Source organism: Citrobacter sp. wls827 (assembly GCF_005280875.1).
GTDB classification, from domain to species: Bacteria; Pseudomonadota; Gammaproteobacteria; order Enterobacterales; family Enterobacteriaceae; genus Citrobacter; species Citrobacter youngae.
Map to the genome: position 1 here is coordinate 1 of NZ_SZWR01000015.1, position 57,671 is coordinate 57,671.

Consider the following 57,671-nt stretch of genomic DNA (forward strand, 5'->3'; position numbering starts at 1 on the left):
GCCGTCCGCTATGGTGCGGCACGCCACCGTTAAGACGCAGAGAATTTTTAAATTCCTGATAAAAATGAAAAGGCTGGAAGCAAATGTCAAAAGTTGAATTCACTTACCAGGCGGCTTTCCCACTGGGGGAAGACAAAACTGAGTACTACCTGCTGACATCCGATCACGTCAGCGTCGGCGAGTTTGAAGGCGAGTCAATCCTGAAAGTAGCGCCTGAAGCACTTACGCTACTGGCCCAGCAAGCCTTCCACGATGCCTCCTTCATGCTTCGCCCTGAACACCAACAGCAAGTCGCCTCCATACTCCATGATCCTGAAGCCAGCGAAAACGATAAGTATGTTGCGCTGCAATTCCTGAGAAACTCCGAGATTGCCGCCAAAGGCGTATTGCCAACCTGTCAGGATACCGGCACGGCCATTATCATGGGTAAAAAAGGTCAACGTGTCTGGACCGGCGGCGGTGACGAAGCGGCGCTCTCCAGAGGCGTATTTAATACCTATATTGAAGATAACCTGCGCTACTCGCAAAACGCGGCGCTGGATATGTACAAAGAAGTGAATACCGGCACTAACCTGCCTGCGCAAATCGACCTGTACAGCGTGGACGGCGACGAATATAAATTCCTGTGCGTGGCAAAAGGCGGCGGTTCTGCCAACAAAACCTATCTGTATCAGGAAACGAAAGCACTGCTGACTCCCGGCAAACTGAAAAACTTCCTGGTTGAGAAAATGCGTACGCTGGGGACTGCAGCTTGCCCGCCGTACCATATCGCATTTGTAATTGGTGGTACGTCAGCAGAAAGCACCCTCAAAACGGTGAAACTGGCCAGCACACACTACTATGATGCGCTGCCGACTGAAGGTAACGCTCACGGTCAGGCATTTCGCGATCTGCAACTGGAACAAGAACTGCTGGAAGAAGCCCAGAAACTCGGCCTCGGCGCCCAGTTTGGCGGGAAATATTTCGCTCACGACATCCGCGTGATTCGACTGCCTCGCCACGGCGCATCCTGCCCGGTAGGCATGGGCGTTTCCTGCTCCGCAGACCGTAATATTAAGGCCAAGATTAACCGCGAAGGTATCTGGATCGAAAAACTGGAACATAATCCAGGCCAGTACATCCCGGAATCTCTGCGCCAGGCCGGCGAAGGCGAAGTGGTTAAAGTCGACCTTAACCGTCCGATGAAAGAGATCCTTGCCCAGCTTTCTCAGTACCCGGTATCCACCCGTCTGTCGCTGAGCGGTACAATCATTGTGGGTCGCGACATCGCCCACGCGAAGCTGAAAGAACGTATCGAGTCCGGCGAAGGTCTGCCGCAGTACGTGAAAGATCACCCGATCTACTACGCGGGTCCGGCGAAAACGCCGGCAGGTTACCCGTCCGGTTCTTTGGGTCCAACCACTGCGGGTCGTATGGACTCCTATGTTGACCTGCTGCAGTCCCATGGCGGCAGCATGATCATGCTGGCGAAAGGTAACCGCAGCCAACAAGTGACCGACGCCTGCCATAAACACGGCGGCTTCTACTTAGGTAGCATCGGTGGTCCGGCAGCTGTACTGGCGCAACAGAGCATTAAGCATCTGGAATGCGTGGAATACCCAGAGCTGGGAATGGAAGCTATCTGGAAAATCGAAGTTGAAGATTTCCCTGCTTTCATCCTGGTCGATGACAAAGGCAACGATTTCTTCCAGCAAATCGTGAGCAAACAATGCGCTAACTGCGCGAAGTAACCTATTCGGCCCGGCACTGGACTGACACCAAATTTTTGGGGCCAGCCCAGTGATCCCCCCGGGCCAACTTTATCCCCCCATTAACTGGCGTTGAATTTTTGCCGTTCACAGTGAATAGTAATATTTTCCATTACTTGTGAATTCGCCATGCTCCGCACACTGAATCCTGTAATACTGAACACTGGCGCTATAGTGCTGGCGCTGATCCTTATCTACACTGGCTTCTGTGCCACCGAAAAATTGACCTGGCTGATGGAAGTGACGCCGGTCATTATTGTTGTGCCATTGCTGCTCGCCACCATGAAGCGCTACCCGCTGACTCCCATGCTCTACACGCTTATCTTCTTTCATGCCATCATTTTGATGGTTGGCGGCATGTATACCTATGCCAAAGTCCCCATTGGTTTTGAAGTGCAGGCGTGGTTGGATCTCAGTCGCAACCCCTATGACAAACTGGGTCATTTTTTCCAGGGACTGGTGCCAGCGCTGACGGCAAGAGAGATTTTAGTCCGCGGCAATATTGTCCGCGGCCGCAAGATGTTAGCGTTTTTAGTCTGCTGCGTAGCACTGGCAATCAGCGCCACCTATGAGCTCATTGAATGGTGGGCGGCACTGGCGATGGGGCAAGGCGCAGATGACTTCCTGGGTACGCAGGGCGATCCATGGGATACCCAGTCGGATATGTTCTGCGCCCTGCTCGGCGCGCTAACGACAGTGCTTGTACTGGCGCGAGTTCACTGTGCACAGCTGCGTCGCTACGGACTGGTAATCGCCAACTAAATATACATACTGCCGGATGTCGATAACGTTCATCCGGCAGACGCAAGATGGACCTTATTGATGCAACCAGGCCGGCAACCACTCACCGTGCGCGTCAATCAGATCATCCACCAACGCATAAATCTCTTCAATCCCTAATACCGCAGCGGTATGCGGATCCATCATCGCCGCGTGATAAATACGATCGCGATTCTCCGTCAGAATAGCTTCCGTCAGCAGGGTTTGAACATTGATATTCGTTTGCATCATCGCCGCCAAATGAGACGGGAGAGCCCCCACTTTTATCGGCTGAATACCATTGGCATCAACCAAACAAGCCACCTCGACACAACAACCCTGCGGCAGGTTATCGATCAGGTTGTCGTTACGAACATTGCCATACACCACGCTGGGTTCTCCGGTCCAGATAGCGTTCATGATTGTGCTGGCATATTCCCTTGACGGTTTGATATCAATGCGCGCCATCGTTTTGTACTCTTCCAGCTCTTTATGCCAGTTCGCCAGTTGCTCTACACAGCGCTTCGGATATTCATCCAGCGGAATCTTATAGCGCTCAATCAGATCTTCACGACCCGGTTTGATAAACCACGGCGTGTATTCAGCAAAGTGTTCCGACGACTCGGTGACGAAATACCCCAATTTTTTGAACATTTCATAACGCACAATGTTCTGGCAGCGAGTATTGCCGTGGATATTCGGTTTCGGGACCTGGCCTGTTGCATAAGCTGCCAGCAGTTCCGGATAGAGATCGACATAGGTCCCATCAGCCGTTTTACGCTCCAGTTGCAGATAAAACGCCATATGGTTGATCCCGGCGCTGCGATAACGCAAAGAAGCAGGATCAATATCCAGATCCCGCGCCAACTCTTCCGCCGTTCCCTGCACCGAATGACATAACCCAACCTGTTTAATATGCGGATAGCGTGCATACATTGCCCAGGAGTTCATCGCCATGGGATTAACATAATTAAGCAGGGTGGCATGCGGGCAGACGTCGGTCATATCCTCGCAAATCTGCCATAAATGCGGAATCGTACGCAGCGCGCGCATAATGCCACCAGGCCCCAACGTGTCGGCTATCGTTTGTTCCAGACCGTGGCGTTTGCACACGGAAAAATCGGTCACGGTACACGGCTCGTAACCGCCAATCTGGAAAGCGACTATTACAAAATCGGCATCCTGCAATGCCGTTTTTTGATCGGTATAGCAAGTGATCTGGCCGCAAGCGCCAGCCGAGTCCATCAGCTTACGCACCACAATATGCGACTCTTCCAGGCGGGCTGCATCGATATCCATTAAAGCAATATGTGCGGATTTCAGCGCATCGCGGTGAAAGACATCTCCGAGAATATTCTTCACGAAAATCGTCGATCCCGCGCCGATAAAAGTAATTTTGGGTGCAGACATCATGACTCTCCAGAACGTGGGGTGATGACGCCATGGTGGCATGAGGACGCAAGAAAAACGTCCGGCTTCTGTACCGAGTACTCCCAGAAACTCAGTTCGCCTTTTCGTTCGGGCGAAAACTGAGTTTCTGGGATAATTTTTGCCGAAAAGCAGAGTATACGGGTTCAAAAAAGCACACTACCCGGTAATGGTGACCTGATTTGCGCGCCGATTCGCAGTCTTATCCGCTGAAAAATGGCATGATTCTGAACAATCAGGAACTGGAGTTACCATGACCACGCCGCCAATCTCAGCGCTTCCCCCCGATCCGCACATGTGTAACAGCGATGAGAAACAAACCCGTAGCCCACTGTCGCTGTACTCGGAATATCAACGTCTCGATATCGAACTACGCGCACCGCACGCCATGACCACCAGCCACTGGCATGGACAGGTGGAGATTAACGTACCGTTCGACGGCGATGTGGAATACCTGATCAATAACGAAGTGGTGCAGATAAAACAGGGCCATATCACCCTGTTTTGGGCCTGTACGCCGCACCAGTTAATACGACCTGGCGCCTGCCAGAACATGGCTATCTTTAATTTACCCATGCACCTGTTTCTCTCCTGGCCACTGGACCGTGAGCTGATCAACCACGTCACTCATGGCATGGTCATCAAATCACAGGCCTCTCAGCAGTTGAGCACCTTTGAAGTTCAGCGCTGGCAACAGGAGCTAAGCAGCCCGAACGAACAGATTCGCCAGCTTGCCATCGATGAAATTAGCCTGATGCTCAAGCGGTTTAGCCTCTCCGGCTGGCAGCCCGTCCTGGTCAATAAAACCGCGGGCACGCACAAAAACAGCGTTTCACGTCACGCGCAGTTTTACGTGAGTCAAATGCTCAGTTTTATTGCCGACAACTACGATCAGGCGCTCACCATCAACGATGTTGCGGAGCACGTGAAGCTCAACCCCAACTATGCAATGGGGATTTTCCAGCGTGTGATGCAACTCACCATGAAGCAGTACATTACCGCGATGCGTATCAACCACGTTCGCGCATTGCTGAGCGACACTGATAAAACCATTCTGGACGTCGCCCTTACCGCCGGATTTCGCTCCAGCAGTCGTTTTTACGATACTTTCAGCAAATTTGTCGGCATGTCACCACAGCAGTACCGCAAACTGAGCCAGCAACATCGACAATCGATAGCCGGATAAGCGTCGGATGGCGCAAACACATGCCCACTGACAGCACACCCCATTCGGCAATATCAGTATCAGCCAAAAAAATAATTCCCCTGTCGATAAACAATGCTGAAAAACTGCCTTCGATGAATGTTAACTATTTGTTTATAAAGGAATAAAAATAAAATACGCTCATTTACCAGCCACTTTACAGCCCAATTTGTCAGGATAATACTTGCCTGCGTCACATTCATACGGTGTGTCTGCAATCCATAAATTGCAACCTCTCCACTACCGGGTAAAAGATGATGAAAGTATTAATTGTTGAAAGTGAGTTTCTGCATCAGGACACCTGGGTTGGTAGCGCTGTTGAGCGTCTGGCAGATGCCTTAAGTCGCCAAAATGTTACCGTCATTAAATCCACCTCATTCGACGATGGTTATGCCATCCTCGCGGCAAATGAAGCCATTGATTGCCTGATGTTCAGCTATCAAATGGAACAACAAGATGAACACCTGAATGTCAGGCAATTGATCGGCAAGCTCCACGAACGCCAGCAAAACGTCCCTGTTTTCCTGCTGGGCGATCGGGAAAAAGCCACCGCATCGCTGGATCGCGATCTGCTGGAGCTTGTCGATGAATTCGCCTGGATTCTTGAAGATACCGCTGACTTTATCGCCGGGCGCGCCGTTGCTGCGATGACCCGTTACCGCCAACAGCTGTTACCACCGCTGTTCAGCGCGCTGATGAAATACAGTGACATTCACGAATATTCCTGGGCAGCCCCTGGTCACCAGGGCGGCGTGGGATTTACTAAAACGCCGGCCGGTCGTTTCTATCATGACTACTACGGTGAAAACCTATTCCGTAGCGACATGGGTATTGAACGCGCATCACTAGGTTCACTGCTTGACCATACTGGCGCGTTTGGTGAAAGCGAAAAATATGCCGCACGTGTCTTCGGCGCTGACCACTCATGGTCCGTGGTGGTCGGTACTTCTGGCTCTAACCGCACCATCATGCAGGCATGCATGACTGATAACGATGTGGTAGTGCTGGACCGTAACTGCCATAAATCCATTGAACAAGGGCTCATTCTTACCGGGGCAAAACCGGTGTACATGGTACCAAGCCGCAACCGCTACGGCATTATCGGGCCTATCTACCCGCAGGAAATGCAGCCCGAAACATTGCAGAGAAAAATCAGCGAAAGCCCACTGACAAAAGACAAAACCGGACAGAAACCGTCATATAGCGTTGTAACCAACTGCACCTATGACGGCGTCTGCTACAACGCAAAAGAGGCGCAAGACCTGCTAGCCCAGACCAGCGATCGCATTCATTTCGATGAAGCCTGGTACGGCTATGCGCGTTTCAACCCGATTTATGCCGATCACTACGCTATGCGTGGTGCACCTGGCGACCATAACGGCCCCACCGTTTTTGCCACCCACTCGACCCATAAGTTGCTGAATGCGCTCTCTCAGGCATCTTACATTCACGTCCGTGAAGGCCGTGGCGCGGTTAATTTCTCCCGCTTTAACCAGGCGTACATGATGCACGCCACCACGTCTCCGCTGTATGCCATCTGTGCATCAAACGACGTGGCAGTTTCCATGATGGACGGTAACAGTGGCCTGTCGCTCACCCAGGAAGTGATCGATGAAGCCGTCGATTTCCGTCAGGCGATGGCACGGTTGTACAAAGAATTCACGGCTGAGGGCGACTGGTTCTTCAAACCGTGGAACAAAGAGGTGGTTACCGATCCGCAGACCGGCAAAACCTATGACTTTGCCGATGCGCCAACCCAACTCCTGACGACCGACCAGAACTGCTGGGTAATGCGCCCCGGTGAATCCTGGCATGGGTTTAAAGACCTGCCAGATAACTGGAGCATGCTGGACCCCATTAAAGTCAGTATTCTGGCGCCAGGTATGGGTGATGATGGTGAACTGGAACAGACCGGTGTTCCGGCGGCGCTGGTTACCGCCTGGCTTAGCCGCCACGGCATCGTACCGACCCGTACCACCGATTTCCAGATTATGTTCTTGTTCTCAATGGGGATCACCCGTGGTAAATGGGGCACGCTGATAAACACACTGTGCTCTTTCAAACACCACTATGATGCCAATACTCCGCTCTCACAGGTGATGCCGGAACTGGTAGAGGAACATCCTGACACTTACGCAAATATGGGTATTCACGATCTGGGCGACACCATGTTCGCCTGGCTGAAAGAAAATAACCCAGGTAGCCGACTCAATGCGGCCTACTCTGGCCTGCCTGTTGCTGAAATGACCCCGCGTGAAGCCTATAACGCGATAGTCAGCGATAACGTTGAGATGGTGGCGATTGAAAATCTGCCGGGTCGTATCGCAGCCAACTCCGTCATTCCTTACCCACCGGGAATTCCAATGCTGCTGTCCGGGGAAAACTTTGGCGATGCCAACAGCCCGCAGATTAGTTATCTACGTTCGTTGCAATCCTGGGATCATCATTTTCCTGGCTTTGAACATGAAACCGAAGGAACGGAAATTATTGACGGTGTGTATCACGTCATGTGCGTGAAAGCCTAATGTCGTTTTTTAGATAGTCTATTTTTTATAAGGTTGACGTGTGATAGTTGAGTAATTCCTGAGTATTGCTGCAAAACAATAACATTGTCATACCTTTTGCGCGGGACCACCCCGCGCTTTTTTTATACGCAAATAGTACGTTGCCACTTGCGTAAAAAATTATGTACATGCCAAGAATCCCTACAGATATTGTAATTACTAAAAATCACGCTATTTTATCGCTTGTCTTGATTCATCATACAATTTTTTTTTAGCCGCGATTACTCAGCAGGTGCTGAGTTACGGTATTTGATGTTCATATTCCGGGAGTTTGGGTATGAGGCTTTGCAGCAAAGAAGCTTGTGTTGTTGTATTAACGGAGAAAGATGTTTGGTTAAGGATTAACGGTAAAGAAGCCATCAGTTTAAAAGCTAACCACATGGCTCTGGTGGCGTGTGATAATAATATTATCGATTTTTCTTCACTTAATAACGCACTGGTCGTACATATCAGTCGCGATGTCATTAAAGACTATCTACGATTTTTAAATAAAGATCTTTCACAGTTCCCTCTCTGGCAACGTAGCGCCAATCCGGTGATGACCGCCGTATGCCTGACGCCGGATGTCTTTCGGGTTGCCGCTCAACACAGCGTGATGGAAACGCAAAACGAAGGCGAAAATGAGCGTACCCGTTCGCTACTGTTCACCGTATTATCGCGTTTTCTCGACAGCAAAAAGTTTATCTCCCTACTTATGCATATGTTACGCAATCGCATCAGCGACAGCGTTTACCACATCATTGAGAGCGATATTCATAAAGACTGGAATTTAAGCATGGTCGCCAGTTGCTTATGCCTGAGTCCCAGTTTGTTAAAGAAAAAGCTAAAAAATGAAAATACAAGTTACAGTCAAATAATAACCACATGTCGTATGCGTTATGCCGTCAATCAATTAATGATGGACGGGAAAAACATTTCACAGGTATCTCAGCTGTGCGGATATAACAGTACTTCATACTTTATCTCCGTCTTCAAAGAGTTCTATGGAATGACGCCACTGCATTATGTCAGTCAACATCGGGAACCCTCCGCTGCCTGATTTTTGATCATTTAGCGATGAGCCATAATAATATCAGCATTGGCGATACCCCTGTTCCGTCATCATAAAATAGTCTTCTGAAGAGGTATGATGTGACGTCATTTATCCTTATCAGGAGTTAAAAAATATGTCGACGGATGCTGATGCTCACAAAGTGGGCTTAATCCCCGTCACCCTTATGGTGTCGGGGAATATTATGGGTTCCGGTGTATTCCTGCTACCCGCAAACCTGGCGTCAACTGGCGGGATTGCAATCTACGGATGGTTGGTCACTATTATCGGTGCGCTGGCACTGTCGATGGTGTACGCCAAAATGTCGTCCTTAGACTCCAGTCCCGGTGGTTCTTACGCTTATGCGCGCCGCTGTTTCGGTCCTTTTTTAGGCTACCAGACCAACGTGCTGTACTGGCTGGCCTGCTGGATTGGTAACATCGCCATGGTCGTTATTGGCGTCGGTTACCTGAGCTACTTCTTCCCTATCTTAAAAGATCCGTTGGTTCTGACGCTCACCTGTGTCGTTGTACTGTGGGTTTTCGTCTTGCTGAATATTGTCGGTCCAAAAATGATCACTCGCGTGCAGGCCGTTGCGACAGTACTGGCGCTGGTGCCCATTGTCGGTATTGCCGTCTTCGGCTGGTTCTGGTTCCGCGGTGAAACCTATATGGCGGCCTGGAACGTCAGCGGCATGAATACCTTCGGCGCCATCCAAAGCACCTTAAACGTAACCTTATGGTCGTTCATTGGGGTTGAAAGCGCCTCCGTTGCCGCCGGTGTGGTTAAAAACCCGAAACGTAACGTCCCTATCGCCACCATTGGCGGGGTACTGATTGCCGCCGTCTGCTACGTTCTCTCAACTACGGCGATTATGGGTATGATCCCTAACGCTGCGCTGCGGGTGTCAGCCTCACCGTTTGGTGATGCTGCACGCATGGCACTGGGTGATACCGCTGGGGCCATTGTCTCCTTCTGTGCAGCGGCTGGGTGCCTTGGCTCACTGGGTGGTTGGACACTGTTGGCCGGCCAGACCGCAAAAGCGGCAGCCGATGACGGCCTATTCCCACCGATTTTCGCTCGCGTCAACAAGGCGGGAACACCGGTTGCCGGGCTAATCATCGTCGGGATCCTGATGACCCTCTTCCAGTTCAGCAGCATGTCGCCAAACGCAGCAAAAGAATTTGGTCTGGTCTCTTCGGTCTCCGTTATCTTCACCCTGGTGCCATATCTGTACACCTGCGCGGCATTGCTGCTGCTGGGCCACGGTCACTTTGGTAAAGCGCGTCCGATGTACTTACTGGTGACCTTTGTGGCATTTGTCTACTGCATCTGGGCGGTGGTGGGTTCTGGCGCCAAAGAAGTGATGTGGTCGTTCGTGATGTTGATGGTAATCACCGCACTGTATGCGCTCAATTACAACCGGATCCATAAAAACCCGTATCCTCTGGATGCCCCGACCAACAATAATTAATGCCTGTAAGCGTCGTTGCCCGATGACATAAGCGCATCGGGCCTACGCATCACACACCCCACCAGTACCTGCTAACATTAAGAACTTAATGTTGGCTTAATTTTACTTTGAGAGGATCCGCTCCACTTAGTCGATGGAACCCCCTTAATGTTAAAGCTCCTGTTTAAAAGACCGACTCTCGGGCAAATCAGCTGGCTATTGCTGATCTCATTTTATCTTGCGACCTTCCTGAACATCGCGTTCTACAAACAGGTACTGCAAGACCTTCCGCTGGATTCCCTGCGCAATATCCTGGTGTTCTTATCGATGCCGGTTGTCGCGTTCAGCGTCATGAATATCGTGCTCACGCTGGCCTCTTTCCTGTGGCTTAACCGCCTGGTCGCGTGCATTTTCATTTTGGTCGGAGCATCCGCCCAGTATTTCATCATGACCTACGGCATCATCATCGACCGCTCGATGATCGCCAACATGATGGATACCACACCGGCTGAAACCTTCGCCCTCATGACGCCGCAAATGCTCCTGACGCTGGGGCTGAGCGGCATTCTGGCCGCCATCGTTGCCTGCTGGATAAGAATCAAACCCATTACGCCAGTGCTGCGCAGCGTGTTGTATCGCGCTGCGAATATCCTGATATCGGCACTGCTTATCGTGCTGGTCGCCGCCTTCTTCTATAAAGATTACGCATCGCTGTTTCGTAATAACAAAGAGCTGGTTAAGTCCCTCAGCCCGTCCAACAGCATCGTGGCAACGTCATCCTGGTATTCACACCAGAGACTGGCCAACCTGCCGCTGGTGCGTATTGGCGAAGATGCGCACCGTAATCCAGAAATGGTGAAAGGAAAACGTAAGAACCTCACTATTGTGGTGCTCGGTGAAACGTCACGCGGCGACAACTTCTCTCTGTCAGGTTATTCACGTCAGACCAATCCGTTGCTGGAAAAAGATGATGTCGTTTATTTCCCGCATACAACGTCCTGCGGTACGGCGACAGCCGTTTCCGTTCCCTGCATGTTCTCCGACATGCCACGAGCGCATTACGATGAAGAGCTGGCTCACCACCAGGAAGGCGTACTCGATATCATCCAACGGGCGGGAATTAACGTTCTGTGGAATGATAACGACGGCGGCTGTAAAGGTGCCTGTGACCGCGTACCGCATCAGGATATGACTGCGCTGAACTTACCAGGACAGTGTATTAACGGTGAATGCTACGATGAAGTCCTGTTCCACGGGCTGGAAGAGTACATTAATAACCTGAAGGGCGACGGCGTGATCGTGCTGCACACCATCGGCAGCCATGGTCCAACCTATTACAACCGTTATCCGCCACAGTTTAAGAAATTTACCCCAACCTGCGATACCAACGAAATTCAAACCTGTTCGCAGCAGCAACTGGTGAATACCTACGACAATACCATCCTGTACATTGACTATATTGTTGATAAAGCGATCAATATACTGAAAGCGCATCAGGACAATTTCACCACCAGCCTGGTTTATCTTTCCGATCACGGTGAATCCTTAGGAGAAAACGGCGTCTACTTGCACGGTCTGCCGTATTCGATTGCACCTGACACACAAAAACATGTACCGATGCTGTTGTGGCTCTCAGAAGATTATCAGCAACGCTATCAGGTCTCTCAGACATGTTTACAAAAACGGGCCAGCTCAGAAGATTTCTCACAGGATAATCTGTTCTCAACCCTGCTGGGATTAACGGGCGTGCAAACACAGAAATACCAAGCGGCAGATGATATTCTGCAACCCTGCCGGGGAGGCTAACCGAATGAAAATTCTGATTGTTGAAGACGATACGCTGTTACTACAGGGGCTGATACTTGCCGCACAAACGGAAGGCTACGCCTGCGATGGCGTATCCACGGCCCGTGCCGCCGAGCATTGCCTGGAAACGGGGCATTACAGCCTTGTCGTTCTGGATTTAGGTTTACCGGATGAGGATGGCCTGCATTTTCTGACCCGCATCAGGCAGAAAAAATACACCGTGCCGGTACTCATTCTGACCGCCCGCGACACCGTGAAAGACCGCATCACCGGACTGGATGTCGGCGCTGATGACTATCTGGTCAAACCGTTCGCGCTGGAAGAACTGCATGCCCGCATTCGGGCGCTGTTACGTCGGCATAACAATCAGGGTGAAAGTGAGATTATCATTGGCAACCTGACATTGAATATCGGCCGCCGCCAGGTGTGGATGGATGGACAAGAAATTGTCTTAACGCCAAAAGAGTACGCGCTATTGTCGCGGCTGATGCTCAAAGCGGGAAGCCCGGTACACCGGGAGATTCTGTATAACGACATCTACAGCTGGGACAACGAGCCGTCGACCAATACGCTGGAAGTCCACATCCACAACCTGCGCGATAAAGTGGGAAAATCACGCATTCGCACGGTTCGAGGTTTTGGCTACATGCTGGCCGCTACTGAGGAAAGCTAAGTGAATTTGATGCGTTTTCTAAAACAACCGCTCCCGCTTCGCCAGCGTTTAATGCTGACGATCGGCCTGATTCTGCTGGTCTTCCAGCTGATTAGCACCTTCTGGTTGTGGCACGAAAGCACCGAGCAAATACAGCTGTTCGAACAGGCGTTACGCGAAAACCGTAACAACGATCGCCATATCATGCATGAGATCCGCGAGGCTATCGCCAGCCTGATCGTCCCCGGCATTTTTATGGTCAGCCTGACGCTCATTATTTGCTATCAGGCGGTACGGCGCATTACCCGTCCTCTTGCCGATCTCCAACAGGAGTTAGAAACTCGCACAGCGGATAATCTGGCTCCCATTAATATCCGTAGCTCCACCATTGAGATACAGGCGGTGGTGACGGCGCTCAATCAGTTGGTTACGCGGCTAACAACCACTATCGACAACGAGCGTCTGTTTACTGCCGACGTTGCCCATGAGCTACGAACACCACTATCCGGCGTTCGTCTGCATCTGGAATTGCTGTCAAAAACCCACAATGTTGACGTTACGCCGCTCATCACCCGACTCGACCAAATGATGGACAGCGTGTCGCAGCTGTTGCAACTCGCCCGTGTGGGTCAGTCGTTTTCGGCCGGAAGCTACCAGCACGTCAAACTACTGGAGGACGTGATTCTGCCCTCTTACGATGAACTCAGCACGATGCTGGACCAGCGCCAGCAAACGTTGCTCCTACCGGCAAGCGCAGAGGATGTCATCGTACGCGGCGACGCCACGCTATTGCGGATGCTGCTGAGAAATCTGGTGGAGAACGCCCATCGCTACAGCCCGGAAGGCACCCATATTACGATTAGCCTGAATACAGAGCATGATGCCGTCATGGCCGTCGAAGATGAAGGGCCAGGCATTGATGAAAGTAAATGTGGGGAACTGAGCAAAGCGTTTGTGCGTATGGATAGCCGTTTTGGCGGGATTGGGCTGGGGCTGAGCATTGTCAGTCGAATTACCCAGTTACATCACGGGCAGTTCTTTTTGCAAAACCGCCCAGGAGCCAGTGGCACTCGCGCCTGGGTGGTGCTGGAGAAAGATCAGTAAGAGCTCACCCACACGTACAAAAAACTGCTCACAATCAGTACGCTGCAAACGGTGGTCAAACTTTCATAAATACGGGTTTTCATGACACTCTCCTCCGATACTATGGAGGAGAGTTTGCCTGAAGGATATTAAGCCAACCTTAAGGCCACGCGCCGGATGGCGGCTGACGCCTTATCCGGCCTACAAAGTACAATGCGACCCGTAGGCCTAAAAGCTCGCGCCATCAGGCAATGACACGATTACTCATCAATACGCGGATGCTGCTGCACCAGGCGCGAACGCTTAAGCTGCAGCTCTGCAATTTCCTGATCGATGTCTTCGATTTTCTGCTCAATATTGTCGTAGTGCTCGCCGAGGATCTCTTTCGCTTCCTGAATATCCGAAGCGGCAGGTGTCGCCCCTTTCAGCGGCTGATTGGCGGTTTCTTTCATGGTCACGCCGGTAATTAAACCTATCACCGCAATCACCATCAGATAATAAGCTGGCATCATCAGGTTCTGCGAGCTTTCCACCAGCCAGGCGGCCAGCGTCGGGGTCAGACCAGCTACCAGGACCGAGATATTAAACGCGGCGGCCAGCGCACTGTAGCGAATATGTGTCGGGAACATCGCCGGTAACGTTGATGCCATCACCCCGGTGAAGCAGTTAAGGATCACCGCCAGCATCAGCAACCCGGCGAAAATCAGGCCGATAACGTTACTGTTAATCAGGATAAATGCCGGAATGGCCAGCACAAACAGCGCAATACTGCCCATAATCACAAACGGACGGCGTCCGAAGCGGTCACTCAGCAGCCCCATAATCGGCTGCACAAACAGCATACCAATCATAATGGCGATAATAATCAGCACACCGTGATCTTCAGAGTAGTGCAGGTTATGCGACAGGTAGCTCGGCATATAGGTGAGCAGCATGTAGTAGGTGACGTTGGTCGCAATCACCAGACCGATGCACGCCAGCAGGCTACGCCAGTGTTTAGTCGCAATTTCTTTAAACGAAATCTTCGGTCCTTCCTGCAGACCCTGACGATCGCCCTGCTCCAGCTTGTCGACATGCTGCTGAAATGCAGGTGTTTCTTCCAGAGCATGACGCAGATACAGGCCAATCAGCCCTAACGGTAGCGCCAGGAAGAACGGAATACGCCAGCCCCACTCAAGGAAGTTGTCTTCGCCGACGACAGTTGAGATCAGGACCACCACGCCCGCACCCAGCACAAACCCGGCAATCGAGCCGAAGTCCAGCCAACTGCCCATAAATCCACGCTTACGGTCCGGGGAATACTCTGCGACAAAAATCGACGCGCCGGTATACTCGCCGCCGACCGAAAAGCCCTGTGCCATCTTACACAGCAACAGCAGGATCGGTGCCCAGATACCAATAGACGCATACGAAGGGATCAACCCAATACAGAAGGTACTGATCGACATAATCACAATCGTGATAGCCAGGATCTTTTGGCGACCGTATTTATCGCCAAGCATACCGAAGAACAATCCGCCAAGCGGTCGAATCAGAAAGGGAACGGAGAAGGTAGCGAGTGCAGCAACCATCTGCACGCTGGGGTCAGCCCCCGGGAAGAACACTTTACCTAATGCGTAAGCAACAAACCCATAAACACCAAAATCAAACCACTCCATTGCATTACCGAGTGACGCGGCGGTAATGGCTTTTCGCAGTTTTCCGTCATCAATAATGGTGACGTCGCGAAGCGTAATTGGCTTTATTTTTTTCCTTTTTAGCATACTAGTCCTCATAGACTTAGCCCTGTCGCGCTACAGTTCGAGTCTCCCAACGCCGTATGCGCTAAGGTCATCGCCGAGCGGGGATTGCACAGGCGCAATCCCTGTAACAAGCGTAGCAGGTTTACTTACACTGACTGAAAATGAGCAGTACAACCGAACCTGTTGACGCCTGATTGGGCGGTTAATGACCTCTTTACCCTAACAGTGTTTAAATGTGTGATCAACTTCACACATAGTTTTTCATTTCGTCAACCTGCGTAAATAAGGTCATTCTGAGTCAGCTTTTTTACATGGCACGCTTGCGATTTACTGACAATTAAATACAAGAATAAATCACCTGGCCCCATCAACAATCACAGTAGTCACTATTATTCTGCTAGCAAAAAAACCACCTAATCCCTTCACAAAAAGATCACAGGTTTTTTAATAATCGGAACCTGTAGTGATCTTTGCTCGGAATATGTGATGAAGATAACTAAAACATCGTTTTATTTTGATTGAATCAATGTTCCTGTGAATGCAAACTAATTCCAGACGCAATATCCCTGGGAGCAGAAACATGCTCAACGTATGCCGCGTTAGATTTTATAAAACAAAGAGATAGCCGTTTTCTCTGTTAAAAAACACAAGTAACATTTTGAATTTAAATGATTTTTTTACTTTCTTGCGCGTTTATAACCTGCGACAAGACATGAGGACGTTTATGAAAATTAAAGCCACGATTGAACACATCCCCGGCGGAATGATGTTGATTCCTCTGTTATTAGGCGCAGTGTTAAATACGTTAGCTCCCGATACGGGCGCGTATTTCGGTTCATTTACCAAAGGTATGATCAGCGGGACAGTTCCGATTCTGGCAGTATGGTTTTTTTGTATCGGTGCATCAATTGATTTGCGAGCAACCGGTACGGTATTACGCAAGTCAGGTACATTGGTATTAACCAAAATAGCCGTAGCCTGGGCAGTGGCAATGATTGCCGCTTCATTTATTCCTGATACAGGCATTCAAACCGGGTTCTTTGCAGGTCTTTCCGTACTGGCAATTGTCTCAGCAATGGACATGACCAACGGGGGTTTGTACGCCAGCCTGATGAACCAGTACGGTACGAAAGAAGAGTCTGGCGCATTTGTGTTAATGTCTCTGGAATCCGGTCCGTTAATGACCATGGTCATTCTGGGCTCTGCCGGTCTGGCCTCTTTCGAGCCGCACCATTTCATCGGCGCGGTCCTGCCGTTCCTGATCGGCTTTACACTGGGCAACCTGGATCACGACCTGCGTGCCTTCTTTAGCAAAGCGACACCGGTACTGATTCCGTTCTTCGGCTTCGCACTGGGTAACACCATTAACCTGAGCGTCATCGTTGATACCGGTCTGCTGGGTATCCTGCTGGGTGTGGCCGTCATCGTTATCACCGGTATCCCGCTGATTATTGCTGACCGCGTCATTGGTGGCGGGAACGGTACGGCGGGCGTAGCAGCCTCTTCTGCCGCTGGTGCCGCGGTGGCTAACCCAGTCATCATCGCCCAGATTAACCCGGCATTTGAACCGGTTGCCGCTTCGGCAACTGCTCTGGTCGCTGCCAGCGTGATTGTCACCGCCATTCTGGTGCCGATTATCACCGCGTTGTATGCCAAACGTTTTAATAAAAATCAGGTCGCCAACGAGACGGTGGCGACCCCGGCAGACTCACTGCACCACTAAGCCTGCCTTTGCCTCACGCCCCCCAGCTCAACTGATAAGCTGGGGGGGTGCGAAAATCTCCTCAACCATCGCATCAACCAGTCGCTTTGCCGAACACAGTCTCGGCATCCCTAACGCCACATTCTGCCAACGCTGCGTCACCGACCAGCTCACCGGATGGCGCTGTGCATCGCACCAGTCACCCAGCCAACTCAGCAGATCGTTATGTTCGCTCGACCCCCCAACTGCAGGTGAGTTCAGCCATTGATGATAATAATGGCGCGTAGTAGGTGCCGCATTCACGCTATGCGCCAGCGTCTGGGCAGCCATCGTGCGTAAATTGTCTTTTAGCATCGACACTACATCGGCATTCGCCAGCCGACAGGCATCACCAAAGGCGCCCCAGCGCAGTTCCTCCAGCGCAACAAAGCAGCGTCCGGGTAATGACCAGCCGTCATACGCGCCAGCCCGCCAGCGAGTAAAAATCTGTTCACTGTGTTCGCCTGCCTGCACGGTCAGCCCACGTTGCGTCAACGCTTTCTCTTTATATGCGCTACGTTGGGCAAACCCGTCAGCCAGTGAAATTAATTGCTGCATCACGCCGGGAGTTGATTGTCCGCGTGGCTGTTCAGTTTGTTGTAAGAACACCAGTCGCTCGGCAATACGTACCAGCGCCAGGTGACCAGGATCGATAGTACCCGCCAGTTTTTCCACCAGCTTAAGGCGCATCACCAGGTGTTCGCTGGAAACCCCCGCCATCACCCACGCCCGCAGTTGCGTCTGGGATAACACTTCCTGCGTCAGGCGCGCACGCAACCGCTGCTGCTGCTGCAGAAAACCGCCGGAACGTTTGGTTTCATCTCCCTGAACCAGATCGACCATAAACTTCGGGTAGACGCACTCCAGCGTCCGCCCAGGGCCTTCCAGTAACACGTTAGTCATGTATGCTCGGTTGCAAAAAGGGTGTGGATATCGTCACGCAGCAAGCGGGAATCTTCATAAATCCATGCCGCCGTCGTAATACGATGCTGCAATTGTTCATTCATTGCATTCACCGCCGATTCATTTTGCTGGCGCAGGGTCAGACTCTCGCGCAGGCTCGCCTGCAATTGCGTCAGACACAGTGAAAAATCAGCAAAAAACGTGGCCATGCCTGCCGTAACGGAAATATCGACCTGAGCAACTAAAGCTTTACGAATTTGTTGGCAAAACTGAGTGACATAATGGACAAGATTCTTGTGCAACGCGCCCATATCAATGAGGTAACGCGTTTTTGTTTCGACATAATCATTCCATCCCCAGTTGGGCTGATTCAACCAACGTGAGAACGTGTCACGCACAACACCACCGGTGGACGGGGTATTATCAGCAGGGATATCCTGTTCAATAGCCTCGTTAAACAACTGGCGGGTATTGAAATTAAACATCGCCGCATGAAAGGCTGGAAAACGGATCCGCGCCCGAAATCCGGCATGATTCAGATCGTCTTTCACCCGCTGCTCAATAGGCCGCATAGCGTCATTCAGCGCCCGGGATAACGTCGATTCAAGCGCCTCAAAACGCAGCGCCAGGTCCCGGCTGATACTCTCCTGCGCCGCCAGCAGGACAACCTCACAGGAGGAGCGAATTTTATCTAACACAATTTTCGCTTGCCCCTCGTCATGCAACACCAGCATATCACCGGCCATTTCCGCCGTTGCAATGGCAGCTCCCATGCCATGTTGTGACATCATCAGCACGTTTTCTTTAACAAAGAACGTATTGATGCCGCACAGAATCTCGGTCTGTTGCTCACTGAGATAGGCCGCAGCAGCCTCCAGCGCCAGCTCAACCTCGTGACTGACCTCGTCGCCCACCCGCGCCTGGCTTCTCTGCAACTGTTGCATATCATCTTCAATATGCGCGATATTCATCTGCAACTGCTCATAGGCTACGGTTAAGCCGTGGGCGCGAAACTCCAGATATTCGTGTGCGCTTTGCGAATAGTTCAATAACTTGTGTGATGCCGAGCGAAGCGCATACAGCGAAGCATTGGCGTGAGCGGCGTGAATGACTTTCTGGATCGGCTGCTCAAACAACGAATCCTCCCACAGCAGATCGGCGGCATGGCGAATATGTTCTTTATCCTCAAGATCGGTGGTACGCCAGCGCCTGCCGAGTGCCGCTTCGGCAAAGTCCTGGACCCAGCGCTGCTCCTGATGATCCGGCAAGCGCCCATTATTAACGAGTTCATGACGTGCCCTGTTGGCCAGATATCCCCACATTGAGGAGACCGGATAAATACGTTCAGGCGTAATACCACCTTTCATCAACGTGCCGGAAATTAACGCCCGCACCTGCTCTTCATCATCACTGTTGCGGTCTTTCTGATCGAATTTGTTAACCAGCGCATACAGCGGTACTGACTTTCCAACCGCCATAATGGCCTGACGGACTTCCTCATCCGAAATCGACTTCAGTTGGGTATAATCCATCACCGCCAGTACCGCTGAAGCCCGCGCCAGCTGTTCATTGAGCATTTGTTGTAAGTGTGGCTGCCCGGCTTCATTCGGCCCGGGCGTATCCAGCAGCGTCAATTGTCCCGGATAACTTGCCAGCCCGGCCAGATGCACGAACTCAACCTCAATAACCGGAATATGCTCAATTGCAGCATAGGCGGCAAACGGAAACTCCACCTCCAGCGCTTTAGACAAACGCACCAGATCGTTCAGGCTCTTGAGAAAATGGAAAATAGGCTGTGCGCCAAGGTAATAGCGTTCAAATGCCACGCCGTTTTCAATATGTTGAAGCAGGGCATTCATATCCTTATCTATTTCCAGCGTCTGAGCCAGACGCTGACGATCGCATTCCCGCACGCGCTGCTGTAATACTTTCATTAAGGCGTCAATTGGCGCGACATGCGAAAAATGCAGCACCGGCTCTTTCTGTCCCGGTGTATGGCGGATAAGGGTCGGTAACGCCGTCATCGGGCGATTACGATTAGGTAAAACCTCAGTTCCGACAATCGCGTTAATCGTTGTCGACTTTCCCGCCTTCATCGTACCGACGATCGCCAGAACCATTTCCAGACGGGTAATCTTTCGCAGTTCATTGTTGAGCGTTGCCTGCTGGACATCCATGCCACGCGCGCTGAAATGCAGGGGCTGAACAACCTGTCCACTATGCTCTCCTTTTTTCAGCATGACATCATTCGCCGAGGTCATTGGCAATTTCTGCAATTGCCTGAGATGTTCAAGAGAGAGCATCAGTAAGCGTTCAGCTTCCTGACTTAATTCATAAATTGTCTGTGTGTACATGGAAAATCTTTCCTTAACGCAAATAGCATTACTTTTATTTAGCCAAATCGTTTTATTTATAGATTTTCGGCTTTTATAATTACGTGTGGAAATAATTAAAATTAAAACAACCAGCTGATATTATTAAAATAAAATTTATCGTATGACTGCTGGCCTGATGCCTCTCACTTACTATATTAAGTAAGAAAGATAAACAGAGTAGTTCAGTTTTAAAAAATGCCAGCTTAATTCCCCTACCAAATTTAAGGGGGTCACAAAGTATTCACTCACAATGACTTAGCTAGTCTGTAAGCCATGCTACCTATGAATATCGGGTGTTTCGCCTCACCTTATCTTAAATAGCTAAACGTAGCAATTTCCCTTAAAAAATATTCCTTCTGGTTTTCATAGACGTGAAAGCAACCTGACGCCACAACAGATAGTTGGGCATAATTGGCCTGTAGCCCCGACAAAAGCAGGGATTTTATGTATAATTGCGGCCTTTTTCGGCAATCTGCCAATTTTGGGCGCTTTTGCCCCTGCTGACTTTTGAGGAAATCCACATGTCATTACCACACTGCCCACAATGCAACTCCGAATACACTTACGAAGATAACGGCATGTTCATCTGCCCGGAATGCGCTCACGAATGGAACGACGCTGAACCCGCTCAGGACAGCGACGAACTGATCGTTAAAGATGCTAATGGCAACCTGCTCGCCGATGGCGACAGCGTTACCGTAGTAAAAGATCTGAAGGTAAAAGGTAGCTCTTCCATGCTGAAGATCGGTACCAAAGTGAAGAATATCCGCCTGGTTGAAGGCGACCACAACATCGATTGCAAAATCGATGGCTTTGGCCCAATGAAGCTGAAATCTGAGTTTGTGAAAAAGAACTGATGCAAATTGCCTGACGGCGCTACGCTCATCAGGTCTACACCAGCTCATCTGCCAGGCGGGAAGCCCATACTTCCCGCCTGGTTTATTTATACAGACGATAACTACACTTAACTGGCTTCTCTTACTCTGAGGTAAAGATTATGCCGTTAAGTCCCTATATCTCCTTTGCAGGCAACTGCGCTGACGCTATCGCCTTCTACCAAAAAACGTTAGGCGCTGAGCTGCTCTACAAAATCAACTTCGGTGAAATGCCCAAATCGGCGCAGGACAGTGAAGAAGGTTGCCCTTCTGGCATGAAATTCCCCGATACCGCTATTGCCCACGCCAACCTGCGCGTTGCGGGCAGCGATATCATGATGAGCGATAGCGCCCCCGACGGAAATGCGCACTACTCTGGCTTTACGCTGGTGCTCGACACACAAAACGTCGACGAAGGTAAACGCTGGTTTGATAACCTGGCAGTAAACGGAAAAATCGAAATGGACTGGCAGGAAACCTTCTGGGCCCACGGTTTCGGTAAAGTGAGCGACCAGTATGGCGTGCCGTGGATGATCAACGTCGTCAAACAGCAGCAGCCGCCAACCGAGTAATCAAACGGGAGGCAACCCCTCCCGTACTGTCATCAAATATCGCTCAACTCTTCATCGCCAAGTAACCTTCCTTTAACGAAAACGTCACATTGATCCGCCACGATGGGGCCACTTTTTTAGGGAGGCCGCATCATGCAAACGGTTATTCGCGTCGAGAAACTCTCCAAATCCTTCAATCAACATCAGGCGCTTAATGCGGTTGATCTGAATATCTGTGCCGGTGAGATGGTGGCTCTGCTTGGGCCGTCCGGCTCCGGCAAATCCACCCTTTTACGTCATTTAAGCGGTTTGATCGTCGGTGATAAATCACCTGGTAGCCACATCGAGCTGCTGGGCCGCACCGTTCAACATGAAGGCCGCCTGGCGCGCGATATCCGCAAAAGCCGCGCCCACACCGGCTATATCTTCCAGCAGTTCAATCTGGTGAACCGCCTGACGGTGCTGGAGAACGTCCTGATTGGCGCGCTCGGCAGCACGCCGTTCTGGCGCACCTGTTTTAGCTGGTTTAGCCAGGAACAAAAACAGCGTGCATTACAGGCGCTGACCCGCGTGGGCATGGCGCACTTTGCATATCAACGTGTTTCCACGCTCTCCGGCGGGCAGCAGCAGCGCGTCGCGATTGCCCGCGCGCTGATGCAGCAGGCCAAAGTCATCCTTGCCGACGAGCCGATTGCCTCGCTGGATCCGGAATCCGCGCGCATCGTGATGGACACCCTGCGCGACATCAACCAGACCGACGGCATCACCGTGGTCGTCACGCTGCATCAGGTGGATTACGCCCTGCGCTACTGCGAACGCATTGTCGCGCTGCGCCAGGGCAACGTCTTCTTTGATGGCAGCAGCCAGCATTTTGACAACGACCGTTTTGACCATCTCTACCGCAGCATGAACCGCGTCGAACAGAACGCGCAGGCTGCATAGTTCTAAAAAACCAGGCGTTATTGGCGCAGCCAGGCTGGAGACGGCCAGCGCGGAAAAACCGGAGCGTACACGCAGTACGTGAGGATTTTGAGCACTGCCCGGATTCAGGCTGGCAAGTGAAATAGCCTGGAACAATGACTAATTAAGGAAACGACATGAGCTATAAGACAGTTGCCGCGCTGGCTTTCACCAGCATGTTTAGCGTCAGTACCTTGTTAAGCCCGGCCCATGCCGAGGAGCAAGAAAAAGCGCTGAACTTTGGCATTATTTCGACCGAATCACAGCAAAACCTGAAGCCACAGTGGGAACCGTTCCTGAAGGACATGGAAAAATCGCTGGGCGTGAAAGTAAACGCCTTCTTCGCTCCGGACTACGCCGGGATCATCCAGGGCATGCGCTTTAACAAAGTGGATATCGCCTGGTACGGCAACCTCTCAGCAATGGAAGCGGTGGATCGCGCTAACGGACAAGTGTTTGCCCAGACCGTAGCCGCCGACGGATCCCCGGGTTACTGGAGCGTGTTGATCGTTAACAAAGACAGCCCGATCAACAACCTGAACGATCTGATCGCCAAACGTAAGGATCTGACCTTCGGCAACGGCGATCCCAACTCTACGTCAGGTTTCCTCGTCCCCGGTTATTACGTCTTCGCCAAAAACAACATCTCCGCCAGCGACTTCAAACGCACCGTTAACGCCGGGCACGAAACTAACGCCCTGGCCGTCGCCAACAAACAGGTGGATGTGGCTACCAACAACACCGAAAACCTCGACAAGCTGAAAACGTCCGCACCGGACAAGCTGAAAGAGTTGAAGGTTATCTGGAAGTCACCGCTGATCCCAGGCGATCCGATCGTCTGGCGTAAGAACCTCTCTGAAGCCACCAAGGACAAGGTGTACGACTTCTTCATGAACTACGGCAAAACGCCGGAGCAGAAAACCGTCCTGGAACGCCTGGGTTGGGCGCCGTTCCGTGCCTCCAGCGATCTGCAACTGGTGCCGATTCGCCAACTGGCGCTGTTTAAAGAGATGCAGGGCGTGAAGGACAACAAAGGGCTGAACGAGGAAGAGAAAACCAGCAAAACCTCGGCGCTGAAAGCACAGCTTGATGATCTCGACCGCCTGACCGCCGCCCTGGGTGCCATGACCAGCGTCACCAAAGCGGTGCAATAACCCTGATGCCCGGTGGCGCTTCGCTTACCGGGCCACGATGTTTTGTAGGCCGGATAAGGCGCCTGCGCCGCCATCCGGCAATAACCGATGCACGGAGTCAAACATGCAAACCATCACCGTTGCCCCGCCCAAGCGTAGCTGGTTCTCGCTGCTGAGCTGGGCCATTCTTCTCGCCGTGCTGGTGGTCTCGTGGAAAGGCGCCGAAATGGCCCCGCTCACGCTGATCCAGGATTCCGGCAATATGGCAACCTTCGCTGCCGACTTCTTTCCACCTGACTTCAGTCAGTGGCAGGACTATCTCGGTGAAATGGCCGTCACGCTGCAAATCGCCGTCTGGGGTACCGCCCTCGCCGTGGTGTTGTCGATTCCCTTCGGTCTGATGTGCGCCGATAACCTCGTGCCGTGGTGGATTTACCAGCCGATGCGTCGCCTGATGGATGCCTGTCGCGCCATCAACGAAATGGTCTTCGCCATGCTGTTCGTGGTCGCCGTCGGGTTAGGGCCATTCGCCGGGGTGATGGCGCTGTTTATCCACACTACCGGGGTACTCTCCAAGCTGCTTTCCGAAGCGGTAGAAGCCATTGAGCCGGGTCCGGTAGAAGGTATTCGCGCCACCGGAGCCAACAAAATTGAAGAGATTCTGTACGGCGTTCTGCCACAGGTCATGCCGCTGCTTATCTCCTACTCGCTGTATCGCTTTGAATCCAATGTTCGCTCGGCCACGGTAGTCGGCATGGTGGGCGCAGGTGGTATTGGCGTGACCTTATGGGAAGCGATTCGCGGCTTTCAGTTCCAGCAAACCTGCGCCCTGATGGTGTTAATCATCGTCACCGTCAGCCTGCTGGATTTCCTTTCCCAGCGTTTGCGTAAGCACTTTATCTGATTAGCGAGGCATTGATTGCTATGCACTTGTCTACACATCCGACCAGTTATCCAACGCGTTATCAGGAAATTGCCGCGAGACTTGAGCAGGAGCTTCGTCAACATTATCGCTGCGGTGACTATCTGCCCGCCGAGCATCAGCTTGCCGCGCGCTTCGAGGTAAACCGCCACACCCTGCGCCGCGCCATTGACCAGTTGGTTGAACGCGGTTGGGTTCAGCGTCGCCAGGGAGTCGGCGTGCTGGTGCTGATGCGCCCGTTCGACTACCCGCTGAATGCCCAGGCGCGCTTTAGTCAGAACCTGCTGGACCAGGGCAGCCACCCCACCAGTGAAAAACTGCTGGCGGTGCTGCGTCCGGCCTCCGGCCACATTGCCGATGCGCTCAGCATTAACGAGGGCGATAACGTGATTCACCTGCGCACCCTGCGCCGGGTAAACGGCATCGCACTGTGTCAGATCGACCACTATTTTTCCGACCTCACGCTGTGGCCGCTGCTGCAAGGCTTTAACAGCGGCTCACTGCACGATTACCTGCGCGAACAATCCGGTCTGACGCTGCTGCGCACGCAAACGCGCATCAGCGCCCGCCGTGCGCAGGCCAAAGAGAGCAAGGTGCTGGAAATCCCCAACATGGCGCCGCTGCTGTGCGTGCGCACTCTGAACCACCGTGAAGGCGAAGAACAGGCGGCGGAATATTCCGTCAGCCTGACCCGCGCCGACATGATCGAATTCACCATGGAGCACTGAATGCATTTCGATACCGCCACTCGCCAGCGCTGGATGCGCGCGCTGGCTTACAGCAATGCCGATGCCCTGAATGCGCGTATCAAGGCGCTCAAACTAACGCCGGACTATGAGCTTATCCGCGCCCCGGAAAGCGGACTGATGCAGATCCAGGCCCGTATGGGCGGCACCGGTAATCGCTTCTTTGCTGGCGACACCACGCTCACCCGCGCGGTTATTCGCCTGAAAAGCGGGACGCTGGGCTACAGCTACCTGCTGGGTCGCAATAAACAACACGCCGAGCAGTGTGCGGTCATTGACGCATTGCTGCAGGAACAAACGCATTTCCAGAACCTCATGGAAACCTTAATTGCCCCGCTGGAAGCGGAACGCGAGGCGCTGATTAGCGCCCGCCGTGCCGAAGTCAACGCCAGCCGGGTCGACTTCTTCACGCTGGTACGCGGAGATAACGCATGACCTTACAGACCGCATTTAATTTACCCGTTCAGGATGCTCAGCAGAGCTTTCGTCGCCTGCTGAAAGCCATGAGCGAACCGGGCGTAATCGTCGCCCTGCATCAACTGAAACACGGCTGGCAGCCGCTGGGTCTGGCGACCACCAGCGTGCTGCTGACCCTGGTCGATGGCGACACGCCGGTCTGGCTGGCGCCGTCGATGGATAACGATATCGCCCGGCAGAACCTGCGTTTTCACACCAACGCGCCGCTGGTGGATCAGCCGCAGCTGGCGGCCTTTGCCGTCACCGACGAACGTATCAGCAGCGAACAGCTAAATGCCCTCTCAGCCGGTTCCGCCGTCGCACCTGAAACCAGCGCCACGCTGATTGTGCAAGTTTCTGGCTTAAGCGGTGGACGCATGCTGCGTCTGACCGGCGCGGGCATCGCCGAAGAACGCATGATCGCGCCACAGCTGCCGGAATGCCTGATCCACGAGCTCACCGAACGCCCGCATCCGTTCCCGCTGGGGGTCGATCTGATCCTCACCTGCGGCGAACGCCTGCTGGCTATTCCGCGAACCACCCATGTGGAGGTGTGCTGATGTACGTCGCCGTCAAAGGGGGCGAAAAGGCGATAGCCAACGCCCACGCCCTGCAGGAAAACCGACGCCGGGGCGATGAGACCATTGCTGAACTGAGCGTGGCGCAAATCGAACAGCAGATGAACCTGGCCGTCGACCGGGTGATGACCGAAGGCGGCATCGCCGATCGCGAACTGGCTGCGCTGGCGCTCAAACAGGCCAGCGGCGATAACGTCGAAGCCATCTTTTTGCTCCGCGCTTACCGCACTACGCTGGCAAAGGTCGCTGTCAGCGAACCGGTTAACAGCGCAGAAATGCGCCTTGAGCGAAGAATCTCCGCGGTCTACAAGGATATTCCCGGCGGGCAGCTGTTGGGTCCAACCTATGACTATACCCATCGCCTGCTGGATTTTACCCTGCTGGCCAATGGCGAAACCCCGCCTCTGCGCAGCGCAGACGACGCGCAGGATGCCTCCCCGCACGTCTTTTCCCTGCTGGCGAACCAGGGCCTGGCAAAACGTGAAGAGGATGATGGCGCGACACCCGACGACATCACCCGCACGCCGCCGGTTTACCCCTGCTCACGCGCTTCACGTCTGCAACAGCTGATGCGTGGTGACGAGGGATATTTGCTGGCGCTGGCCTACTCCACCCAGCGCGGCTACGGGCGCAACCACCCGTTTGCCGCCGAAATCCGCAGCGGCTATGTGGCACTGGAAACCGTACCGGAAGAGCTGGGATTTGCGGTGAACGTCGGCGAACTGCTGATGACGGAATGTGAAATGGTCAACGGTTTTGTCGCGCCAGAAAATGAATCCCCCCATTTTACCCGCGGCTACGGGCTGGTGTTCGGTATGAGCGAACGTAAAGCGATGGCGATGGCGCTGGTGGACCGCGCCCTACAGGCAGCCGAATACGATGAAACGGTCACAGGACCGGCGCAGGACGAAGAGTTCGTGCTGGCGCATGCGGATAACGTCGAGGCGGCGGGTTTTGTTTCGCACCTCAAACTTCCCCATTACGTCGATTTCCAGGCCGAACTGGAACTGCTCAAACGCCTGCAACAGGAGGCCACCTGTGACCACTAACCTCTCCGGCTACAACTTTGCCTATCTTGATGAGCAGACCAAACGCATGATCCGCCGCGCAATTCTGAAAGCGGTAGCGATCCCCGGTTACCAGGTACCGTTTGGCGGACGTGAAATGCCGATGCCATACGGATGGGGAACCGGCGGCATTCAACTTACCGCCAGCGTGATTGGCGAGCCGGACGTGCTGAAAGTGATTGACCAGGGCGCGGACGACACCACTAACGCCGTATCGATTCGTAATTTCTTCAAGCGTGTGACCGGAGTGAATACCACTGAGCGTACGGAAGATGCGACGCTGATCCAGACCCGCCACCGCATCCCGGAGACGCCGCTGGTGGAAGATCAAATAATCATCTTCCAGGTACCGATCCCCGAGCCGCTACGCTTTATCGAACCGCGTGAAACGGAAACTCGCACCATGCACGCGCTGGAAGAGTACGGCATCATGCAGGTGAAACTGTATGAAGATATCGCCCGCTTCGGTCATATCGCCACCACTTACGCCTACCCGGTGAAGGTCAACGACCGCTACGTCATGGACCCGTCGCCCATCCCGAAATTCGACAATCCGAAGATGGACATGATGCCGGCCCTGCAACTGTTTGGCGCAGGCCGCGAAAAACGCATCTATGCCGTTCCACCTTACACCCGCGTGGAAAGTCTCGATTTCGACGATCACCCGTTTACCGTACAACGCTGGGATGAGCCTTGCGCCATTTGTGGCTCAACCCACAGCTATCTCGATGAAGTGGTGCTCGATGACAGCGGCAAACGCATGTTTGTCTGCTCCGACACCGATTACTGCCGCCAACAGAGCGAGGCCCTCAGCAAATGACGCAACCGCTGCTTTCAGTCAACAACCTGACCCATCTCTACGCGCCGGGCAAGGGCTTCAGCGATGTCTCTTTTGACCTGTGGCCAGGCGAAGTGCTGGGTATCGTCGGCGAGTCCGGTTCTGGCAAAACCACGCTGCTGAAATCGATCTCTTCACGGCTAACGCCGCAGAACGGTGAGATTTTGTATCAGAACCGTTCGCTGTACGGCATGAACGAGGCCGACCGTCGCCGTCTGCTGCGCACCGAATGGGGCGTGGTGCATCAGCATCCGCTGGATGGCCTGCGCCGTCAGGTCTCCGCCGGAGGCAATATCGGCGAACGCCTGATGGCCACTGGCGCGCGTCACTACGGCGACATCCGCGCCACCGCGCAGCGCTGGCTGGAGGAGGTGGAGATCCCTGCCTCGCGTATCGACGACCTGCCAACCACCTTTTCCGGCGGTATGCAGCAGCGCCTGCAGATCGCCCGCAACCTCGTCACCCATCCCAAACTGGTGTTTATGGACGAACCCACCGGCGGGCTGGACGTTTCGGTACAGGCCAAACTGCTGGACCTGCTGCGCGGCCTGGTGGTGGAACTGGATCTTGCAGTGGTCATTGTCACCCACGATTTGGGTGTGGCGCGTCTGCTGGCAGACCGTTTGCTGGTGATGAAACAGGGTCAGGTGGTGGAAAGTGGGTTAACCGACCGCGTGCTCGACGACCCGCACCATCCGTACACCCAGTTGCTGGTGTCGTCCGTTTTGCAGAACTAAGAGGCTCAAATGATCCGCGTTGAAAATGTCAGTAAAACTTTTGTGCTGCATCAGCAAAACGGCGTGCGTCTGCCGGTGCTGCAAAACGCCACGCTGGAAGTGAAAAATGGCGAATGCGTCGTGCTGCACGGTCACTCCGGCAGCGGAAAATCCACGCTGCTGCGCTCGCTGTACGCCAACTACCTGCCGGATGAAGGACACATCCACATTCGTCACAGCGATGAATGGGTGGATCTGGTGCAGGCTCCGGCGCGCAAAGTGCTGGAAGTTCGCCGTTCAACCATCGGTTGGGTAAGCCAGTTTCTGCGCGTGATCCCAAGGATTTCCGCGCTGGATGTGGTGATGCAACCGCTGCTGGATCTGGGCGTCCCCCGTGAGGCGTGCGCCGCCAAAGCGGCCAATCTTCTTACCCGCCTGAACGTACCAGAACGACTGTGGCATCTCGCGCCGTCGACCTTTTCCGGTGGCGAACAACAGCGCGTCAACATCGCCCGCGGGTTTATCGTCGATTACCCAATTTTGCTGCTCGATGAACCCACCGCCTCGCTGGACGCCAAAAACAGCGCCGCCGTCGTCGCATTGATTGAAGAAGCGAAAGCGCGCGGCGCGGCAATTGTCGGCATTTTTCACGATCAAACCGTGCGCGAACGCGTAGCGGATCGTCTGCATCTGATGGGAACAACAGCATGATTATCAACAATGTAAAGCTGGTGCTGGAAGATGACGTGGTGCAAGGATCGCTGGAAATTGAGGGCGGGATTATCCGCGCCTTTACTGAGAGTCAGAGCCGTTTACCAGAGGCGCTGGACGGCGAAGGCGGCTGGCTGCTGCCAGGGCTTATCGAGCTGCATACCGACAATCTCGACAAATTTTTTACCCCGCGCCCGAAGGTAGACTGGCCTGCCCACTCGGCAATGAGCAGCCACGACGCGCTAATGGTCGCCAGCGGCATTACCACCGTGCTGGACGCAGTGGCGATTGGCGATGTGCGCGACGGTGGTGACCGTCTGGAAAATCTGGAGAAGATGATCAACGCGGTGGAAGAGACGCAAAAGCGTGGGGTCAATCGCGCCGAGCACCGTCTGCATCTGCGCTGCGAGCTGCCGCATCACACTACCCTGCCGCTGTTTGAAAAACTGGTCGGTCGTGAGCCGGTGACGCTGGTGTCGCTGATGGATCATTCCCCCGGCCAGCGTCAGTTTGCCAATCGAGAGAAGTACCGCGAGTATTATCAGGGCAAGTATTCGCTCACCGACGAGCAGATGGCCCGTTATGAAGAAGAACAGTTAGCGCTGGCTGCGCGTTGGTCACAGCCCAACCGCACGGCGATTGCCCAGATGTGCCGTGAACGGCAGATTGCACTGGCGAGCCACGATGACGCCACCCACGATCATGTCCTTGAATCACATCAACTTGGCAGCGTGATCGCCGAATTTCCCACAACTTTCGAAGCCGCCGAAGCCTCACGCCAGCATGGCATGAACGTGCTGATGGGCGCGCCGAATATCGTGCGAGGCGGTTCTCACTCCGGCAACGTGGCGGCACATAGGCTGGCTGAGCTGGGGCTGCTGGATATTCTCTCCTCCGACTACTACCCCGCCAGCCTGCTCGATGCGGCATTTCGCGTAGCGGAGGACGACGCTAACCGCTTTACGCTGCCGCAGGCTATTCGTCTGGTGACCCGCAATCCAGCGCGGGCCTTAAATCTCGACGATCGCGGCGTTATTGCCGAAGGGAAACGCGCGGATCTGGTGCTGGCACACCGCAAAGGCGGCAACATCCATATCGACCACGTCTGGCGTCAGGGCAAAAGGGTATTCTGACTATGGGTAAACTGATCTGGCTGATGGGACCATCCGGCTCCGGTAAGGACAGTCTGCTGGCAGAACTTCGCCAGCAGGAACCGGCGCAACTACTGGTGGCACATCGTTACATCACCCGCGCCGCCAACGCCGGGAATGAAAATCATATTGCGCTAAGTGAACCAGAGTTTTTTACCCGCGCCGGGCAGAACCTGCTGGCGCTGAGCTGGCATGCCAACGGTTTGTACTATGGCGTCGGCGTGGAGATTGACCTCTGGCTGCACGCCGGGTTTGATGTGGTGGTCAACGGTTCACGCGCCCATCTGCCGCAGGCGCAGAGTCGTTATGGCACTTCTCTACTCCCCATTTGCTTACAGGTTTCCCCGGAGATTTTACGCCAGCGCCTGCTGGCACGTGGACGGGAGAGCGAAACGGAAATCGCCGCCCGCCTTGAACGCGCAGCGCGCTATGCGCCGTATGACTGCCACGTCCTGAACAACGATGGAAGTTTGCAACAGTCTGTCGCTACACTACTCACACTGATGGGACGCAAGGAGAAGAAACATGTCTGTCTGTGAATTACGCCGCGCCACGCTCTACGATACCGATGCGGTTTACGCGCTGGTCTGTGAGTTAAAGCAGGGTCAATTCGACCTGCAGGCTTTTAGCGCTGGCTACGCCGCCAATCTGCAGGATCCAAATATGCACTACCAGCTGGCGCTGCTCGACGGACAGGTCATCGGCTTGATCGGTCTACATTTGCAGTTTCATCTGCACCACGCTAACTGGATTGGTGAGATTCAGGAACTGGTAGTGATGCCACAGGCACGAGGGCTAAGCGTTGGCAGCCAGCTGCTGGCCTGGGCCGAAGCCACTGCGCGCGAAGCGGGGGCGGAAATGACCGAGCTTTCCACCAGCACGCAGCGTCTTGACGCGCACCGTTTTTACCAGCGCGAAGGCTATACCATGAGCCATTTTCGCTTCACCAAACCGCTGTAGGGGGAGCCATGAGTCTGACCATTACGCTAACGGGAACGGGCGGCGCACAGCTGGTGCCGACATTTGGCTGCGACTGTGCGGCCTGCCAACGGGCGCGTGTACAGGCGCAATATCGTCGACGCCCTTGTAGCGGGGTGGTCAAATTCAACAATGCGGTGACGCTGCTGGACGCGGGGATCCCCCATCTGATGGACGACTGGCCGGCAGGCAGTTTCCAGCAGTTCCTGCTCACTCATTACCATATGGATCATGTACAGGGACTGTTTCCGCTGCGCTGGGGGGTGGGAAAAACGATCCCGGTGTACGGCCCACCGGATGAACAGGGCTGCGACGATCTGTTTAAGCATCCCGGCATTCTTGATTTTAGCCAGACCGTCGCGCCGTTTGTGGTGTTCGATTTACAGGGATTGCAGGTGACCCCTTTACCGCTCAACCACTCTAAGCTGACGTTTGGCTATCTGCTGGAGACCGCGCACAGCCGCGTGGCGTGGCTCTCTGATACCGCCGGACTGCCCGACAAAACGCTGAAGTTTCTGCACAATAACCAACCGCAGGTGATTATCATCGACTGCAGCCACGCCCCGCGTAGCGAGCCACCGCGCAATCACTGTGATTTAAATACCGTTATCGCGTTGAACGACGTTATCCGCTGTCCACGGGTGATCCTGACGCATATCAGCCATCAGTTCGACCTGTGGATGATGGAAAACCAGCTTCCCGCAGGGTTTGAGGCAGGATATGACGGAATGGAGATTATGCTGGAGTAAGGAAATTTGCCGGATGCGATGAAAACATCTTATCCGGCCGACAAGACGATAGTCAGGCGACTTTTTTAGACTCGCTATTTCGCTGAGCGATAAAATCTTTAACCGAAACAATGCGGTTCAGTTCTTCTTGCGCCCGCATGTCATTTTCAACTTCCCACAGGTCAACCGCCGCCTGTAAGTTACGCCAGAAATCAACGGAGGTATCGAACGCTTTGGCCAAACGAAACGCCATATCCGTTGTTAATTTGCGATTATTGTTGACCAGTGCGCTCACCGTATTGCGATGAACATGCAGTATTTCAGCCAGATCGTTAATTTTCAGTTCGAGCGGCTCCAGGTATTCATATTGCAGGATATCACCCACAGTCGTTGGTTTTCTGGTTGCCTGTTTCATATCGTTACCTTAGATTTTCTCTAGTTCTAGTAGATGTGTGGATCTAAGTACACATCTTCGGCCTTACCGTTAACCCATTTAAATATTAATCGGTACTGCTTGTTTACTCTGATTGAAGAATATTCCTGTAATTTTCCGGTTAACTCTTCATATCTGTTACCGGGTGGCGAGCGCAAATCCCGATGCGAAACAGCCGCATTAATGATATCCAGCTTTCTGGCTAATGCAGTATGAATATCCGCTGGTATTTTTCTGTGCGATGTCGCCCGCTCAAAAAAATCTTCAAGCCATGTATCCCGAAAGCTCCTGATATTTAATGATTTAGACATTCCATTGCCGGCTCCTTTTCCATAAGCATAGAGAGATTATAATGCATACATGCACTGTGCTCAAGTGCATGTATTGACATAAAATGGCGAGATGTTGAGCTGACAGCTAAATCCCTTACAGGGGATAAAATATTCTTACATTTAGATAGTTACAGTTAACGATCGTAATCTTCTTCCATTCTGCGTTCTTCGTCTTCTAACTGACGCCGTTCTTGATCAAGTTGGCGCTGACGGTCATCCAGTTGGCGACGTCGATCTTCAAACTGGAGTCGCCTGTCATCATACTGCCTGCGCCGATCGTCACTCATCTGGCGTTCCCAGCCATTGTCGCGGGCGTCGTCGTAATCCCGCCCGTTATCGGGTTTGTATGCGTCGTTAATCGCCTGCTGAATATTGCCGATGGCTTCATCGATAATATCGGCCTGCGCCGAAACGGTGGTCACCATTAGCAGACTGAAAAGAAAGAATGTCAGGGAGCGTTGCATCAAACCCGCCTCATCAAGAAACACACCCCACGGTAATCAAAGCGTATTTGCGCGGGTAGCGGAGGAATCTCAATTACGTGCGAGTCGCAGCGCCTGCGCCAGTTCTCCTCGGGTAAACGGTTTACGCAATAGCGCCACATCCGGCAGCGCCGGGTTATGCGCCGGACGTAAATCCTGACCGCTAATCAGCAGAATGGTGAGCTGGGGGTAGTGCTTCAGCGCATGGTTGACGACATCCACCCCACTTAACCCTCCAGGCAGCATTAAGTCGCTGATAAAAATATCAATCTCGGAGGAAGCCGCCAGCATATGCAGCGCCTGTTCGCCGTTGGCGGCCTCCAGCGTCAGATAGCCCAGCAGATGCAACTGCTCACACAACGTCTGGCGCACGTCGGCCTCATCTTCGAGCACCAGTACCAGCTTTTCACAGCTGTTCGCCGCATGTTCCGCTATCGGTTCTGCCTGAATCTGTACCGGCACAACGGCGCGGGGAAGCTGTAACCGGACCGTGGTTCCCTGCCCCGGCGCGCTCTCAATTTCCACCCGACCACCGGATTGACGCACAAAGCCGTACACCATCGATAATCCCAGACCGCTGCCGCTGCCGGTCTGTTTGGTGGTGAAAAATGGCTCGAAGACCTGCGCTTTCACTTCCTGCGACATCCCACTTCCCTGGTCGGCTACCTCCAGCATCACCATGTCCTGCTTACGCCCATCGCTGCGCGTAACCCGTTGATTCCAGGTGCGGATTTTAATCGTGCCCGTCTGCCCGTCCATGGCGTCACGGGCGTTCATCACCAGATTGATAATGGCGTTTTCCAGTTGGCTGACGTCAATCCACGCGGGCCAGGCCGGAGACTGGGCTTCAATTTCCAGCGTCAGCGTGGCGGGTAGCGAATGACGCATCAACTCTCCCAGATTCTCCAGCAGCGTTTTCAGCTCTACCGCGTGCGGATGCAAAGACTGTTTGCGCGAAAAAGCCAGCAGCCGCTGGGTCAACTGCGCACCACGTTCAGCCGCTTTCAGCGCCCGATTGACCCGTGGCGCGTCGGGAGAATCCGGATCCACCAGATCCAGACTGCCGATAATCACCGCCAGCAGGTTATTAAAATCATGCGCTAATCCGCCCGTCAGCTGTCCTACCGCCTTCAGTTTCTGACTGTGCAGCAGCGCTTCCTCCAGCCCCTGACGCTCGGTGCGGTCGATTTCCATCTGCGTGGTTTTTTCTTTCAGCAGCCGGGTGGTGTGTTCGAGCGACGCCGTATTGCGGGCAAAGACGCTAAAGGCACGCGCCAGCTCGCCCAGCTCATCGCGCCGTTGCAGGGCCGGGACGCTGACGTCTGATTCCCCATGCGCCAGCCGGGTCATCGCCCGCGAAATGGCCGTCAGGTTAGAACCGAGATTACGGTAGATATACCACCCGGCAAAACCGGTGATCACCACCGCCAGCAGCGCAAACACTAAAATAAACAACGCGCCGGATTGCAGTTCCCGATGATTTTGCGCCACCCGCTGCTCGGAGATAATCGCCACCTGCGAGGCATACTGGTTGATATCGCTGTTGAGGATCGCCACCAACGCTTTGATGTGGAACATATACCAGCTGATCGCCAGATCGCTTTGTTCCAGTGCCGACGAAAGCGGCTCCAGCTTATGCAACTCCTGGTTGAAATCGTTGAGGATGTTGCTAATCAGGAGGTTGCTGGTTTGCAGAGGCAGCGCGGGCATCACCTCGTCCAGTTGTTTGATCACCGAACGCGGCGTGGGGGTTTCAATGGCAGCCACAATTAAGCGGTCTATTTGTCCCAGCAGCACGTCATCCTGCGCGCCGGTCAGCTTTTGCAGGTGACGCAAATAACTTTGATTCTGATACAGCGAACTGAGCAGCGCGTTACGTTCCAGGTGCCGCCGCTGACCGCGCTGCAACATACCTTCCACGCTGCTTTGTAGCTCCTGGCTGCGCTGGATAATTCGCTCGACCAGCACCGGCTCCTGCTGCGCCAGCGGCGCGGTAGCCAGTTGTTCAAGCGACTGCTTCAGCGCCCGCTGCGTCTCCTGCAGCCGCTCCGCTTCCCCTTTGTATTCCAGCGCCCCGACTACCTGCGACAACCGCACCGCCGCCGTCGCCACGTTCGCCGTATCACGCGCCAGATTCATGCTGCCGGTCATGTCGTCAACGGTTTGCTGCTGCACCTGCTCCTGGATCTGGCTGGCATGCTGAAATCCCAGCACCGCCACACCGCTCACCATCAGCGTGACCGCCACCACCAGCAGATTAAAGAACAGTAATCGTCCACGCGCACTGGCGAAAAAGTGACGTCCCGGTTGCGGCATATCACGCTCCGTGAAGAAAAATCGCAATATGACAAATATGAACGGCTTCTGACATTTTGCATTTACATTCCTGTGATGGACTGCTGATATCGGCCACCCCACAGGAGATCCGCCATGAGCAGGACACCGGTTCTGGAGATGCGCAACATTGCCAAAGCGTTTGGCAAATTTTACGCGCTGAAAGGGGTCGATTTAACGGTCTGGCCGGGCGAGATTCATGCCCTGATGGGCGAGAACGGTGCGGGGAAAAGCACCCTGATGAAGATCCTCGCGGGCGCCTATACCGCCACCAGCGGGGAGATCCTGATTGACGGTCAGCCGTTTCACATTCGTGGGCCAAAGGATGCGCTGAGCGCAGGCATCACGCTGATTTACCAGGAGATGCAGCTCGCGCCAAACCTGACGGTAGCGGAAAATATCTTTCTTGGCAGCGAGCTGTCGCGCGGCGGTCTGATCCAGCGTAAAGAGATGATCATGCAGTCACAGAAGGTTATCGACCGACTCGGCGCCCAGTTTAAGGCCAGCGACCGGGTAATGACGCTGACCATCGCCGAACAGCAGCAGGTTGAAATCGCCCGCGCCCTGCACCGTAACAGCCGCATTCTGGTGATGGATGAACCCACCGCCGCCCTCTCCTCACGTGAAACCCACCGCCTGTTTGAACTGATCATGCGCCTGCGCGATGAGGGGATGGCGATTATCTACATCAGCCACCGCATGGCGGAAGTGTACGAACTCTCGGACCGCGTCAGCGTCCTGCGCGACGGGCAATACGTCGGCAGCCTGACTCGCGACAAACTCAACGCCCCGGAGCTGGTGCGCATGATGGTGGGCCGTCCGTTAAGCGATCTGTTCAACAAAGAGCGCGATATTCCTTTGGGTAAAGCGCGCCTTAACGTCCACCACCTGACCGACGGCAATAAAGTCCAGCCGTGCAGCTTACTGGTGCGCTCCGGTGAGATTGTCGGCCTTGCGGGCTTAGTCGGCGCCGGGCGTTCTGAACTGGCGCAGCTGATTTTTGGCGTGCGTAAAGCCATCGGGGGCATGATTGAAGTGGACGGAGAACCGGTGGTGATCCACTCCCCGCGCGAGGCGATTGACCACGGTATTGGCTTTCTGACCGAGAACCGCAAAGAACAGGGACTCTTTCTGGAGCTGGCAGCGGCAGAGAACATCACCATGGCGACGCTGGAGCGCGACGCCACCTGGGGCATGCTCGATCGCAAAAAGGCGCAGGCAATTTCCGATGACGCCATCAAATTGCTCAACATCCGCGTGCCGCATGCACAGGTCCGCGCAGGCGGCTTGTCCGGCGGCAATCAACAAAAGCTGTTGATTTCGCGCTGGGTGGCGATCGGCCCACGCATTTTGATCCTCGATGAACCGACGCGCGGCGTGGACGTCGGTGCCAAAAGCGAGATCTACCGGATCATGAACGAGATGGCGCGCAAAGGCGTGGCGATCCTAATGATCTCCAGCGAACTGCCGGAAGTGGTCGGGATGAGCGATCGCGTGTACGTCATGCGCGAAGGCAGCATTGCCGGCGAGCTGGACGGACAAAGTATTACCCAGGAAAATATTATGACGCTGGCAACCGGCGTGAACGACTCCCATCATCAGGCGGTGTCCCATGAATAATCCAACCACTCCCCAGCAGGTGGCGAAATCCGCCTCCGCAAAAAAAATGCTGATGAGCGATCTGATGCAAACAGTCGGTATCTTACCGATTCTCATCCTGATAGTGGCGGTGTTTGGCTTTATCGCGCCTAACTTTTTTACCGAAAGCAACCTGCTGAATATTACCCGCCAGGCGTCGATCAACATCGTGCTGGCCGCTGGCATGACCTTCATTATTTTAACCGGCGGCATCGATCTTTCGGTTGGCTCCATTCTCGGCACCACTGCCGTTGCGGCCATGGTCGTTTCTCTTATTCCTGAGTTTGCCATGCTATCTATTCCGGCGGCGCTAATGCTCGGCATGGTACTGGGGTTGTTTAACGGGGCGCTGGTCGCTTTTGCCGGGCTGCCGCCGTTTATCGTCACGCTTGGAACCTATACCGCGCTGCGCGGCGCGGCCTATCTGTTGGCCGATGGCACCACGGTGATTAACTCCAACATCAGCTTTGAGTGGATCGGCAACAACTATCTCGGTCCGATTCCGTGGCTGGTGGTCATTGCGCTGGCGGTGGTGGTGGTGTGCTGGTTCATTCTTAGGCGCACCACGCTCGGCGTTCATATCTATGCGGTTGGCGGCAATATGCAGGCCGCGCGCTTAACCGGTATCAAAGTGTGGCTGGTGCTGCTGTTCGTCTACGGCATGAGTGGTTTGCTCTCGGGTCTTGGCGGGGTGATGAGCGCCTCGCGGTTGTACAGCGCCAACGGCAACTTAGGCATGGGTTACGAACTGGACGCCATCGCAGCGGTGATCCTCGGCGGCACCAGCTTTGTCGGCGGGATCGGCACCATCACCGGCACGCTGGTGGGGGCGCTGATTATCGCCACGCTCAACAACGGCATGACGCTGATGGGCGTCTCCTATTTCTGGCAACTGGTGATCAAAGGGGCGGTGATCATCATAGCGGTGCTGATCGACAAATACCGTACCCGACACCATCAAAGTGCATAGACAAGCTTACAGGCCTACTCATGCGTAGGCCTGATAAGCGCAGCGCCATCAGGCGTATAACAACAATACCCTACGTGAGGAAACGAGTATGCGTTTGAAGCCATTAGTTACCGCGCTCTGTGCTGGCGCACTGCTTGCTGCAGCTCCATTTGTGCAGGCGAAAGAACTGAAATCCATCGGCGTCACGGTGGGCGATCTGGCCAACCCGTTCTTCGTACAAATCACCAAAGGCGCGGAGCTGGAAGCGCGCAAACTGGCCGGTGATAACGTCAAAGTGACGTTGGTTTCCAGCGGCTACGATCTGGGCCAGCAGGTGTCGCAAATCGACAACTTTATTGCCGCCAAAGTCGACATGATCATCCTTAACGCCGCCGACTCCAAAGGCATCGGCCCGGCGGTAAAACGCGCGAAAGACGCCGGGATCGTGGTGGTTGCCGTTGACGTAGCGGCGGAAGGCGCAGACGCGACCATTACTTCCGATAACACCCAGGCAGGTGAAATGGCCTGTAAATACATTACCGACCGTCTGAAAGGCAAAGGCAACGTCGTCATCATCAACGGGCCGCCGGTTTCCGCCGTCCAGAACCGCGTGGAAGGCTGCCAGACCGAATTTAAACGCCACCCGGACATCAAGGTACTGTCGCATAACCAAAACGCCAAAGGCAGTCGCGAAGGCGGGCTGGAGATCATGACCGCGTTGCTGGCGGCGAATCCGAAGATCGACGGCGTATTCGCCATTAACGATCCCACGGCGATCGGCGCCGATCTGGCGGCAAAACAGGCGCAGCGTAGCGAATTCTTTATTGTCGGCGTAGATGGATCCCCAGACGGTGAAGAAGCGCTGAAGCGCGAAAACTCACTATTTGTGGCGACTCCGGCACAAGATCCGCAGGTGATGGCTGCCAAAGCGGTTGAAATCGGCTATGACATATTGCAGGGGAAACCCGCCCCGAAAGAACCCGTGCTGATCCCGGTGACGATGATCGATAAAAACAACGTCGGCAGTTATAAGGGTTGGACGGTTAAATAGCCCGCCACAACAACGCCGGTTGGCGGCAAAGATGCCTTATCCGGTCTACAAGATCGCTATGAATTTGTAGGCCGGATAAGCGCGGCGCCATCCGGCATTATATTAAGGAGGATTCAGCCGATGAAACGCTCCGCAATAAACGAGATCCTTGGCCACACGCGCCAGTTTTTCTCTCAGCACGACGTGCATCTCCCCCCTTTTGCCAGTTTCCCGCCGACCCAATGGCGCAAGCTTGATGCCGCTGCCTGGAGCGAAGTGTTCGACCTTAAGCTCGGTTGGGATGTCACCGCATTCGGCGGCAACAATTTCGCCGCGCAAGGATTAACGCTGTTCACCCTGCGTAATGGTTCGCCGAAAGGCATGCCTTACGAGAAATGCTACGCCGAGAAAATCATGCATGTTCGCGATGCGCAGGTCACGCCGATGCATTTTCACTGGCGCAAACGCGAAGACATTATCAATCGCGGCGGCGGCAATCTGATTGTCGAACTGTGGAATGCAGGGATCCGCGAGCAAACGGAAGACAGCGACGTTAGCGTGGTGATTGACGGCTGTCGACAAACCCATGCCGCGGGCAGCCAACTACGCCTGACGCCGGGTGAGAGCATCTGCCTGCCGCCGGGCCTGTATCACAGCTTCTGGGCGGAAAAAGGTTTTGGCGACGTGCTGGTTGGCGAGGTCTCTTCTGTTAATGACGACGACCACGACAACCATTTTCTGCAACCGATTTCCCGCTACAACGACATTGAAGAAGACGAACCGGCGCTGCTGGTGCTGTGTAACGAATATCGCCTGTTCCGCTAACCAAGGAGCGCATTATGCCGTTGATATCTCTCGCCGATGGGCTTGCCCATGCCCGCGAGCACCGCTATGCCTTAGGGGCATTTAACGTTCTGGACTCACACTTCCTGCGTGCGCTTTTTGCCGCGGCAAAGCAGGAACGTTCGCCGTTTATCATCAATATCGCCGAAGTGCATTTTAAATATATCTCGCTGGATTCTCTGGTCGAAGCGGTCAAGTTCGAAGCCGCCAGACATGACATTCCGGTAGTGCTGAATCTTGACCACGGCCTGCACTTTGAGTCGGTGGTGCGAGCGTTACGCTTAGGTTTCAGCTCAGTGATGTTCGATGGATCCACGCTGGAATATGAAGAAAATATCCGTCAAACCCGCGAAGTGGTGAAGATGTGCCACGCTGTCGGCGTGTCTGTGGAAGCTGAACTGGGCGCAGTGGGCGGTGATGAGGGCGGCGCGCTGTACGGTCATGCCGACGAGTCGCTATTCACCGACCCGATGATGGCGCGTGATTTCGTCGACAGAACCGGTATTGATGCGCTGGCGGTCGCCATTGGCAATGCCCACGGCAAATATAAAGGCGAACCGGTGCTCGACTTCCCGCGTCTGGACGCCATTCGCCAGCAGGCGGCGATCCCGCTGGTACTGCACGGCGGTTCCGGCATCAGCGACGACGATTTCCGTCGGGCAATCGAGCTTGGCATTCACAAAATAAACTTTTATACGGGCATGTCGCAGGCGGCGCTGTCGGCAGTGGAGACGCGGATGGCGAATCGTCAGCCCTTGTACGACGAATTCGCCGAACTGCTGCTCGGCATTGAAGAGGCCATTACTGATACCGTTTCAGAACAGATGCGTATTTTTGGCAGCGCGGGGCAAATCTGATGGAACGTAAAGGCATTATCGCCGCAGGCAACATGCTGGTCGATCATGTACATCAGATTGTGCAGTGGCCGGAGCGCGGCTGGTTGGCAGAAATCACCCGTAGCGAACGCGCCACGGGCGGTGCGCCGCTGAACGTGCTGCTTACACTGGCAAAAATGCACACCGGATTGCCGCTGCAGGCGGTGGGCTTAATTGGCAAGGACAGCGATGGCGATTACATCATGGCGATGCTGGAGCAGTATCACGTTAATCGCCAGCATGTTCAGCGCACAACATCAGCCCCTACGTCAATGTCGCAGGTGATGACCGACCCGAGCGGTCAGCGCACATTTTTTCATTCGCCCGGCGCAAATCGCCTGCTGGATCTGCCCGCTTTTGAGCAACTGGATACCTCGATGAAAATCTTCCATCTTGGCTATCTGCTGCTGCTCGACAGCCTGGACATGCCGGATGAAGAGTACGGCACGCGTAGCGCTCGGCTGCTGGCGCAAATGCGCGACAACGGCTTTGAAACATCGCTGGATCTGGTCTCACGCAAGGGCGACCCGCGCTACCAGCCTCTGGTGATGCCCGCCCTGCGCCATCTCGATTATCTGGTGATTAACGAGCTGGAAGCCGGAGAGTTCAGCGGGCTGGAGATCCGCCAGCCCAACGGCGAGCTGCATATCCCGCATATCGCTACCGCCGCGCGCGAATTATTGGGTGCAGGCGTACGCCAGCGGGTGGTTATTCACTGTCCGGAAGGTGCCTGGGGTGAAGCGCCGGATCTGCCGGGCGTCTGGATCCCATCGCAGTACCTGGCGCAGGAGGAGATCGTTGGCAGCGTCGGGGCGGGTGATGCGTTTTGCGCCGGATTTTTGTATGGCTGTCATGAGCGCTGGTCGCTGACGGACAGCGTCAGGTTGGCACACGCCTGTGCGCGGGCAAGCTTGCTGTGCGCCAATGCGATAGACGGCGCGAAGACGCTGGCAGAGTTAAAAGCCGGAATGGCTGTTGCCTGATGCGCTACACTTATCAGGCCTACGAGGTCGTTATCGCTTTTGTAGGCCGGATAAGGCGTTTACGCCGCCTTGTCGTGATGCTGCACGTCGGCGGCGAATACATAGCCCAGCCCGCGCAGGGTTTTGATCAACATCGGTTGATGCGGGTTAATCTCTATTTTTCGCCGCAATCGCATGATTAACACGTCAATAGTGCGGTCAAACACCTCAACGCTGTCGCTGCGCGTCAATTCCAGCAATTGTTCCCGACTGAGCACCCGACGGGCGTTCTGTGCCAACGCTAGCAGCAAACTGTATTCACCCTGCGTCAGTTCAACCTTCAATTGCTGAGGATTACGTAACTGACAACCTGCAGTGTCCAGATGCCAGCCATTAAAGGATAACCCCGTAGTTTGTGGGCCGCTGCTTTCGGGTGTTAACACACCGACGCGTCTGAGCACCGCCTTCACCCGCGCCACCAGCACCCGGGCATTGAACGGTTTACCGATGTAATCGTCAGCGCCCATTTCCAGTCCGACCACCACATCCGACTCGCTGCCAAGCCCGGTCAGCATCACCACCGGCAGTCCGGGCCTCATCTTTTGCACCTGCTGCAACACCATCAGACCGTTGATATCGGGCAACATCATGTCCAATAACACCAGCGCGATCTCCGGCTGAGTATCAATGCAACGCAGCGCCTCCTGCCCGGTATGACAAGCAGTCACTGCAAAGACGTGTTCGCTCAGCACATCCTGTAAAAGCGAGCAGACCGCCACGTCATCATCCACAACCAGTATGGCTGGCTTCATTGTTTTTCCCCATTTCTGGCCAACTTAAATGAGTGTGATTGATTCTGCCCAGAGTGACAGCGATAAGGCACAAGGATGTGTGGGAAACATAACCTCGGTCACACTGCCGGGGCGTCACGTATTGGAGATTCGTCACGTCAAATATGACGACAGCCTGTTTTTCGTCAGGGTTTTGCGCAAAATTCGCCCGTAATATCGATGAATGCCCCTGATAAAAACATGGCATAAAAGATGCATAACCACAGCGACAAGCGCGTATGCGCGATTTGATTAACTGGAGCGAGACCGATGAAAAAAGTCGTCACGGTTTGCCCATATTGCGCATCAGGTTGCAAAATCAACCTGGTGGTCGATAACGGCAAAATCGTCCGGGCTGAAGCGGCGCAGGGGAAAACCAACCAGGGTACCCTGTGTCTGAAGGGCTACTACGGCTGGGATTTTATCAATGATACCCAGATCCTGACCCCTCGTCTGAAAACCCCAATGATCCGTCGCCAGCGTGGCGGCAAACTGGAATCCGTTTCCTGGGATGAAGCGCTTAATTACGTCGCCGATCGCCTGAGCGCCATCAAAGCGAAGTATGGCCCGGACGCCATTCAGACGACCGGTTCATCTCGCGGTACGGGTAACGAAACCAACTATGTAATGCAAAAATTCGCGCGCGCCGTTATTGGTACCAATAACGTTGACTGCTGCGCTCGCGTCTGACACGGCCCTTCGGTTGCAGGTCTGCACCAATCGGTCGGTAACGGCGCAATGAGTAATGCTATCAATGAAATTGATAACACCGATTTAGTGTTCATCTTCGGGTATAACCCGGCGGATTCCCACCCGATCGTGGCGAATCACGTGATTAACGCTAAACGTAACGGGGCGAAAATTATCGTCTGCGATCCGCGCAAAATTGAAACTGCGCGTATTGCTGACATGCACATCGCGTTGAGAAACGGCTCGAATATCGCGCTGCTTAACGCTATGGGTCATGTCATCATCGAAGAAAAACTGTACGACCAGGCGTTCGTCGCCTCGCGTACGGAAGGATTCGAAGAGTACAGCAAGATTGTCGAAGGCTACACGCCGGAGTCCGTCGAAGATATCACGGGCGTGAGCGCGCACGATATCCGTCAGGCTGCACGTATGTATGCCACGGCGAAAAGTGCGGCCATCCTGTGGGGCATGGGTGTTACCCAGTTCTATCAGGGCGTGGAAACCGTGCGTTCACTGACCAGCCTAGCAATGCTGACCGGTAACCTCGGTAAGCCAAGCGTCGGCGTTAACCCGGTTCGTGGCCAGAACAACGTTCAGGGCGCATGCGATATGGGCGCGCTGCCGGATACCTATCCGGGCTATCAGTACGTGAAAGATCCGGCTAACCGCGAGAAATTCGCCAAAGCCTGGGGCGTGGAAAGCCTGCCTGCACATACCGGCTATCGCATCAGCGAGCTGCCGCACCGTGCGGCCCATGGCGAAGTTCGTGCGGCCTACATTATGGGTGAAGATCCATTACAGACCGACGCTGAGCTTTCCGCGGTACGTAAAGGCTTTGAGGATCTGGAACTGGTCATCGTACAGGATATCTTCATGACCAAAACCGCCGCTGCCGCAGACGTTATTTTACCGTCTACGTCATGGGGTGAGCATGAAGGCGTATTCTCCGCGGCTGACCGTGGCTTCCAGCGCTTCTTTAAAGCCGTTGAGCCGAAGTGGGATCTGAAAACGGACTGGCAGATTATCAGTGAAATCGCCACCCGTATGGGCTATCCGATGCACTACAACAACACCCAGGAAATCTGGGACGAGTTGCGTCATCTGTGCCCGGATTTCTACGGTGCCACTTACGAGAAGATGGGCGAACTGGGTTATATCCAGTGGCCTTGCCGCGACACCTCCGATGCCGACCAGGGGACGTCTTACCTCTTCAAAGAGAAGTTCGACACCCCGAACGGCCTGGCGCAGTTCTTCACTTGTGACTGGGTAGCGCCAATCGACAAACTCACCCCAGAGTACCCAATGGTACTATCAACGGTGCGTGAAGTCGGCCACTACTCTTGCCGTTCGATGACCGGTAACTGTGCGGCGTTGGCCGCGCTGGCGGATGAACCGGGCTATGCCCAGATCAACACCGCCGACGCAGAACGCCTGGGCATCCAGGATGAAGAGCTGGTGTGGGTGAACTCGCGTAAAGGTCGGGTCATTACCCGTGCGGCAGTCAGCGATCGTCCAAACAAAGGCGCGATTTACATGACCTACCAATGGTGGATTGGGGCCTGTAATGAGCTGGTAACCGAGAACTTGAGCCCGATTACCAAAACGCCGGAGTACAAGTACTGTGCCGTTAACGTTGAACGCATTGCCGATCAGCGCGCCGCCGAACAGTATGTGATTGATGAGTACACCAAGCTGAAAGCCAGCCTGCGCGAAAGCGCGATGGGTTAATCCGTTTTCGTACCTGTTCTGCAACAGCCTCCGCCCGGAGGCTGTTTTTTTATCCATACGATCTCTTTATACTGTTCATTCCGTACCCTAAATAAAACTCAAAATGAAACAACTCATTGCATTGATGTTCTTTATGACATTCTTTGCCCATGCCAGTGATACTGAGCCAGGAAGCCAGTACTTACAGGCCGCTGAGGCAGGAGACCGACGCGCACAATACTTTCTCGCCGATACCTGGTTTAGTTCAGGCGATTTGAGCAAAGCCGAATACTGGGCGCAAAAAGCAGCCGACAACGGCGATGCGGATGCCTGGGCCTTACTGGCGCAAATTAAGATAACCAACCCGGTCAGTCTGGATTATCCACAAGCCAAAACGCTGGCCGAAAAAGCGACCGAGGCAGGCAGTAAGGCGGGGGAAATTACGCTGGCGAGAATTCTGGTGAACACGCAGGCTGGACGCACAGATTACCCCAAAGCCATTACATTGCTGCAAAACGCCTCTGAAGATCTGGAAAATGACTCCACTGTCGATGCACAAATGCTGCTCGGACTGATCTACGCCAATGGCGTGGGTATTCCTGCTGACGATGAAAAGGCCACATGGTATTTCAAGCGCAGCTCGGCCATCTCCCGCACCGGTTATTCCGAGTACTGGGCCGGAATGATGTTCTTAAACGGCGAGCAGGGGTTTATCGTGAAGAATAAACAGAAGGCGCTGCACTGGCTGAATCTGAGCTGTATGGAAGGATTTGATACCGGCTGTGAAGAGTTTGAAAAGCTAACCAATGGTTGATGCTGGTTGCCGGATGGCGCTACGCTTATCAGGCCTACACATCCTTTGTAGGCCTGATAAGACGCGTGAGCGTCGCCATCAGGCACCCATCACTAATTACTGCGCGGTCTTATCAAATTTACCCAGCATCTCGCGCTCGTAAGCCAGCGCTTTCTTGCGGTCAAACTTGTGTTCCCACTTGGCGATTACCAGCACCGCCAGTGCATTCCCCACCACGTTCAGCGCGGTACGCGCCATGTCGAGGATACGGTCAACGCCGGCGATAAACGCCAGGCCTTCCAGCGGGATCCCGACGCTGCCAAGCGTAGCCAGCAGTACGACGAAGGAGACGCCCGGCACGCCTGCAATCCCTTTCGAGGTGACCATCAACGTCAGCACCAATACGATTTCCTGCCATAGTGACAGGTCGATACCGTACAGCTGCGCAATGAAAATAGCGGCAATACTCTGGTACAACGTTGAGCCATCAAGGTTAAATGAGTAACCGGTCGGCACCACAAAGCTGGTAATTGAGGCTGGCGCGCCATAGGCTTCCATTTTCTCAATAATACGCGGCAGTACGCTCTCAGAACTGGCGGTTGAATACGCCAGAATCAGCTCATCTTTCAGGATACGGATTAAGATCCAGATACTCAGACCACAGACACGCGCCACGATACCCAGCACCACCAGCGCAAAGAACAGGATGGCAAAATGCACCAACAGTACCAGCTTCGCCAGCGGCCACAGTGAGGCAAAACCGAAGTTCGCGACGGTCACAGCAATCAGCGCAAAAACGCCAACCGGCGCGTAGCGCATCACCATGTGCGTCACTTTAAACATGGTTTCGGAAATAGAGCGGAACACGGTCACCAGCGGCTCGCGGTGAGTAGCTGGCAGCGAAGACAAGCCTAAACCGAATAACACCGAAAAGAAGATAATCGGCAGCATGTCGCCTTTCGCCATCGATGCGACGATGTTGGTCGGCACCAGTGACAAAATCGTGCCCATCAGGCCATGCGCGTGGCTTTGCACTTCTGCGGTTGTATTTTGATATTTCGAAATATCCACAGTCGCCAGCTGCGACATATCAATCCCGGAACCCGGTTGAAACACGTTCGCCAGCGTAATGCCGAGAATAATGGCGATGGTGGTGATCACTTCGAAATAGAGAATGGTTTTGGCGCCAATACGGCCCAGCTGTTTGGCATCGCCTACCCCGGCAATACCCACAACCAGCGTGGAGATAACAATCGGCACGACAATCATTTTAATCAGGTGGATAAAGATATCACCCGCCGGTTGCAACAGGTTTAACACCAGCCATTCGCGGCTGTCACTATGGTAATGCAGGTAACTCCCCAGCAAAATGCCCAGCACCATGGCGATGAGGATCTGCCATGCCAGGCTGACTTTCAAATTTTTCATAACAACGGACTTCCTCGATGGAGCGCTATTCCGCATATAAAAATGCGAGAACAGTACATACTGAAAGGGTATGATTTGTGTTGCGTTCGTTTATAGAGTTTTTTAACGCTTATTATCATTATCATTTGCACGCTATCTCGCGCAAGCCTTTCAGAACAGGGGGTTTAGCTGAAATTATGCATAAAAACGCGAGTTTATATCGGTAATCATGAATAACTTTTTGTTATAAAAGAATTTTTATTTGATAAAAAATGAAGAAGTTCTTCCATGAGTTTTTTTTGCCCACTTGTTCAATTGCCTGTTTTTTAAACAGGCAAAATGATGCAAATCACAAAAAAATAAATTTATTTTTGCCGATTCTGCAATAATTTCGCCATATTAATCGAGTCGATCAACTGCGCACGATTCACCCTCGGCGAGTTTAAATCCATTACTTTTTGCCACACTGAAATCGCCTGTGCGTAATCAGCCTGCATAAACGCATCGGAAGCCAACAGCATCAGCGCGGTAACTTCGTTACCGTCCAGCGCCAGGGATTTATCTATCATTTCGCGCGTTTGCGATGTCATATGTTGCCCGGCCTGATAGTACAACACCGTCGCCAGCGCCGAATAGATTTCGGCGTTTTCACCCCGAAAACGCAGCGCCTGCTCATAGGCCAGCAGTGCATTGTGATACGCATTTTGCCAAAGATAATATTCCCCCAGTTGCGCCCATAACACACCGTCCTGTGGAGCAGCACGAATCTGCGACTGCAAAGAACGTAGCTGTTTTTCCTGAATGTTATCATCGGAGAACGCATGTAATGGGTCCGCCAACCGCGCCTGTTCCTGCCGCACCGCCTGCCATTTTGGCGTCAACAGATAACCGCCGATGCAGGCCACAACCATCAGCACCACCGCAGCAGTCAGCCGCTTCACGGGCATTGGTCGTAACGGCGCAGTGGGATGTTCGGACTGACTCATTGCACCTCCTCCTCTGCGCGCTGACGCTTTCTCACCCGCCAGACCACCACGCCGACCAGTAACAACAACAGGCACGGCAACGCCCACAGCAGCAGCGTCTGCTCATTCAACGGCGGGTTATAGCGTACGAAATCACCGTAACGATCGGTCATCCACGTGGTTATCTCGGCTTCACTTTTCCCTTCCGCCACCATGCTGTAAACCTGGTGGCGCATACTGACAGCTACCGGCGCATTGGATTCCAGCAAGTTTTGGTTTTGGCACTGCGGGCAGCGCAGCTGGCTGGCAATAGACAGCGCTTTCTCCTGCTGTTGCGGGTTGGCAAACGTCCATGTGTCCACAACCTGGGCATGCGTGGCGAAAGTGATAAAAAACAGGACGATAAAACCGCAGATATTACGCATCACGCTTCCTTCCTCGCCATCCGCTCAGCAGCGCGCCAAAGACCATTAACAGTCCGCCGCCCCAAATCCAACGCACGCCGGTCTGCACGTACAAGCGCATGGCATAACGGTCTGGTCCGGTTTTTTCACCCATCACCGCGTACCAGTCATGCATCAGGTTCCAGCGGATCCCCGGCTCCATCATCTGTTGACGACGCGCGGCATAGAAGCGCCTTTCAGGTTGCAGGCTGCCAATGCGTTTCTCATTGTGCCACAGCGTGATCTGCGCTTTTTCACTGGTGTAGTTACCTTTGGCTTCCAGGTCGAGACGCTCAAAACGGAAAACGTAGCCTGCCAGTTCCACCTGCTGCCCGGGGCTCAGGTTCAGGCTTATCTCCTGACGGCTCCCGCTGGAAAAGACGATCCCTGCCGCAAACACCAGCACCCCGGCATGCGCCAGCAGCGCCGGAAGCTGACAACGTACAGACACGTTGCGGCTTCTGACCGTTGCCAGCACAATAACCAGCAGCATCAGCAGCCCAAAGGGCAGCGTAGCGCGATTAAAGTACGGTGCGCCCACGGAAAGCCGCCCCCAGCCGAACAGCCCGTAAATCATCGGGTAGAGCGTGCCAATCAGCACAATCAGCAGCACCGCACTAAAGAGCAGCAACGCAACCAGAATCAGCATCTCGCGTGACCAACCGCCAAAACGCGCATTCTGCCGGACTTGCTGGCCCCGCCAGGCGTACAGCCCGAGCGACGCCAGACTCAACACGGTAAACAGCGCAAACAACGGCGCGGCACGGACGTTATCCAGCGCGAAAGCATGCACCGAAACGAGAATGCCGGAACGCACAATCAGCGTCCCCAGCAGCGATAAAATCAGCGTGACGATAGCCAGCAGCAGCGACCAGTGGCGGAAGATCCCGCGCTGGCGCGTGATATACAGGCTATGCAGCAACGCGCTGGCGGAAAGCCAGGGTAATAAGGAAGCGTTTTCTACCGGGTCCCAGAACCACCAGCCGCCCCAACCCAGCTCGCAGTACGCCCACCAGGAGCCGAGGATAATCCCCAGCGTCAGCGCGCACCAGCCGGGCAAGGCCCAGCGCCAGCACACCCAGGCGCTTTGTGCGTTAAAGTCACCGCGCAGCAGCGAGGCCAGCGCCACGCCTGCCGCCACCATTAACCCCCCGTAACCCAGGTACAGCAGCGGTGGATGGAGGATTAACCCAAGATGTTGCAGCATCGGGTTAAGGTCGCGCCCTTCAATGGCTGGCGGAAAGATACGCACGAACGGATCGGACCATACCACCACAAACAGCAACAGCAGGGCCGTTATCATTGAAAGGACGCTGAGCGTCAGCGGAAACAGCGCGTCGGCATCACGCCGATAGCGAAAAGCGAACAGCGCGCTCCAGGCGGAAAGAAACAGCACCCACAGCAGCAGCGATCCTTCATGACCGCCCCACACCGCCGCCAGTTTTAATCCCCACGGCAGCAGGCTGTAGCTGTGCTGGGCAACGTAGACCACCGAAAAGTCACTGGTCAGAAAGCAGAATACCAGAATGGCAAAGGCCAGTAGCAGCAGGGCAAATTGCGTCCACACGCCCACGCATGCCAGGCGCATCACCCCTTGCCAGCGCTGGCGGACACCCACCAACACGGCAAGTGGGGTCAACACGTTGACCCCGAGGCTTAATAACAGCGCCAGAAAACCGGCTTCAGGAAGGAGAACGTCCAGATATCACCTTACGCAACGGTTAGCTGACCCGCATAGAGGATAAAAAAGCGCAGCAGCAGTACACCTGTCAGGCTGGCGCCGCACACTGCCAGCACGCCATGAAACGTCGAACTACGATTGGCCCAGGGTTTTAGCAGCATCGGCAGTATCAGCCCAAGCCCGGCCACGCCCAGCCAGAACCACCAGGTCCAGAATCCGCCGCCCAGTGCCGCCGCCAGCGCGCGCATTTTGCCGTCATCGCCCAGCGCCAGGCCGACGAAGAACGCCGCCAGCAGGAAGATCTCCAGCCATACTACCGGGACTTCCATGCGATGCACAAAGTGCGCTTCGGTGCTGTGCGGGTTGCTACGATGGCGTAATGCCATGGCGATCAGCGCCACCGCCGCACCGGAGGAGATCCCGGAGAACAGGAACAGCACCGGCAGGATCGGGTTATTCAGGAACGGGTAGGATTTCAGCGCCGACAGCAGGAACCCGGTATACGCCCCGAGCAGGACCGCCAGCACCAGCATCAATGTCTCCAGCGCGCGATGGAACGGCGTGATTAGCGTCAGGAGTTTTGAGACCATCGTCAGTCGCGGCACGAACCGCTGTTGCAGGGCAATCACCTCTTTTTCAAAGATTTTTGCCAGCCACAGCACTAACACCACCATGTACAACTGGAACAGCATGACCCCCATAGACATCACCGAAGTGAAGCTGTAGTGGAACATCAGTTTCCAGAAGGTCCATGGACGCGTCAGGTGGAACACCAGAATCAGCAAACCGAAGATAATCGCCCCCGGCCCTAACACCAGCGTGGTGCGCAGCAGCGTGCTGTCAGAACCACCCGCCTGCGGATGGAAACGACGTAGCAAAATTGCCAGCGTAACCAGTCCGGCGGAAATGCCTATCAGGAACAGATAGATGGCAATGGGCCAGTCCCACACCAGTGATTCGAAATGAAATGCAGAAGCGGATGTCATTGGCTCACCTCCCCAAATTTAAAGGGAACGCGGTAGACCTTCGGTTTTGTACCCAACGCCAGTTTGTAACGGTAGGTGGTTTTCTGCTGCAACAAACGGGAGATATCGCTGTTGGGATCGTCCAGATTACCAAACGTCAGCGCCTTCGTCGGACATGACTCAACGCAGGCAGGCTGTTTGCCCGCTTTCAGGTTGGTTTTCCGGCAGAAATCGCATTTATCCGCCGTTTTGCTTACCGGATGGATAAAGCGCACACGATAAGGACACGCGGCGATACAGTACTGGCAGCCAACGCAAAGGTCGGGGTTCACATCCACAATGCCGTTGGCGGCATCGCGATACGATGCCCCCGTCGGGCAGACGTCAACGCAGGGAGCATGGTCACAATGCTGGCACGAGTGACGGAAGAAGCGATACTTCACATCAGGAAATGTCCCTTGCGGCTCGCTGCGAATAATCGTCAGACGCGATACACCTTCCGGCACGTTGTTAACTTCCCGACAAGCATCCATGCAAGCCGTACAGCCGATGCATAAAGACTCATCATGAACCATACCGTAACGCACGCCGTTGATGTTCAGCGTCTTCGCCACAACGCGTCCCGCCGTCCCGCTCACTGCCACCAGCGCGCCGACGCCGGTGATAAACTGGCGACGAGAGCAACTCATGGATGCTCCTTAAGCAACGGAACCGACGCCGGGTTAAAGTTCGGATTGTTACGCTGATCGCTGTGGCAATCGACGCAAATCTTGATCCGTCCTTTATCGCTCAGCGTCTGCATCGTGTCTTGCTTCGGATGCAGTGAGTGACAGCTGGCACACGCCACTTTGGTTACGTGGACATCGTGCGGCCAGAACGCTTTTTGCAACTGCTCAGGCAGGTGACAGGACATACAGACGCTGTTCTGCTGCTCCACGTTGTACATCGGCTCGTTAAAGCGCATCACATCCTTCACCCCTTCACGGTGGTTCGGTGACGGCTGGCCGTGACAGTTGGTGCAGGTGACCGGCAGTTTGTTATTCGGGTTGATGACTTCCGCATGCTTACCATGCATGCCTTCGGTATCGGGCTTATGACAGTCCAGACAGGCAGCATCCGGATTACGCTGTTGGGTAACCGTCCAGCGTTGATCCGACTCCTGCGGCGTTGGCGTGGCAGTAATTCCACTCAGGCTCCATAACAAGCCTGACGCCAGCACCCCAGCAGTTAATAACGAACGTAATACGCTCATATTCACTCCGTTGAGTTATCCGCCCCTTGCGGGGCGAAATGGGGTTATTGGCTTAACAGACCGTTTTTACGCGCCTGATCTTCCCACTGCGGAATCACCGTTTTGATGAAGTCCTGCTTCTCAGCATTGATTTGCTGCATGTTCAGACCAATCGCCGCCTGGGCTTTCTCTTTGGTAGAGATATCCGGTAACGGGATTTCATGTGTGATGCCTTTAGTCGCCAGCAGACGGACCAGTTTGGTACGTGCGTCAGCGGCTTTATCCATTGCGCTACCCAGCATCCGCAGACCTTCTTCCGGGGCATGCATGTGAATACCGTGTGAGGCGATAGACAGGTCCCAACGCCATTGCGCGTGACGGATATCTTCCAGAATCGGCTTCATTTCCGCTTCAGTTGCGCCCGCATCCCATGCAGCTTTCGCTTCGAAGTGCGCACGAACAAGCTGGTCTTCAACTTTGATTTTCAGGTCATGAATGGCCTGTTTACGCTCGGCGACCACTTTTTGCAGGGACGCTTTGTCCTGGGTGTGGCAGTTCGCACAGGTCTGAGCGAAATTATCGAACGGATTACCAATCTTATGGTCGGTGTAAATCTTGCCTTCCGCGTTCTGCACTTTCGGCATGTGGCAGTCGATACAGGTCACATTGTTCTTGCCGTGAATGCCTGCGCTCCAGGTTTCATACTCCGGGTGCTGCGCTTTCAGCATCGGGGTTTTAGACAGGGAGTTGGTCCAGTCAGAGAAGGCGATGGTGTCGTAGTACTTCTCCATGTTCTCGACTTTCATGCCGTCGTCCCACGGGAACTTAACGGCTTTGTTTTTACCGTCGAAGTAGTACTCCACGTGGCACTGGCCGCAGACCATGGATTGCTGATCGAAGCGACCGGCTTTCTCAAACGGTTTGCCGATGGTTTCCATCGCGCGTTCAGCATAAGGGCGCGACAGCGTCAGTTCTGGCTTGCCTTTGGCAAAGTCTGGTGACGCGGTGTTATGGCAATCTCCGCAGCCAAGATTGTTAACAATTTCAGGACCGCCGCGCGCCCATTTACCGTGGAAGTAGCCATCTTCACCGTCTTTCTGGATCAGACGCGCCACGTCCGGGCTTTTACAGCTCCAGCAGGCCATCGGCAACGGACCATCTTCTGCCGTTTTGGGTGCACCGGTACGTAAGGTTTCACGGACATCGGTCACGGCATACGCGTGCCCGCGCGGTTTGTTGTAATCGCGCGAGAAGGGATATCCCGCCCACAGGATCACCAGACGCGGATCTTCTGCCAGCGCATCTTCACGGGCTGATTGCTCAGACGTGGCTTTCCAGGAGAGATATTGATCGGGATGCTGAGGGGCGAAGACTTCATTCTTCGCTTCAACGGTGACGGTTTTTGCGGGTACGGGGGTTTGTTCAGCGTGAACTGCAGAGATAAATAATAAAGGTACTAACAGGCTGAAGAAACGGCGTACGCGTGATTTTATCCTTGCCATAGGGGTCTCATCCAGATGACGCCATTATCTGCAATGGCGGTTCTTTTATTGTTTTCCATAACAGCAACCACACGAATACTGTCATGACATTGCTCCACCCTATTTGTAACAAGAAACCCTACAAGAAATGTTGTTTTTAATCAATTGTAAGTGTATGTAAAATACCACTTTAGAGTTATTTGCCCCTTCTAATCCCTCACTCTTTTGTCTATACCCGACACAGATCACCTTTTCAAAACTCTCTATATAACCGCATGTTATCGCGAGGTTTAATCAATTTTTGCTAGTTCTCTTCAAAATTCAGTTTGCCGCTAATTTGCACAATTCGGTTATTGCGTGATCTGTCGCCCAAATACTAAACAAAACTCGCAAAGCCCCTACATTTAACGTTTGTGCGACATATTATTAACATCCTACAAGGAGAACAAAAGCCATGAGCCAAATACACAAACACGCTATTCCCGCAAACATTGCGGACCGTTGCCTGATAAACCCGGAGCAGTACGAAGCGAAATACCAACAGTCCATTACCGATCCCGACACATTTTGGGGCGAGCAGGGAAAAATTCTTGATTGGATCACGCCATACAGCCAGGTAAAGAACACCTCTTTTGCACCCGGCAACGTGTCGATTAAATGGTACGAAGACGGCACGCTGAACCTGGCGGCAAACTGCCTTGACCGCCATCTGCAGGAAAACGGCGATCGTACCGCCATCATCTGGGAAGGCGATGATGCCAGCCAAAGTAAAAACATTACCTATCGCGAACTGCATCGCGATGTTTGTCGTTTCGCCAATACATTGCTGGATTTAGGCATTAAAAAAGGCGATGTGGTAGCGATCTATATGCCGATGGTGCCGGAAGCTGCGGTCGCCATGCTGGCCTGCGCCCGCATTGGCGCGGTGCATTCGGTCATCTTCGGTGGGTTCTCACCGGAGGCCGTCGCCGGACGTATTATCGACTCCAATTCACGCCTGGTGATCACCGCTGATGAAGGCGTGCGCGCCGGACGCAGCATCCCGCTGAAAAAGAACGTCGATGATGCGCTGAAAAACCCGAACGTGAAGACCGTGGAGCATGTGGTCGTCCTCAAACGAACCGGTGGAAAAACGGAATGGCAGGAAGGCCGTGACCTGTGGTGGTCCGATCTTATCGAAAAAGCCAGCCCTGAACATCAGCCGGAAGAAATGAACGCGGAAGATCCGCTGTTTATCCTGTATACCTCTGGTTCAACCGGTAAGCCAAAAGGCGTGCTGCACACCACGGGGGGATATCTGGTTTACGCGGCAACGACCTTTAAGTATGTGTTTGATTACCATCAGGACGATATCTACTGGTGTACTGCTGATGTGGGTTGGGTTACCGGCCACAGCTATTTGCTGTACGGTCCGCTGGCCTGCGGTGCCACCACGCTGATGTTTGAAGGCGTACCTAACTGGCCGACCCCGGCGCGTATGTCACAGGTCGTGGACAAGCACCAGGTCACAATCCTCTATACTGCGCCAACGGCTATCCGCGCCCTGATGGCAGAAGGTGATAAGGCGATTGAAGGCACTAACCGTTCATCGCTACGCATTTTGGGTTCCGTTGGCGAGCCGATTAACCCGGAAGCATGGGAGTGGTACTGGAAGAAAATTGGCAACGAAAAATGTCCGGTCGTTGATACCTGGTGGCAGACCGAAACCGGGGGATTCATGATCACCCCACTGCCGGGCGCCACCGAGCTGAAAGCGGGTTCTGCAACGCGTCCATTCTTTGGCGTACAACCAGCCATCGTTGATAACGAAGGTAACCCGCAGGAAGGCGCGACCGAAGGCAATCTGGTGATTACCGACTCGTGGCCGGGTCAGGCGAGAACGTTGTTTGGCGATCACGAACGCTTTGAGCAAACCTACTTCTCTACCTTCAAGAATATGTACTTCAGCGGCGACGGCGCGCGTCGTGACGAAGACGGCTATTACTGGATAACCGGACGTGTGGATGACGTGCTGAACGTCTCGGGCCACCGCCTGGGTACAGCAGAAATCGAGTCGGCGCTGGTGTCGCATCCAAAGATTGCCGAAGCCGCCGTGGTCGGCATTCCACATAGTATTAAAGGCCAGGCCATTTACGCCTACGTCACGCTGAATCACGGCGAAGAGCCGTCACCTGAGTTATACACCGAGGTGCGCAACTGGGTACGAAAAGAAATTGGCCCGTTAGCAACGCCAGACGTGCTGCACTGGACCGACTCACTGCCGAAAACCCGCTCCGGCAAAATCATGCGCCGTATTCTGCGAAAAATCGCGGCGGGCGATACCAGCAATCTGGGCGATACCTCAACCCTCGCCGATCCTGGCGTGGTAGAGAAACTGCTCGAAGAGAAGCAGGCCATCGCGATGCCATCATAACCATAACCGTGAAATGCCCGATGGCGCGCTGCTTATCGGGCCTACAAATCCTATCCCTACCCCTCCCCTGACCGGGAAGGAAATATAAAAACCTCCCCCAAAGGATTTCGTGTTACAGGAAGGCGGCAAGCAAGCATATCCCCAGCCACATAGTTCACTATGTGACTGGGGTAGGCGAGTGCGGCCAACGAACCTGTAGCACGAAAGACGCAGGGGGACCTCTGGAGAACTCTGTGATGAATGACCAAATTTATCAGCGGATAGAAGACAGTGCGCGTTTCAGGGAGTT

At 54.0% G+C, this 57,671-nt stretch carries 52 protein-coding genes and 1 pseudogene (1 of these 53 running past the window's edge); 36 read left to right on the plus strand and 17 right to left on the minus strand.

Annotation, left to right across the window (positions count from 1 at the left end):
* Nucleotides 1–83: 83 nt before the first annotated feature.
* Both fumA and FDX03_RS09385 read left to right on the plus strand, forming a co-directional pair.
* Nucleotides 84–1,730: a class I fumarate hydratase FumA gene (gene fumA, locus FDX03_RS09380; RefSeq protein ID WP_061067059.1), complete on the plus strand. Its 1,647-nt coding sequence runs from the start codon at nt 84–86 to the stop codon at nt 1,728–1,730.
* A gap of 147 nt (nt 1,731–1,877) precedes the next feature.
* Complete coding sequence (locus tag FDX03_RS09385) at nt 1,878–2,510, plus strand: DUF2238 domain-containing protein (protein WP_048213863.1); 633 nt, start codon at nt 1,878–1,880, stop codon at nt 2,508–2,510.
* Between the two features lie 54 nt (nt 2,511–2,564).
* On the opposite strand, the gene FDX03_RS09390 is transcribed toward FDX03_RS09385, so the two are convergent.
* A complete protein-coding gene (locus tag FDX03_RS09390) occupies nt 2,565–3,920 on the minus strand; it encodes an alpha-glucosidase/alpha-galactosidase (protein ID WP_137345838.1) in 1,356 nt (451 codons plus the stop codon).
* Nucleotides 3,921–4,188: 268 nt separating this feature from the next.
* Between FDX03_RS09390 and melR the strand changes: the two genes are divergently transcribed.
* From melR to pmrB, 7 genes are all read left to right on the plus strand, one after another.
* Complete coding sequence (gene melR / locus FDX03_RS09395; RefSeq protein WP_061067057.1) at nt 4,189–5,121, plus strand: transcriptional regulator MelR; 933 nt, start codon at nt 4,189–4,191, stop codon at nt 5,119–5,121.
* Nucleotides 5,122–5,396: 275 nt separating this feature from the next.
* Nucleotides 5,397–7,664, plus strand: a complete 2,268-nt coding sequence (adiA, locus tag FDX03_RS09400) for an arginine decarboxylase (RefSeq protein ID WP_101742870.1) — start codon at nt 5,397–5,399, stop codon at nt 7,662–7,664.
* 316 nt (nt 7,665–7,980) lie between these two features.
* On the plus strand, nt 7,981–8,742 hold the full coding sequence (locus FDX03_RS09405) for an AraC family transcriptional regulator (RefSeq protein ID WP_048213867.1): 762 nt from the start codon (nt 7,981–7,983) through the stop codon (nt 8,740–8,742).
* A 127-nt stretch (nt 8,743–8,869) separates the two neighbouring features.
* Nucleotides 8,870–10,207 (plus strand): arginine/agmatine antiporter, encoded by a 1,338-nt coding sequence (gene adiC, locus FDX03_RS09410; RefSeq protein ID WP_048213868.1) that lies wholly within the window; start codon nt 8,870–8,872, stop codon nt 10,205–10,207.
* A gap of 147 nt (nt 10,208–10,354) precedes the next feature.
* Nucleotides 10,355–11,992 carry a phosphoethanolamine transferase EptA gene (gene eptA, locus FDX03_RS09415; RefSeq protein WP_115601122.1) on the plus strand — a complete coding sequence of 546 codons (1,638 nt, stop codon included), beginning with the start codon at nt 10,355–10,357 and terminating at the stop codon, nt 11,990–11,992.
* A 4-nt stretch (nt 11,993–11,996) separates the two neighbouring features.
* Nucleotides 11,997–12,665, plus strand: a complete 669-nt coding sequence (pmrA, locus tag FDX03_RS09420; RefSeq protein WP_048213870.1) for a two-component system response regulator PmrA — start codon at nt 11,997–11,999, stop codon at nt 12,663–12,665.
* 9 nt (nt 12,666–12,674) lie between these two features.
* Nucleotides 12,675–13,748 (plus strand): two-component system sensor histidine kinase PmrB, encoded by a 1,074-nt coding sequence (gene pmrB, locus FDX03_RS09425; RefSeq protein WP_086523823.1) that lies wholly within the window; start codon nt 12,675–12,677, stop codon nt 13,746–13,748.
* On the opposite strand, the gene pmrR is transcribed toward pmrB, so the two are convergent.
* Both pmrR and proP read right to left on the minus strand, forming a co-directional pair.
* Nucleotides 13,742–13,831, minus strand: a complete 90-nt coding sequence (pmrR, locus tag FDX03_RS09430) for an LpxT activity modulator PmrR (RefSeq protein WP_003826741.1) — start codon at nt 13,829–13,831, stop codon at nt 13,742–13,744. The genes pmrB and pmrR overlap by 7 nt on opposite strands.
* Nucleotides 13,832–13,987: 156 nt before the next feature.
* Nucleotides 13,988–15,490, minus strand: coding sequence for a glycine betaine/L-proline transporter ProP (gene proP, locus FDX03_RS09435; RefSeq protein ID WP_048213872.1), 1,503 nt, complete (start codon nt 15,488–15,490; stop codon nt 13,988–13,990).
* A 703-nt stretch (nt 15,491–16,193) separates the two neighbouring features.
* Between proP and kdgT the strand changes: the two genes are divergently transcribed.
* Complete coding sequence (kdgT, locus tag FDX03_RS09440; RefSeq protein WP_137345839.1) at nt 16,194–17,192, plus strand: 2-keto-3-deoxygluconate transporter; 999 nt, start codon at nt 16,194–16,196, stop codon at nt 17,190–17,192.
* 27 nt (nt 17,193–17,219) lie between these two features.
* Here kdgT and FDX03_RS09445 read toward each other — a convergent pair whose 3' ends face one another.
* Both FDX03_RS09445 and crfC read right to left on the minus strand, forming a co-directional pair.
* Nucleotides 17,220–18,113 (minus strand): diguanylate cyclase regulator RdcB family protein, encoded by an 894-nt coding sequence (locus FDX03_RS09445; protein WP_048213874.1) that lies wholly within the window; start codon nt 18,111–18,113, stop codon nt 17,220–17,222.
* Nucleotides 18,110–20,467: a clamp-binding protein CrfC gene (crfC, locus tag FDX03_RS09450; RefSeq protein WP_137345840.1), complete on the minus strand. Its 2,358-nt coding sequence runs from the start codon at nt 20,465–20,467 to the stop codon at nt 18,110–18,112. The genes FDX03_RS09445 and crfC overlap by 4 nt, the downstream gene beginning before the upstream one ends.
* A gap of 542 nt (nt 20,468–21,009) precedes the next feature.
* On the opposite strand from crfC, the gene FDX03_RS09455 reads away from it, so the two are divergent.
* The 16 genes from FDX03_RS09455 (at nt 21,010) to phnP (ending at nt 32,919) form a co-directional block, all read left to right on the plus strand.
* Entirely contained in the window at nt 21,010–21,345 is a 336-nt protein-coding gene (locus FDX03_RS09455) for a zinc ribbon domain-containing protein YjdM (protein ID WP_003031835.1), read from the plus strand.
* Nucleotides 21,346–21,485: 140 nt separating this feature from the next.
* Complete coding sequence (gene yjdN, locus FDX03_RS09460; RefSeq protein WP_061067053.1) at nt 21,486–21,935, plus strand: VOC family metalloprotein YjdN; 450 nt, start codon at nt 21,486–21,488, stop codon at nt 21,933–21,935.
* Nucleotides 21,936–22,067: 132 nt separating this feature from the next.
* Nucleotides 22,068–22,856, plus strand: a complete 789-nt coding sequence (gene phnC / locus FDX03_RS09465; protein ID WP_115644026.1) for a phosphonate ABC transporter ATP-binding protein — start codon at nt 22,068–22,070, stop codon at nt 22,854–22,856.
* A 155-nt stretch (nt 22,857–23,011) separates the two neighbouring features.
* A complete protein-coding gene (gene phnD / locus FDX03_RS09470) occupies nt 23,012–24,028 on the plus strand; it encodes a phosphonate ABC transporter substrate-binding protein (protein ID WP_048213878.1) in 1,017 nt (338 codons plus the stop codon).
* 103 nt (nt 24,029–24,131) lie between these two features.
* Nucleotides 24,132–24,911 (plus strand): phosphonate ABC transporter, permease protein PhnE, encoded by a 780-nt coding sequence (gene phnE / locus FDX03_RS09475; protein ID WP_016155398.1) that lies wholly within the window; start codon nt 24,132–24,134, stop codon nt 24,909–24,911.
* Between the two features lie 20 nt (nt 24,912–24,931).
* Nucleotides 24,932–25,657 carry a phosphonate metabolism transcriptional regulator PhnF gene (phnF, locus tag FDX03_RS09480; RefSeq protein WP_061067052.1) on the plus strand — a complete coding sequence of 242 codons (726 nt, stop codon included), beginning with the start codon at nt 24,932–24,934 and terminating at the stop codon, nt 25,655–25,657.
* Nucleotides 25,658–26,110 carry a phosphonate C-P lyase system protein PhnG gene (phnG, locus tag FDX03_RS09485; protein ID WP_048213880.1) on the plus strand — a complete coding sequence of 151 codons (453 nt, stop codon included), beginning with the start codon at nt 25,658–25,660 and terminating at the stop codon, nt 26,108–26,110.
* Nucleotides 26,107–26,691 (plus strand): phosphonate C-P lyase system protein PhnH, encoded by a 585-nt coding sequence (gene phnH, locus FDX03_RS09490; RefSeq protein WP_048213881.1) that lies wholly within the window; start codon nt 26,107–26,109, stop codon nt 26,689–26,691. Before phnG ends, phnH begins: the two co-directional genes overlap by 4 nt.
* Nucleotides 26,691–27,758 (plus strand): carbon-phosphorus lyase complex subunit PhnI, encoded by a 1,068-nt coding sequence (locus tag FDX03_RS09495; protein WP_137345841.1) that lies wholly within the window; start codon nt 26,691–26,693, stop codon nt 27,756–27,758. The genes phnH and FDX03_RS09495 overlap by 1 nt, the downstream gene beginning before the upstream one ends.
* 46 nt (nt 27,759–27,804) lie before the next feature.
* A complete protein-coding gene (gene phnJ / locus FDX03_RS09500; RefSeq protein ID WP_249357028.1) occupies nt 27,805–28,596 on the plus strand; it encodes an alpha-D-ribose 1-methylphosphonate 5-phosphate C-P-lyase PhnJ in 792 nt (263 codons plus the stop codon).
* The gene (gene phnK / locus FDX03_RS09505) at nt 28,593–29,351 is read left to right on the plus strand and encodes a phosphonate C-P lyase system protein PhnK (RefSeq protein WP_003826710.1); all 759 of its coding nucleotides are present in this window, start codon (nt 28,593–28,595) and stop codon (nt 29,349–29,351) included. Before phnJ ends, phnK begins: the two co-directional genes overlap by 4 nt.
* A gap of 9 nt (nt 29,352–29,360) precedes the next feature.
* Entirely contained in the window at nt 29,361–30,041 is a 681-nt protein-coding gene (gene phnL, locus FDX03_RS09510; RefSeq protein ID WP_137345843.1) for a phosphonate C-P lyase system protein PhnL, read from the plus strand.
* On the plus strand, nt 30,038–31,174 hold the full coding sequence (gene phnM / locus FDX03_RS09515; RefSeq protein ID WP_137345844.1) for an alpha-D-ribose 1-methylphosphonate 5-triphosphate diphosphatase: 1,137 nt from the start codon (nt 30,038–30,040) through the stop codon (nt 31,172–31,174). Before phnL ends, phnM begins: the two co-directional genes overlap by 4 nt.
* A 2-nt stretch (nt 31,175–31,176) precedes the next feature.
* Complete coding sequence (phnN, locus tag FDX03_RS09520; protein WP_101742857.1) at nt 31,177–31,731, plus strand: ribose 1,5-bisphosphokinase; 555 nt, start codon at nt 31,177–31,179, stop codon at nt 31,729–31,731.
* Entirely contained in the window at nt 31,718–32,152 is a 435-nt protein-coding gene (gene phnO, locus FDX03_RS09525; protein WP_137345845.1) for an aminoalkylphosphonate N-acetyltransferase, read from the plus strand. Before phnN ends, phnO begins: the two co-directional genes overlap by 14 nt.
* A gap of 8 nt (nt 32,153–32,160) precedes the next feature.
* Entirely contained in the window at nt 32,161–32,919 is a 759-nt protein-coding gene (gene phnP, locus FDX03_RS09530) for a phosphonate metabolism protein PhnP (protein ID WP_137345846.1), read from the plus strand.
* 52 nt (nt 32,920–32,971) lie between these two features.
* Here the strand turns inward: phnP and FDX03_RS09535 are convergent, their stop codons facing one another.
* The 4 genes from FDX03_RS09535 to FDX03_RS09550 all read right to left on the minus strand — a co-directional run bounded on the left by FDX03_RS09535 (nt 32,972) and on the right by FDX03_RS09550 (nt 36,461).
* Entirely contained in the window at nt 32,972–33,313 is a 342-nt protein-coding gene (locus tag FDX03_RS09535; protein WP_048213890.1) for a HigA family addiction module antitoxin, read from the minus strand.
* A gap of 26 nt (nt 33,314–33,339) precedes the next feature.
* Nucleotides 33,340–33,642, minus strand: coding sequence for a type II toxin-antitoxin system RelE/ParE family toxin (locus tag FDX03_RS09540; protein ID WP_046671374.1), 303 nt, complete (start codon nt 33,640–33,642; stop codon nt 33,340–33,342).
* Nucleotides 33,643–33,797: 155 nt separating this feature from the next.
* Nucleotides 33,798–34,127, minus strand: a complete 330-nt coding sequence (gene yjdP / locus FDX03_RS09545) for a DDRRRQL repeat protein YjdP (RefSeq protein WP_137345847.1) — start codon at nt 34,125–34,127, stop codon at nt 33,798–33,800.
* Nucleotides 34,128–34,196: 69 nt separating this feature from the next.
* Nucleotides 34,197–36,461, minus strand: coding sequence for a hybrid sensor histidine kinase/response regulator (locus tag FDX03_RS09550; protein ID WP_137345848.1), 2,265 nt, complete (start codon nt 36,459–36,461; stop codon nt 34,197–34,199).
* Between the two features lie 114 nt (nt 36,462–36,575).
* Here FDX03_RS09550 and FDX03_RS09560 point away from each other — a divergent pair, with 114 nt between their 5' ends.
* The 6 genes from FDX03_RS09560 (at nt 36,576) to FDX03_RS09585 (ending at nt 42,797) form a co-directional block, all read left to right on the plus strand.
* Complete coding sequence (locus FDX03_RS09560; RefSeq protein WP_137345849.1) at nt 36,576–38,099, plus strand: sugar ABC transporter ATP-binding protein; 1,524 nt, start codon at nt 36,576–36,578, stop codon at nt 38,097–38,099.
* On the plus strand, nt 38,092–39,087 hold the full coding sequence (locus tag FDX03_RS09565) for a ribose ABC transporter permease (RefSeq protein WP_137345850.1): 996 nt from the start codon (nt 38,092–38,094) through the stop codon (nt 39,085–39,087). Before FDX03_RS09560 ends, FDX03_RS09565 begins: the two co-directional genes overlap by 8 nt.
* Before the next feature lie 88 nt (nt 39,088–39,175).
* On the plus strand, nt 39,176–40,117 hold the full coding sequence (locus FDX03_RS09570; protein ID WP_101742853.1) for an ABC transporter substrate-binding protein: 942 nt from the start codon (nt 39,176–39,178) through the stop codon (nt 40,115–40,117).
* 120 nt (nt 40,118–40,237) lie between these two features.
* Nucleotides 40,238–40,921: a D-lyxose/D-mannose family sugar isomerase gene (locus FDX03_RS09575; RefSeq protein ID WP_137345851.1), complete on the plus strand. Its 684-nt coding sequence runs from the start codon at nt 40,238–40,240 to the stop codon at nt 40,919–40,921.
* 14 nt (nt 40,922–40,935) lie between these two features.
* The gene (locus FDX03_RS09580) at nt 40,936–41,796 is read left to right on the plus strand and encodes a ketose 1,6-bisphosphate aldolase (RefSeq protein WP_061067036.1); all 861 of its coding nucleotides are present in this window, start codon (nt 40,936–40,938) and stop codon (nt 41,794–41,796) included.
* Nucleotides 41,793–42,797, plus strand: a complete 1,005-nt coding sequence (locus FDX03_RS09585; RefSeq protein WP_137345852.1) for a carbohydrate kinase family protein — start codon at nt 41,793–41,795, stop codon at nt 42,795–42,797. The genes FDX03_RS09580 and FDX03_RS09585 overlap by 4 nt, the downstream gene beginning before the upstream one ends.
* Nucleotides 42,798–42,856: 59 nt before the next feature.
* On the opposite strand, the gene FDX03_RS09590 is transcribed toward FDX03_RS09585, so the two are convergent.
* Nucleotides 42,857–43,588: a response regulator transcription factor gene (locus tag FDX03_RS09590; protein ID WP_137345853.1), complete on the minus strand. Its 732-nt coding sequence runs from the start codon at nt 43,586–43,588 to the stop codon at nt 42,857–42,859.
* 288 nt (nt 43,589–43,876) lie between these two features.
* Between FDX03_RS09590 and fdhF the strand changes: the two genes are divergently transcribed.
* Both fdhF and yjcO read left to right on the plus strand, forming a co-directional pair.
* A complete protein-coding gene (fdhF, locus tag FDX03_RS09595) occupies nt 43,877–46,024 on the plus strand; it encodes a formate dehydrogenase subunit alpha (RefSeq protein ID WP_082193781.1) in 2,148 nt (715 codons plus the stop codon).
* A gap of 103 nt (nt 46,025–46,127) precedes the next feature.
* Entirely contained in the window at nt 46,128–46,817 is a 690-nt protein-coding gene (gene yjcO, locus FDX03_RS09600) for a Sel1 family TPR-like repeat protein YjcO (protein WP_124021066.1), read from the plus strand.
* Nucleotides 46,818–46,913: 96 nt separating this feature from the next.
* On the opposite strand, the gene gltP is transcribed toward yjcO, so the two are convergent.
* From gltP to nrfA, 7 genes and pseudogenes are all read right to left on the minus strand, one after another.
* The gene (gene gltP, locus FDX03_RS09605) at nt 46,914–48,224 is read right to left on the minus strand and encodes a glutamate/aspartate:proton symporter GltP (protein ID WP_048213908.1); all 1,311 of its coding nucleotides are present in this window, start codon (nt 48,222–48,224) and stop codon (nt 46,914–46,916) included.
* A 344-nt stretch (nt 48,225–48,568) separates the two neighbouring features.
* Nucleotides 48,569–49,189 (minus strand): heme lyase NrfEFG subunit NrfG, encoded by a 621-nt coding sequence (gene nrfG, locus FDX03_RS09610; protein WP_137345854.1) that lies wholly within the window; start codon nt 49,187–49,189, stop codon nt 48,569–48,571.
* Nucleotides 49,186–51,313: pseudogene (gene nrfF, locus FDX03_RS09615) on the minus strand (heme lyase NrfEFG subunit NrfF). Before nrfF ends, nrfG begins: the two are co-directional and overlap by 4 nt.
* 8 nt (nt 51,314–51,321) lie before the next feature.
* Nucleotides 51,322–52,278 (minus strand): cytochrome c nitrite reductase subunit NrfD, encoded by a 957-nt coding sequence (gene nrfD, locus FDX03_RS09620; protein ID WP_061067029.1) that lies wholly within the window; start codon nt 52,276–52,278, stop codon nt 51,322–51,324.
* Nucleotides 52,275–52,946, minus strand: a complete 672-nt coding sequence (gene nrfC, locus FDX03_RS09625; protein ID WP_005132585.1) for a cytochrome c nitrite reductase Fe-S protein — start codon at nt 52,944–52,946, stop codon at nt 52,275–52,277. The genes nrfD and nrfC overlap by 4 nt, the downstream gene beginning before the upstream one ends.
* Nucleotides 52,943–53,509, minus strand: coding sequence for a cytochrome c nitrite reductase pentaheme subunit (gene nrfB / locus FDX03_RS09630; RefSeq protein ID WP_043018095.1), 567 nt, complete (start codon nt 53,507–53,509; stop codon nt 52,943–52,945). Before nrfB ends, nrfC begins: the two co-directional genes overlap by 4 nt.
* A gap of 44 nt (nt 53,510–53,553) precedes the next feature.
* Nucleotides 53,554–54,990, minus strand: a complete 1,437-nt coding sequence (nrfA, locus tag FDX03_RS09635) for an ammonia-forming nitrite reductase cytochrome c552 subunit (RefSeq protein ID WP_003844735.1) — start codon at nt 54,988–54,990, stop codon at nt 53,554–53,556.
* Between the two features lie 433 nt (nt 54,991–55,423).
* On the opposite strand from nrfA, the gene acs reads away from it, so the two are divergent.
* Both acs and FDX03_RS09645 read left to right on the plus strand, forming a co-directional pair.
* The gene (gene acs / locus FDX03_RS09640) at nt 55,424–57,382 is read left to right on the plus strand and encodes an acetate--CoA ligase (RefSeq protein WP_137345855.1); all 1,959 of its coding nucleotides are present in this window, start codon (nt 55,424–55,426) and stop codon (nt 57,380–57,382) included.
* A gap of 236 nt (nt 57,383–57,618) precedes the next feature.
* Nucleotides 57,619–57,671, plus strand: partial view of a DUF485 domain-containing protein gene (locus FDX03_RS09645; protein ID WP_003031750.1) — the 5' end (the start) only. The gene runs 262 nt beyond the window's last position; only the first 53 of its 315 coding nucleotides appear in the window; the start codon lies at nt 57,619–57,621; the stop codon falls past the right edge of the window.

Bases quoted from the DNA above. Each gene is read 5' to 3' on its own strand.
- FDX03_RS09405 (WP_048213867.1), top strand. From the start codon at position 7,981: ATGAGGCTTTGCAGCAAAGAAGCTTGTGTTGTTGTATTAACGGAGAAA.
- yjcO (WP_124021066.1), top strand. From the start codon at position 46,128: ATGAAACAACTCATTGCATTGATGTTCTTTATGACATTCTTTGCCCAT.
- melR (WP_061067057.1), top strand. From the start codon at position 4,189: ATGACCACGCCGCCAATCTCAGCGCTTCCCCCCGATCCGCACATGTGT.
- FDX03_RS09385 (WP_048213863.1), top strand. From the start codon at position 1,878: ATGCTCCGCACACTGAATCCTGTAATACTGAACACTGGCGCTATAGTG.
- yjdN (WP_061067053.1), top strand. From the start codon at position 21,486: ATGCCGTTAAGTCCCTATATCTCCTTTGCAGGCAACTGCGCTGACGCT.
- eptA (WP_115601122.1), top strand. From the start codon at position 10,355: ATGTTAAAGCTCCTGTTTAAAAGACCGACTCTCGGGCAAATCAGCTGG.
- nrfB (WP_043018095.1), bottom strand. From the start codon at position 53,509: ATGAGCGTATTACGTTCGTTATTAACTGCTGGGGTGCTGGCGTCAGGC.
- phnC (WP_115644026.1), top strand. From the start codon at position 22,068: ATGCAAACGGTTATTCGCGTCGAGAAACTCTCCAAATCCTTCAATCAA.
- FDX03_RS09390 (WP_137345838.1), bottom strand. From the start codon at position 3,920: ATGATGTCTGCACCCAAAATTACTTTTATCGGCGCGGGATCGACGATT.
- phnK (WP_003826710.1), top strand. From the start codon at position 28,593: ATGACGCAACCGCTGCTTTCAGTCAACAACCTGACCCATCTCTACGCG.
- phnL (WP_137345843.1), top strand. From the start codon at position 29,361: ATGATCCGCGTTGAAAATGTCAGTAAAACTTTTGTGCTGCATCAGCAA.
- FDX03_RS09590 (WP_137345853.1), bottom strand. From the start codon at position 43,588: ATGAAGCCAGCCATACTGGTTGTGGATGATGACGTGGCGGTCTGCTCG.
- fumA (WP_061067059.1), top strand. From the start codon at position 84: ATGTCAAAAGTTGAATTCACTTACCAGGCGGCTTTCCCACTGGGGGAA.
- phnH (WP_048213881.1), top strand. From the start codon at position 26,107: ATGACCTTACAGACCGCATTTAATTTACCCGTTCAGGATGCTCAGCAG.
- FDX03_RS09455 (WP_003031835.1), top strand. From the start codon at position 21,010: ATGTCATTACCACACTGCCCACAATGCAACTCCGAATACACTTACGAA.
- adiC (WP_048213868.1), top strand. From the start codon at position 8,870: ATGTCGACGGATGCTGATGCTCACAAAGTGGGCTTAATCCCCGTCACC.
- pmrA (WP_048213870.1), top strand. From the start codon at position 11,997: ATGAAAATTCTGATTGTTGAAGACGATACGCTGTTACTACAGGGGCTG.
- FDX03_RS09570 (WP_101742853.1), top strand. From the start codon at position 39,176: ATGCGTTTGAAGCCATTAGTTACCGCGCTCTGTGCTGGCGCACTGCTT.
- pmrB (WP_086523823.1), top strand. From the start codon at position 12,675: ATGCGTTTTCTAAAACAACCGCTCCCGCTTCGCCAGCGTTTAATGCTG.
- phnF (WP_061067052.1), top strand. From the start codon at position 24,932: ATGCACTTGTCTACACATCCGACCAGTTATCCAACGCGTTATCAGGAA.
- phnE (WP_016155398.1), top strand. From the start codon at position 24,132: ATGCAAACCATCACCGTTGCCCCGCCCAAGCGTAGCTGGTTCTCGCTG.
- phnD (WP_048213878.1), top strand. From the start codon at position 23,012: ATGAGCTATAAGACAGTTGCCGCGCTGGCTTTCACCAGCATGTTTAGC.
- phnJ (WP_249357028.1), top strand. From the start codon at position 27,805: ATGATCCGCCGCGCAATTCTGAAAGCGGTAGCGATCCCCGGTTACCAG.
- FDX03_RS09565 (WP_137345850.1), top strand. From the start codon at position 38,092: ATGAATAATCCAACCACTCCCCAGCAGGTGGCGAAATCCGCCTCCGCA.
- acs (WP_137345855.1), top strand. From the start codon at position 55,424: ATGAGCCAAATACACAAACACGCTATTCCCGCAAACATTGCGGACCGT.
- nrfG (WP_137345854.1), bottom strand. From the start codon at position 49,189: ATGAGTCAGTCCGAACATCCCACTGCGCCGTTACGACCAATGCCCGTG.
- phnM (WP_137345844.1), top strand. From the start codon at position 30,038: ATGATTATCAACAATGTAAAGCTGGTGCTGGAAGATGACGTGGTGCAA.
- phnP (WP_137345846.1), top strand. From the start codon at position 32,161: ATGAGTCTGACCATTACGCTAACGGGAACGGGCGGCGCACAGCTGGTG.
- FDX03_RS09550 (WP_137345848.1), bottom strand. From the start codon at position 36,461: ATGCCGCAACCGGGACGTCACTTTTTCGCCAGTGCGCGTGGACGATTA.
- FDX03_RS09575 (WP_137345851.1), top strand. From the start codon at position 40,238: ATGAAACGCTCCGCAATAAACGAGATCCTTGGCCACACGCGCCAGTTT.
- FDX03_RS09580 (WP_061067036.1), top strand. From the start codon at position 40,936: ATGCCGTTGATATCTCTCGCCGATGGGCTTGCCCATGCCCGCGAGCAC.
- phnG (WP_048213880.1), top strand. From the start codon at position 25,658: ATGCATTTCGATACCGCCACTCGCCAGCGCTGGATGCGCGCGCTGGCT.
- FDX03_RS09495 (WP_137345841.1), top strand. From the start codon at position 26,691: ATGTACGTCGCCGTCAAAGGGGGCGAAAAGGCGATAGCCAACGCCCAC.
- nrfD (WP_061067029.1), bottom strand. From the start codon at position 52,278: ATGACATCCGCTTCTGCATTTCATTTCGAATCACTGGTGTGGGACTGG.
- nrfC (WP_005132585.1), bottom strand. From the start codon at position 52,946: ATGAGTTGCTCTCGTCGCCAGTTTATCACCGGCGTCGGCGCGCTGGTG.
- yjdP (WP_137345847.1), bottom strand. From the start codon at position 34,127: ATGCAACGCTCCCTGACATTCTTTCTTTTCAGTCTGCTAATGGTGACC.
- gltP (WP_048213908.1), bottom strand. From the start codon at position 48,224: ATGAAAAATTTGAAAGTCAGCCTGGCATGGCAGATCCTCATCGCCATG.
- FDX03_RS09560 (WP_137345849.1), top strand. From the start codon at position 36,576: ATGAGCAGGACACCGGTTCTGGAGATGCGCAACATTGCCAAAGCGTTT.
- crfC (WP_137345840.1), bottom strand. From the start codon at position 20,467: ATGTACACACAGACAATTTATGAATTAAGTCAGGAAGCTGAACGCTTA.
- FDX03_RS09535 (WP_048213890.1), bottom strand. From the start codon at position 33,313: ATGAAACAGGCAACCAGAAAACCAACGACTGTGGGTGATATCCTGCAA.
- kdgT (WP_137345839.1), top strand. From the start codon at position 16,194: ATGAAAATTAAAGCCACGATTGAACACATCCCCGGCGGAATGATGTTG.
- nrfA (WP_003844735.1), bottom strand. From the start codon at position 54,990: ATGGCAAGGATAAAATCACGCGTACGCCGTTTCTTCAGCCTGTTAGTA.
- FDX03_RS09540 (WP_046671374.1), bottom strand. From the start codon at position 33,642: ATGTCTAAATCATTAAATATCAGGAGCTTTCGGGATACATGGCTTGAA.
- FDX03_RS09445 (WP_048213874.1), bottom strand. From the start codon at position 18,113: ATGACTAACGTGTTACTGGAAGGCCCTGGGCGGACGCTGGAGTGCGTC.
- adiA (WP_101742870.1), top strand. From the start codon at position 5,397: ATGAAAGTATTAATTGTTGAAAGTGAGTTTCTGCATCAGGACACCTGG.
- proP (WP_048213872.1), bottom strand. From the start codon at position 15,490: ATGCTAAAAAGGAAAAAAATAAAGCCAATTACGCTTCGCGACGTCACC.
- pmrR (WP_003826741.1), bottom strand. From the start codon at position 13,831: ATGAAAACCCGTATTTATGAAAGTTTGACCACCGTTTGCAGCGTACTG.
- phnN (WP_101742857.1), top strand. From the start codon at position 31,177: ATGGGTAAACTGATCTGGCTGATGGGACCATCCGGCTCCGGTAAGGAC.
- phnO (WP_137345845.1), top strand. From the start codon at position 31,718: ATGTCTGTCTGTGAATTACGCCGCGCCACGCTCTACGATACCGATGCG.